The sequence below is a fragment of the Aeromonas sp. 603607 genome, from assembly GCF_049171595.1.
Lineage (GTDB): Bacteria > Pseudomonadota > Gammaproteobacteria > Enterobacterales > Aeromonadaceae > Aeromonas > Aeromonas veronii.
Genome location: NZ_JAAKOV010000016.1, coordinates 1 through 57,671 on the forward strand (window position 1 = coordinate 1; position 57,671 = coordinate 57,671).

General features: G+C 57.5%; 46 protein-coding genes (1 of these 46 running past the window's edge). 27 read left to right on the plus strand and 19 right to left on the minus strand.

What is annotated here, in order from left to right; genetic code table 11:
• Positions 1-447 precede the first annotated feature (447 nt).
• Entirely contained in the window at positions 448-1,260 is an 813-nt protein-coding gene (gene dapB, locus G5315_RS15145) for a 4-hydroxy-tetrahydrodipicolinate reductase (RefSeq protein ID WP_005347132.1), read from the minus strand.
• Positions 1,261-1,593: 333 nt separating this feature from the next.
• On the opposite strand from dapB, the gene G5315_RS15150 reads away from it, so the two are divergent.
• The 4 genes from G5315_RS15150 to serA all read left to right on the plus strand — a co-directional run bounded on the left by G5315_RS15150 (position 1,594) and on the right by serA (position 6,092).
• Positions 1,594-2,928 carry a Na+/H+ antiporter NhaC family protein gene (locus G5315_RS15150; protein WP_266135091.1) on the plus strand — a complete coding sequence of 445 codons (1,335 nt, stop codon included), beginning with the start codon at positions 1,594-1,596 and terminating at the stop codon, positions 2,926-2,928.
• A gap of 195 nt (positions 2,929-3,123) precedes the next feature.
• Positions 3,124-3,720 carry a 5-formyltetrahydrofolate cyclo-ligase gene (locus G5315_RS15155; protein ID WP_058059524.1) on the plus strand — a complete coding sequence of 199 codons (597 nt, stop codon included), beginning with the start codon at positions 3,124-3,126 and terminating at the stop codon, positions 3,718-3,720.
• 161 nt (positions 3,721-3,881) lie between these two features.
• Entirely contained in the window at positions 3,882-4,535 is a 654-nt protein-coding gene (gene rpiA, locus G5315_RS15160) for a ribose-5-phosphate isomerase RpiA (RefSeq protein WP_005353106.1), read from the plus strand.
• A gap of 324 nt (positions 4,536-4,859) precedes the next feature.
• On the plus strand, positions 4,860-6,092 hold the full coding sequence (serA, locus tag G5315_RS15165; RefSeq protein ID WP_005337639.1) for a phosphoglycerate dehydrogenase: 1,233 nt from the start codon (positions 4,860-4,862) through the stop codon (positions 6,090-6,092).
• Positions 6,093-6,173: 81 nt separating this feature from the next.
• Here serA and G5315_RS15170 read toward each other — a convergent pair whose 3' ends face one another.
• Entirely contained in the window at positions 6,174-6,554 is a 381-nt protein-coding gene (locus G5315_RS15170; protein ID WP_005337641.1) for a diacylglycerol kinase, read from the minus strand.
• Positions 6,555-6,698: 144 nt separating this feature from the next.
• Between G5315_RS15170 and G5315_RS15175 the strand changes: the two genes are divergently transcribed.
• Complete coding sequence (locus G5315_RS15175) at positions 6,699-7,766, plus strand: 3-deoxy-7-phosphoheptulonate synthase (RefSeq protein WP_322863871.1); 1,068 nt, start codon at positions 6,699-6,701, stop codon at positions 7,764-7,766.
• A 365-nt stretch (positions 7,767-8,131) separates the two neighbouring features.
• Here G5315_RS15175 and G5315_RS15180 read toward each other — a convergent pair whose 3' ends face one another.
• From G5315_RS15180 to G5315_RS15190, 3 genes are all read right to left on the minus strand, one after another.
• Positions 8,132-8,929, minus strand: a complete 798-nt coding sequence (locus G5315_RS15180; protein ID WP_216951571.1) for an ATP-binding cassette domain-containing protein — start codon at positions 8,927-8,929, stop codon at positions 8,132-8,134.
• A gap of 65 nt (positions 8,930-8,994) precedes the next feature.
• Positions 8,995-10,002 carry a vitamin B12 ABC transporter permease BtuC gene (btuC, locus tag G5315_RS15185; protein ID WP_421333295.1) on the minus strand — a complete coding sequence of 336 codons (1,008 nt, stop codon included), beginning with the start codon at positions 10,000-10,002 and terminating at the stop codon, positions 8,995-8,997.
• Between the two features lie 96 nt (positions 10,003-10,098).
• A complete protein-coding gene (locus tag G5315_RS15190; RefSeq protein ID WP_421252385.1) occupies positions 10,099-10,830 on the minus strand; it encodes a substrate-binding periplasmic protein in 732 nt (243 codons plus the stop codon).
• 112 nt (positions 10,831-10,942) lie between these two features.
• Between G5315_RS15190 and G5315_RS15195 the strand changes: the two genes are divergently transcribed.
• Together G5315_RS15195 and tapW are read left to right on the plus strand one after the other, a co-directional pair.
• Complete coding sequence (locus G5315_RS15195; protein ID WP_005353120.1) at positions 10,943-11,299, plus strand: DMT family protein; 357 nt, start codon at positions 10,943-10,945, stop codon at positions 11,297-11,299.
• 58 nt (positions 11,300-11,357) lie between these two features.
• The gene (gene tapW / locus G5315_RS15200) at positions 11,358-12,497 is read left to right on the plus strand and encodes a type IVa pilus ATPase TapW (protein WP_005353124.1); all 1,140 of its coding nucleotides are present in this window, start codon (positions 11,358-11,360) and stop codon (positions 12,495-12,497) included.
• A 92-nt stretch (positions 12,498-12,589) separates the two neighbouring features.
• On the opposite strand, the gene G5315_RS15205 is transcribed toward tapW, so the two are convergent.
• Entirely contained in the window at positions 12,590-13,039 is a 450-nt protein-coding gene (locus G5315_RS15205; RefSeq protein ID WP_266135096.1) for a methyltransferase family protein, read from the minus strand.
• A 173-nt stretch (positions 13,040-13,212) separates the two neighbouring features.
• Between G5315_RS15205 and alr the strand changes: the two genes are divergently transcribed.
• The gene (gene alr / locus G5315_RS15210; protein ID WP_103422279.1) at positions 13,213-14,439 is read left to right on the plus strand and encodes an alanine racemase; all 1,227 of its coding nucleotides are present in this window, start codon (positions 13,213-13,215) and stop codon (positions 14,437-14,439) included.
• Between the two features lie 64 nt (positions 14,440-14,503).
• Here the strand turns inward: alr and G5315_RS15215 are convergent, their stop codons facing one another.
• From G5315_RS15215 to G5315_RS15245, 7 genes are all read right to left on the minus strand, one after another.
• Positions 14,504-15,448, minus strand: coding sequence for a TerC family protein (locus tag G5315_RS15215; RefSeq protein WP_227342375.1), 945 nt, complete (start codon positions 15,446-15,448; stop codon positions 14,504-14,506).
• Between the two features lie 302 nt (positions 15,449-15,750).
• A complete protein-coding gene (gene oppF / locus G5315_RS15220) occupies positions 15,751-16,746 on the minus strand; it encodes a murein tripeptide/oligopeptide ABC transporter ATP binding protein OppF (protein WP_005337666.1) in 996 nt (331 codons plus the stop codon).
• Entirely contained in the window at positions 16,747-17,727 is a 981-nt protein-coding gene (locus G5315_RS15225) for an ABC transporter ATP-binding protein (protein WP_005337668.1), read from the minus strand.
• A gap of 54 nt (positions 17,728-17,781) precedes the next feature.
• Positions 17,782-18,693: an oligopeptide ABC transporter permease OppC gene (gene oppC / locus G5315_RS15230; RefSeq protein ID WP_139407229.1), complete on the minus strand. Its 912-nt coding sequence runs from the start codon at positions 18,691-18,693 to the stop codon at positions 17,782-17,784.
• 14 nt (positions 18,694-18,707) lie between these two features.
• A complete protein-coding gene (oppB, locus tag G5315_RS15235; RefSeq protein WP_069555437.1) occupies positions 18,708-19,628 on the minus strand; it encodes an oligopeptide ABC transporter permease OppB in 921 nt (306 codons plus the stop codon).
• A gap of 98 nt (positions 19,629-19,726) precedes the next feature.
• A complete protein-coding gene (locus tag G5315_RS15240; protein WP_266135098.1) occupies positions 19,727-21,346 on the minus strand; it encodes an ABC transporter substrate-binding protein in 1,620 nt (539 codons plus the stop codon).
• 278 nt (positions 21,347-21,624) lie between these two features.
• Positions 21,625-22,260 (minus strand): YchE family NAAT transporter, encoded by a 636-nt coding sequence (locus tag G5315_RS15245; RefSeq protein ID WP_005337678.1) that lies wholly within the window; start codon positions 22,258-22,260, stop codon positions 21,625-21,627.
• An 840-nt stretch (positions 22,261-23,100) separates the two neighbouring features.
• On the opposite strand from G5315_RS15245, the gene adhE reads away from it, so the two are divergent.
• Positions 23,101-25,767 (plus strand): bifunctional acetaldehyde-CoA/alcohol dehydrogenase, encoded by a 2,667-nt coding sequence (adhE, locus tag G5315_RS15250; RefSeq protein ID WP_106844015.1) that lies wholly within the window; start codon positions 23,101-23,103, stop codon positions 25,765-25,767.
• A gap of 521 nt (positions 25,768-26,288) precedes the next feature.
• Here the strand turns inward: adhE and G5315_RS15255 are convergent.
• The 3 genes from G5315_RS15255 to G5315_RS15265 form a co-directional block, all read right to left on the minus strand.
• Complete coding sequence (locus G5315_RS15255) at positions 26,289-27,029, minus strand: YebC/PmpR family DNA-binding transcriptional regulator (RefSeq protein ID WP_005337681.1); 741 nt, start codon at positions 27,027-27,029, stop codon at positions 26,289-26,291.
• Between the two features lie 102 nt (positions 27,030-27,131).
• Positions 27,132-28,898 carry an aspartate--tRNA ligase gene (aspS, locus tag G5315_RS15260; RefSeq protein ID WP_043821337.1) on the minus strand — a complete coding sequence of 589 codons (1,767 nt, stop codon included), beginning with the start codon at positions 28,896-28,898 and terminating at the stop codon, positions 27,132-27,134.
• A gap of 32 nt (positions 28,899-28,930) precedes the next feature.
• Positions 28,931-29,182, minus strand: a complete 252-nt coding sequence (locus G5315_RS15265; RefSeq protein WP_005337686.1) for an FmdB family zinc ribbon protein — start codon at positions 29,180-29,182, stop codon at positions 28,931-28,933.
• A 162-nt stretch (positions 29,183-29,344) separates the two neighbouring features.
• On the opposite strand from G5315_RS15265, the gene G5315_RS15270 reads away from it, so the two are divergent.
• The 6 genes from G5315_RS15270 (at position 29,345) to G5315_RS15295 (ending at position 35,541) form a co-directional block, all read left to right on the plus strand.
• Positions 29,345-30,193, plus strand: coding sequence for a DUF72 domain-containing protein (locus G5315_RS15270; RefSeq protein ID WP_421324809.1), 849 nt, complete (start codon positions 29,345-29,347; stop codon positions 30,191-30,193).
• 275 nt (positions 30,194-30,468) lie between these two features.
• Positions 30,469-31,215 carry a carboxy-S-adenosyl-L-methionine synthase CmoA gene (cmoA, locus tag G5315_RS15275; RefSeq protein WP_421333296.1) on the plus strand — a complete coding sequence of 249 codons (747 nt, stop codon included), beginning with the start codon at positions 30,469-30,471 and terminating at the stop codon, positions 31,213-31,215.
• Positions 31,212-32,189 carry a tRNA 5-methoxyuridine(34)/uridine 5-oxyacetic acid(34) synthase CmoB gene (gene cmoB, locus G5315_RS15280; RefSeq protein WP_013723597.1) on the plus strand — a complete coding sequence of 326 codons (978 nt, stop codon included), beginning with the start codon at positions 31,212-31,214 and terminating at the stop codon, positions 32,187-32,189. The genes cmoA and cmoB overlap by 4 nt, the downstream gene beginning before the upstream one ends.
• Before the next feature lie 52 nt (positions 32,190-32,241).
• Complete coding sequence (locus tag G5315_RS15285; protein WP_005337698.1) at positions 32,242-33,030, plus strand: ATP-dependent zinc protease; 789 nt, start codon at positions 32,242-32,244, stop codon at positions 33,028-33,030.
• A gap of 3 nt (positions 33,031-33,033) precedes the next feature.
• Complete coding sequence (locus G5315_RS15290) at positions 33,034-34,572, plus strand: inactive transglutaminase family protein (RefSeq protein WP_265773592.1); 1,539 nt, start codon at positions 33,034-33,036, stop codon at positions 34,570-34,572.
• A 3-nt stretch (positions 34,573-34,575) separates the two neighbouring features.
• The gene (locus G5315_RS15295; protein ID WP_421333297.1) at positions 34,576-35,541 is read left to right on the plus strand and encodes an alpha-L-glutamate ligase-like protein; all 966 of its coding nucleotides are present in this window, start codon (positions 34,576-34,578) and stop codon (positions 35,539-35,541) included.
• A 181-nt stretch (positions 35,542-35,722) separates the two neighbouring features.
• Here G5315_RS15295 and G5315_RS15300 read toward each other — a convergent pair whose 3' ends face one another.
• Positions 35,723-36,325 carry a peroxiredoxin C gene (locus tag G5315_RS15300; protein WP_216953261.1) on the minus strand — a complete coding sequence of 201 codons (603 nt, stop codon included), beginning with the start codon at positions 36,323-36,325 and terminating at the stop codon, positions 35,723-35,725.
• A gap of 146 nt (positions 36,326-36,471) precedes the next feature.
• On the opposite strand from G5315_RS15300, the gene G5315_RS15305 reads away from it, so the two are divergent.
• The 4 genes from G5315_RS15305 to G5315_RS15320 all read left to right on the plus strand — a co-directional run bounded on the left by G5315_RS15305 (position 36,472) and on the right by G5315_RS15320 (position 39,153).
• On the plus strand, positions 36,472-37,380 hold the full coding sequence (locus G5315_RS15305; protein ID WP_216953260.1) for a hydrogen peroxide-inducible genes activator: 909 nt from the start codon (positions 36,472-36,474) through the stop codon (positions 37,378-37,380).
• Positions 37,381-37,573: 193 nt separating this feature from the next.
• Positions 37,574-38,023: a C40 family peptidase gene (locus G5315_RS15310; RefSeq protein ID WP_216953259.1), complete on the plus strand. Its 450-nt coding sequence runs from the start codon at positions 37,574-37,576 to the stop codon at positions 38,021-38,023.
• A gap of 279 nt (positions 38,024-38,302) precedes the next feature.
• Positions 38,303-38,479: a hypothetical protein gene (locus tag G5315_RS15315; RefSeq protein ID WP_005347176.1), complete on the plus strand. Its 177-nt coding sequence runs from the start codon at positions 38,303-38,305 to the stop codon at positions 38,477-38,479.
• A gap of 497 nt (positions 38,480-38,976) precedes the next feature.
• On the plus strand, positions 38,977-39,153 hold the full coding sequence (locus G5315_RS15320; protein ID WP_005337712.1) for a hypothetical protein: 177 nt from the start codon (positions 38,977-38,979) through the stop codon (positions 39,151-39,153).
• Positions 39,154-39,225: 72 nt separating this feature from the next.
• Here G5315_RS15320 and icd read toward each other — a convergent pair whose 3' ends face one another.
• Entirely contained in the window at positions 39,226-40,479 is a 1,254-nt protein-coding gene (gene icd / locus G5315_RS15325; RefSeq protein WP_421231049.1) for an NADP-dependent isocitrate dehydrogenase, read from the minus strand.
• Between the two features lie 156 nt (positions 40,480-40,635).
• Positions 40,636-41,511 (minus strand): AraC family transcriptional regulator, encoded by an 876-nt coding sequence (locus tag G5315_RS15330; protein ID WP_005347181.1) that lies wholly within the window; start codon positions 41,509-41,511, stop codon positions 40,636-40,638.
• A gap of 116 nt (positions 41,512-41,627) precedes the next feature.
• On the opposite strand from G5315_RS15330, the gene manA reads away from it, so the two are divergent.
• The 8 genes from manA to G5315_RS15370 form a co-directional block, all read left to right on the plus strand.
• Positions 41,628-42,818 carry a mannose-6-phosphate isomerase, class I gene (manA, locus tag G5315_RS15335; protein WP_216953257.1) on the plus strand — a complete coding sequence of 397 codons (1,191 nt, stop codon included), beginning with the start codon at positions 41,628-41,630 and terminating at the stop codon, positions 42,816-42,818.
• 639 nt (positions 42,819-43,457) lie between these two features.
• Positions 43,458-46,154 (plus strand): GH92 family glycosyl hydrolase, encoded by a 2,697-nt coding sequence (locus G5315_RS15340; RefSeq protein ID WP_421333298.1) that lies wholly within the window; start codon positions 43,458-43,460, stop codon positions 46,152-46,154.
• A 55-nt stretch (positions 46,155-46,209) separates the two neighbouring features.
• Complete coding sequence (locus G5315_RS15345) at positions 46,210-48,612, plus strand: GH92 family glycosyl hydrolase (protein ID WP_421333299.1); 2,403 nt, start codon at positions 46,210-46,212, stop codon at positions 48,610-48,612.
• Positions 48,613-48,674: 62 nt separating this feature from the next.
• A complete protein-coding gene (locus tag G5315_RS15350; protein ID WP_421333300.1) occupies positions 48,675-51,197 on the plus strand; it encodes a GH92 family glycosyl hydrolase in 2,523 nt (840 codons plus the stop codon).
• A gap of 305 nt (positions 51,198-51,502) precedes the next feature.
• Entirely contained in the window at positions 51,503-53,941 is a 2,439-nt protein-coding gene (locus G5315_RS15355) for a GH92 family glycosyl hydrolase (protein ID WP_421333301.1), read from the plus strand.
• A gap of 442 nt (positions 53,942-54,383) precedes the next feature.
• Complete coding sequence (locus tag G5315_RS15360) at positions 54,384-56,276, plus strand: PTS fructose transporter subunit EIIC (RefSeq protein WP_421333302.1); 1,893 nt, start codon at positions 54,384-54,386, stop codon at positions 56,274-56,276.
• A 233-nt stretch (positions 56,277-56,509) separates the two neighbouring features.
• Complete coding sequence (locus G5315_RS15365) at positions 56,510-57,262, plus strand: DNA/RNA non-specific endonuclease (RefSeq protein ID WP_110302399.1); 753 nt, start codon at positions 56,510-56,512, stop codon at positions 57,260-57,262.
• A gap of 319 nt (positions 57,263-57,581) precedes the next feature.
• A protein-coding gene (locus G5315_RS15370) for an ElyC/SanA/YdcF family protein (protein WP_421333303.1) crosses the window boundary here: on the plus strand, positions 57,582-57,671 show its beginning. The gene runs 1,014 nt beyond the window's last position; 90 of the gene's 1,104 nt are visible here — the first part of the coding sequence; the start codon lies at positions 57,582-57,584; its stop codon lies beyond the right edge, outside the window.

A 57,671-nucleotide genomic window follows, 5' to 3' on the forward strand; every position in this document is an offset into this window, starting at 1 on the left:
CTCCCATGAAAGAAAATGAAAAACCACCACCAAAAGATGCCACCAAGCCAGCAATAGCGACAAAAACAAACAAAAAAACTAATTAAAACAATGGCATTTATTTTTACACGAAAAACATTAATCACAAATTTAACGCTTTTATGATGACAAGAGTGAACATGAAAAATGGAAAACGTTTTTCTTCGTTTGAATTTTTAGTCTTTTCTTGTTGGTGTAAAAAAATGGCTTAATCAGCCATAAAGATGCTCAAATCTGTTACCTGGTGATGACATTCAGGAAGGGAAAATCTGGTGGATAATGCAATAGTGTGATTTATAAGGCATTCAGATAAAAAATTGCCGATAGCGCGTCTTTTTACACAAACTCTGGCTGACTGACAGCAAAAACCCCGGCAAGCCGGGGTTTTTCACTGGGGTAGCAGTAGTACGAAAGTGCCGCTCAGAGGCATCACTTGAGATTGAGCACATCCTGCATGTCATAAAGACCGGCCCCCTGCTGACCAAGCCACTTGCCCGCCCGCACAGCACCGTTGGCGAAGGTCAGGCGGCTGGAGGCCTTGTGGCTGATCTCCACCCGCTCGCCGATATCGGCAAACATGACGGTATGCTCCCCCACCAGATCGCCGGCACGAATGGTGGCAAAGCCGATAGTGTTGCGATCCCGCTCGCCAGTGATCCCCTCGCGGCCATAGACGGCGCACTCTTTCAGATCCCGGCCCAGCGTTTTGGCGACCACTTCCCCCATGGAGAGCGCAGTACCGGATGGCGCATCCACCTTGTGGCGATGGTGGCCTTCGATGATCTCGATGTCGGTGTAATCCCCCATCACCTTGGCGGCCTGCTCCAGCAGTTTGAACACCAGGTTGACCCCGACCGAGTAGTTGGAGGCGAACACGATACCGATCTGCTTGCCCGCCTCTTTCAGGGCGGCCTTGCCTGCATCGTCAAAACCGGTGGTGCCGATCACCATCTGCTTGTGGTGGGCCAGCGCAAAAGCCAGATTGGCCAGGGTCACCTCGGGGCGGGTGAAGTCGATGATAAGATCAAACTCGTCACGCACCTTGTCCAGACTGTCACTGATCGCCACACCCAGATGGCCCAGCCCATTGAGCTCACCGGCATCGAGACCTATCACCGCCGAACCCGGCCGCTCCAGTGCAGCCCCGACCACTACGCCATCGGTGTTGGTGATGGCCTCCAGCAGCACCTTGCCCATACGACCATTACAGCCCATCACGGCCACACGGATCGGATTGTCCATCTCCACCCTCTCATCTCTTTTAATTATGGAAAGAGACCGTTTTACCAGCCCGCGCCAGCTTTGAAAAGCCCACAGTGAGCCAGCAGAGACAACCGACAAATAAACGAAATATTTAATTTAATCCGAACATTTAACGGATTTAGTCAGAGTGACAAAATCGAAAGATAAAAACACCTATCCATCTGGACGTCTATCTTGACCTTGTGGGGTTGACTCACTACTGTGGGCACCCCAATGCGGCAGGATGCCCGCCCTGTTTTCCCCCTATCCCTATCCGATACAGGTACAAAGCAGTTCATGACAGGAGGTCATTGTTCAATTTCAGAGGAACACATGATCCAGACTCAACCCAGTGCCAGGGCCTTGCTGCCACTTCTGGTTTTTCTCGCACTCTTTATCGGTACCGGTACCTGGCTGACCCTGCAGGGGGTCGAGTTCGCCTTCTATCAGCTGCCCGCTCCGGTTGCTGCCTTGCCTGCGGTAATGCTGGCCCTGCTGCTTGGCAAAGAGAGCTTCAACAGCAATCTGGAGACCTTCTTCAAGGGGGTTGGCCACAGCAATATCATGGCGATGTGCCTTATCTATCTGCTGGCGGGCGCCTTTGCCAGCGTTGCCAAGGCCACCGGCGGGGTTGATGCCACCGTGGCGCTGGGCCTGTCGCTCATCCCTGGCTGGGCGCTGTTGCCCGGACTGTTCCTCATCTCTGCCTTTATTGCTACCGCCATGGGCACCTCCATGGGCACCATAGGTGCAGTGGCGCCGGTGGCCCTCGGTGTGGCACAGGCTGCCGGTATCGATCCGGTGCTGATGGCAGGTACCATTCTCTCCGGCGCCATGTTTGGCGATAACCTCTCCATCATCTCCGACACCACCATAGCAGCAACCCGCAGTCAGGGGTGCGAGATGAAGGACAAGTTCCGCGAGAACTTCAAGATTGCGGCCCCTGCCGCCATCGCGGTGATCCTGCTCTATCTGACCCTGGGCTCAGTGGGTGAATCCCCTGCCAGCGGCAGCGCCATAGAGCTGTTCAAGGTGATGCCTTATCTGCTGATCCTGGGGCTGGCGCTCGCCGGAGTGAATGTGTTTGTGGTGCTGGGGATCGGTATTCTGGCCGCCGGAGTGGTGGGCATGATCAACGGCTACGCCATCGGTCAGTTCAGCAAAGATATCTATCAGGGCTTTACCGGCATGCAGGAGATCTTCCTGCTCTCCATGCTGATCGGCGGTCTCGGCGCCCTGATGGAACGTCAGGGTGGTCTGGCCTGGATAAGCGATCGCATCAGCGCCCTGATTGCCCGTTTCACTCGCGAGCACAATGGTGAACAGAACGAGAAAGCGGCCGAGCTCGGCATCGCCGGGGTGGTGAGCCTCACCAACCTCTGCACTGCCAACAATACCGTCGCCATTATCGTTGCGAGCAAGGTGGCCCGGGATCTGGCCGAACACCACGGTGTCACCCCGCGCCGCGCCGCCTCCATGCTCGATATTTTCTCCTGCGTGGTACAGGGTCTGATCCCCTGGGGCGCACAGGCGCTGCTGCTGGGATCCATCTTCGCCCTGTCGCCGTTGGCGGTGGTGAGCATGAGTTTCTACCCGATGGCACTCGCGGTAGCGGCACTCATTGCAGTGTTTGTGAAGCACCAGATGCGCGGCAAGGCTGACAAGTAACTGACCAGACGCTGGCGCGCCGACATGCCATCAACAGGGGCCACACCCTGGCCCTTGTTGACTCACTATCGGATCCGCCAGCATTTATCCCACCGTCCCGGGCGGGGTTCCCCTTCCCCCCTTAACGTCAAGAGTGAATGTGCTAAGGTAGAGCGCGTTCAAGCCATCGATGCGCAGCTATACCAGAGGTTCCCCATGCATGAGTCCCAACCCGAACGTCAATCCCTGCGCCAACTGGTTCGTCAACGCCGCAAAAATCTGAGTCCGGCCGAGCAGCAATTGGCGGCCCAACAGCTGCTGGCCCAGTTCAAGCAACACCCCGAGATCCTCGCCGCCAAACGCATTGCCCTCTATCTGGCCAATGACGGGGAGATCAATCCATTGCCCACCATCCATTGGCTGTGGGCCCAGCACAAAGAGGTCTACCTGCCGGTGCTCCACCCCTTTACCCCGGGTCACCTGCTCTTTTTGCGCTATACCGCCACCAGCCCCATGGTACGCAACCGCTACGGCATCGAAGAGCCGGAGCTGGATATCCTGCAGGTGGTGCCCCACAGCACGCTCGATCTTATCTGCACCCCGCTGGTCGCCTTCGATGCCCAGGGCAATCGTCTTGGCATGGGGGGCGGCTACTACGATCGCACTCTCGCCATCTGGCATGAGCACAAGCTGGGCCCCAAGCCGCTCGGCATTGCCCACGACTGCCAGCAGGTGGATGCGGTCCCGCAAGAGGAGTGGGATGTGCCGCTGCCCCAGATCATCACCCCGAGCCACTGCTGGCGCTTTGAATAAGCTGTTTTTGGCAGGCAGCCCCTGCTTTGTGCGCGCAAACGCAGAATAAACAGGCAAACGATTTACAAAGTCCCTCTTTTTGCCCCGGAACGTGAGCAACAAGGTCGCGACGGGGTACCGGGTTGGATATAATGCGCCCGCTTTTTTCTTAAGGAACGATCATGACTCAAGATGAAATGAAGAAGGCGGCCGGTTGGGCTGCGCTCAAGTATGTGGTTCCCGGCACCATCGTCGGGGTGGGCACCGGCTCTACCGTCAACCACTTTATCGACGCGCTGGCGACCATGAAGGACGAGATCAAGGGGGCGGTATCCAGCTCCGTGGCCTCTACCGAGCGCCTCAAGGGCTTCGGCATCACCGTATATGATCTCAACGAGATCGACGCCCTCTCCGTCTATGTGGATGGCGCCGACGAGATCAACGCAACCCGCGACATGATCAAGGGCGGTGGCGCAGCCCTGACCCGCGAGAAGATTGTTGCCGCCGTCGCTGACAAGTTCATCTGCATCATCGACAACACCAAGACCGTCGACGTGCTGGGCCAGTTCCCGCTGCCGGTGGAAGTGATCCCGATGGCCCGCGAATACGTGGCCCGCGAAATTCGCAAACTGGGTGGCAACCCGGTGTGGCGTGAAGGCGTGGTCACCGACAACGGCAACCACATTCTGGATGTGAAAGGCATGGCCATTACCGACGCCAAGGCGCTGGAAGTACGACTGAACGCCATTGTTGGTGTGGTCACCAACGGCCTGTTCGCCGCGCGCGGCGCCGATGTTGTCCTGATCGGTACGCCGGACGGCGTGATTACCCAGTAATCCCGACACCGGTAGCACAGTGCAGCGGCATCCTCCCTCCCTCGCCAGCGCCACTCTGCAACCTCTGACGCAGCAGCGGCGTTGATTGAGCCCCGGGATGGGATATGACCCAAACATTGCACTGTGAATAAATGACGGCGCCTGATGGCGCCGTTTTTATTTATCCCTCAACAAGTTGCATACGGATGTTTACAACATTCGTTGATAACTTCAAAGAATTTGACTTTCGTCACAAATATTCCCTCTCCCAAACGTTTTTGCTACTTTACGGTTTTCTTCGCACACCAAATCTGCACTTACGTTTGCACATACAGAGGGATCGTCATGACTGCCAAGTTTTCGTTGGACAAGGATAAAATCAAGGTTCTGCTGCTGGAGGGGGTTCACCCCAACACCGTAGAGACCTTTCGTGCCGCAGGTTACACCAGTGTGGAGTATCTCAAGACCTCGCTCTCCGAAGAGGAGCTGATCGAGCAGATCCGCGACGTCCATTTCATCGGGCTGCGCTCCCGCACCCAGATCACCGAGAAAGTCCTCGACGCCGCCAACAAGCTGGTCGCCATCGGCTGCTTCTGCATCGGTACCAACCAGGTCGAGCTGGAAGCGGCCCAGATCCGCGGTATTCCGGTCTTCAACGCCCCCTTCTCCAACACCCGTTCGGTCGCCGAGCTGGTACTGGGCGAGATCCTGCTGCTGCTGCGCGGCATCCCCGAGAAGAATGCCAAGTGCCATCGCGGCGTGTGGGAAAAACTGGCCAACCGCTCGGTGGAAGCGCGCGGCAAGAAGCTTGGCATCATCGGCTACGGCCACATCGGTACCCAGCTTGGCATCATCGCCGAGAGCATCGGCATGAAAGTTTATTACTACGATATCGAGAACAAGCTCTCGCTGGGTAACGCCATTCAAGTGCCGAGCATGGTCGAGCTGCTCAATATGTCTGACGTCATCAGCCTGCACGTGCCGGAGACCGCCTCCACCAAGAACATGATCGGTGCCGAGCAACTGCGGATGATGAAGCCGGGCGCCATCTTCATCAACGCCGCCCGCGGTACTGTGGTGGATATCGATGCGCTGGCTGACGTCATCAAAAGCGGCCATATTGCCGGCGCCGCCATCGACGTCTTCCCGGTCGAGCCCAAGTCCAATGACGAGGAGTTCCAAAGCCCGCTGCGTGGGCTGGAGAACGTCATCCTGACCCCGCACATCGGTGGCACCACCCATGAGGCGCAGGAGAACATCGGGCTGGAAGTAGCCAACAAGCTGGTCAAATACTCCGACAACGGCTCCACCCTCTCCGCCGTCAACTTCCCGGAAGTGTCGCTGCCGGGCCACAAGGGCTCCAGCCGCCTGCTGCACATTCACCGCAACCAGCCGGGCGTGATGAACCAGATCAACCAGATCTTCGCCGAAGAGGGGATCAACATCGCCGGTCAATACCTGCAGACCAGCAGCCATATCGGTTACGTGGTGATCGACGTGGAGACCGAGCACAGCGAGAAGGCGCTCGCCAAACTCAAGGAGATCAACGGCACCATCCGCGCCCGCATCCTCCACTGATAGACCCTTATCTGCGCAGCAAAAAGCCCGTCGTGATGACGGGCTTTTTTATGAAGCAGAACCTAAAGGCAGCGTAGTGGCTTACCACCACCCCAACAGGTTGCGGCCCACCAGCGCCCCCCATACCAGGGCGTTCAGGGCCAGCGCGATAAAGACGGCGGCGGAGCCCAAATCCTTGGCGCGACCGGAGAGCTCATGATGCTCGGAGCCAACCCTGTCTACCACAGCTTCAATGGCAGAGTTGAGGATCTCGACGATCACCACCAGCCAGCTGATGACGATAAGCAGCAGGATCTGGTTGAGGGAATCCCCCAGCCAGAAGGCCAGCGGCATCAGCAACAGGATCAGCATCAGCTCCTGCCGAAAAGCCGCCTCGTTAATCCAGGCTGACTTGAGCCCCTTCATGCTGTAACCGGTTGCGTTGATGATGCGGGTGACCCCGGTTGCCCCTGGCTTTGCCACGCTATCTACCTCATTTGGAATCGATTTTGGCCTCACATCCTATCAGAGCCCCCCAAGGTTTCAATCAGGGGACTTTTGCTTTATTTTATCTCTTTGCTTTTTCGCCCCTTGCGGCTGACACCACCCACTCGAGACTTGAGTTGTATGTCCATTCACACAGATGAATTGCGCACCCGTCGCCTGGAGTCACTGATCACTCCGAGCGAGCTTGCACACGCGTTTCCGATCACCGATACCATTGCCCAGAATCTGCTGGATGCCCGTCGCGAAGTGGAAGCCATTCTGGCCGGAGACGATCAGCGCCTGCTGGTCATTGTCGGCCCCTGCTCTATCCATGATCCCGCTGCTGCTCGCGAGTATGCCCAGCGCCTCAACGCCCTGCGCGAGCAGTATAAAGAGAGCCTCTGCATCGTGATGCGCACCTACTTCGAGAAGCCGCGCACCATCGTCGGCTGGAAAGGGCTCATCAACGATCCGCGCCTCGATGGCAGCTTCGACGTCAACGAAGGGCTGAAACTGGCGCGCAAACTGCTGGTCGACATCAACGAGATCGGCATGCCCACCGCCACCGAGTTCCTCGATATGGTGACCGGCCAGTATATTGCCGACCTCATCACCTGGGGCGCCATCGGCGCTCGTACCACCGAATCCCAGGTACACCGCGAGATGGCCTCGGCCCTCTCCTGCCCGGTTGGCTTCAAGAACGGCACCGACGGCAATACCCGCATCGCCATCGATGCGGTGCGCGCCGCCCGTCACAGCCACATCTTCTATTCGCCGGACAAGGACGGCAAGATGACCATCTACCGCACCGCCGGTAACCCCTTTGGTCATGTGATCCTGCGTGGCGGCCACCGACCCAACTACGACACCGCCAGTGTCGATGAAGCCTGTGAAGCGTTGGCCGATGTGGGCCTGCCGGAGCGTCTGGTGGTCGATTTCAGCCACGGCAACAGCATGAAGGATCACCGTCGTCAGCTGCTGGTGGCGCAAGATATCTGCGATCAGCTGCGCCGCGGCCGTACCGGCATCGCCGGCATCATGGCCGAGAGCTTCCTGGTGGAAGGGCGTCAGGATGTGGAGAACGGCTGCGCCGCCACCTTTGGCCAGAGCATCACCGATGCCTGCCTGTCATGGAACGATACCGAAACCCTGCTGGCGATGCTGGCCGAAGCGGCGCAGGTGCGGTTGAACAAAGCAAACCTGCGGTAACGACTGCGACATCACCCTTCGGCCAGAGCATCACAGATGCCTGCCTGTCGTGGAGCGCCACCGAAATCCTGCTGGCGATGCAGGCCGAAGCCGCGCTGGTGCGGTTGAACAAAGCAAACCTGCGGTAAGACTGCGACATCACCCTTCGGCCAGGGCATCACAGATGCCTGCCTGTCGTGGATCGACTCCGAAACCCTGCTGGCGATGCTGGCAGAGGCGGCGCAGGTGCGCCTGAGCAAACAGGCTTGAACTGCGAATAAAACCAAAGGGGCCAGTATTTTTGATACCGGCCCCTTCTTCTTGCCGTCGGCCGATTACGCTTCGCTAATCGACCCTACATGCGCCCTCTTTCCTGTACACCCTACTTACAAACTGGGCATAAACCACACGCGCCCCGCAGCTTCGATGCGGTCGGTGCGGATCTGGAATACCTGCGCCAGCAGCGCCTCATCCACCAGCTCGACACCCCCTTCGCGCACCACCGCGCCCCCTTGCAGGCAGAGAATGCGGTCGGCCCAGTCGATGGCCAGATTGATATCGTGGATGGCGAGCACCACCAGCAAGCCCTGAGCGGCCAGGGTTTTCAGCAACCGCAATAGCGCCAGCTGGTGATGCAGGTCGAGCCCCGCCAGCGGCTCGTCCAGCAGCAGCACCTTGCCGGTCGGATTGAGGCTCGGCCACACCTGCAGCAGGGTGCGGGCAATCAGCACCCGCTGCTGCTCGCCCCCCGACAACCGGCTGAAGTCCCGGGCCAGCAAAGCTTCCAGCTCCAATGCCTCGCACAATGCATTTATCGCCTCGTTCTGTCTGGCAGGTGCAACCATCTCATCAAGCCCCAGGCTCAATACCTGAAACACCGGAATATGAAACAGCTGGGGCTGACGTTGGGGCAGCATGGCGCGCCGTTTGGCAAGCTCGGGCCAACTCAGGTCAGTAAGCACTTCCCCCCCCAGCAGCACTGTGCCATCGGCGGGTAAAATCCCCGCCAGCGCCCCGAGCAGGGTCGACTTGCCACTGCCATTGGGTCCAAGCAGCGCCACCAGCTGGCCGCCATGCCAGCGAAGATCGAGGGGAGAGAGCCGTCCGGCAATGGCGAGTGCGCGTGCTTCCAGCAGCGGCGCAGCAGCACGAGAAGAAACCGGCATGGGATCAGCGGGTGACATCGGCATCTTGCCTCAACAACGGGTAAATAAGGAGACTGCGCGCCCCGACCAAATCATGCAGATATTCATGCAGCACCATCGGCAGTTTGCCTCAATAGCAGGTAGATAAAGAGCGGCGCCCCCACCGAGGCGGTGATGACGCCGATAGGCAACTCCCCCGCGCTCAGGGTGGATCGAGCAACCAGATCGGCCGCCAGCAGCAGGGCCCCGCCGCCAAGCGCCGAGGCAGGCAGCAGAAAGCGCTGATCGCAGCCACCGCAGAGCCGCAGCAGATGGGGCACCACCAACCCGACAAAACCGATGACACCACACAACGACACCGCCACACCGGTCAGCAGACAGACCGCCAGCACCAACCGCACCCGCATCCTGTCGACATCCATCCCCATCAGGCGGGCCTGAGTCTCCCCCAACAACAACTGTTGCAGCGCCTTGCCCTGCCAGCAGAGCCAGCCCAGGGTGAGCGGCAGCACCAGCCACCACCAGGCAAACTGCTGGCTGCCGTAAGAGAGGCTACCCATCATCCAGAACATGAATTCACGCAAGGAACCATCGTCGGCAAAGTACATCAACCAGGTCATGGCGGCATTGGTAAGAATACCGATAGCGACGCCAAACAACAGCAAGCGGGCATGGCCGAGACGCGCCCGGCGAGCCAGCCGAATGAGCAGCATGGTCACCAGCAGGGCGCCACCAAAGGCCGCCAGCGACAGCCCCCAGCCGGGCAGATAGAGGCCGAGGGACTTGGCCACCGCCATCGCCACCATGGCGGCAAGGCCAGCCCCGCTCGAGACACCAAGCAGCCCGGGTTCGGCCACCGGGTTGTGCAGCATCACCTGCAACACGGCGCCGCCACAAGCAAGGGCTGCGCCAGCCAATAGGGCCAGCAAGGCACGCGGCAGACGCAGCTCCAGCAGGATGCGCAGTTCGAGATCGCCAAGGGGATGCCAGGGCAGCAGCACAAACTCGCCCCAGACGAGGGAGAAGAGAAACAGCAGCAGGGTCAGCAGCGTCAGGCCACAGAGCCAGCGCCGCTGCCAGCGCTGCTGGCGGGCGATAAGGAAGAGGTACAAGGAAGATCCCCGAATAACAAGGCTTTCCCCCGGCCCTGTCGCAGCGCCGGGGGGAAGCAGGAAAAGGGCATGATAACAGTGGCTTGCCACCCAAGGTCAAGGCTGGTAACGCTTTGCCATCACGCTTATCTCGCCGCTGGCCACCAGATTTTGCAGCGCCACCAGCAAGGGCTGGCGCAGCGACTGGTGAGGTGAGTGCTTGCTCATCCCGAGATAGAGGGTCACCGGCGTGGCGGGGCGGTAGTCCGCCTTGCCTATCCGGCTGGCATTTCCCTGACTCAGGGCATAGTCCACCTGACAGTCGGTGCCAATCATCAGCGGCAGGTGACCGCGCTGCACCATGCGCAGCAGCTGATCTTCGGTGGGTACTCCGTGCTTGTCGAGGCGGCTGTCACTGCTGAAGGGCTCAAAGTAGGCGGAGTTGAGCACATAGCCCACCTTCACCCCCTGCAGATCGCGGTATTGGTGGATCCGGGCCACATTGACCGGCTGACCATAAAACGCGGGCCAGCATTGGTAATAGGCAGGCTGCAGATAGTCGATGAACTGCGCCCGCTCGGCGGTATAGGCGAGGCCAATCATCAGATCGACCTGACCGGTCTGCATCTGCTTGAGCGCCCTGCCCCACGGCATCCGCCGTACCTGCAACTCAATGCCGCTCGCCTGTTGCAACCGGCGCAGGATGTCCATGTCGAGCCCCTGCAACCGGCCATCCGCTTGCTGGATGCGAAATGGCGGCCACAGATCGGTGGCCACCGTCAGCGTCGGGGTCGCTCGCACCGGCATGGCAAATAACAGTAACAACACAATCCCGCATAACTTGCCCATCCCGTCGCATACCTCGCACGGCTTATCCTGTTGGTTAAAAATACCCTCCCACACCACGTATGAAAACCCGTGGTTCAGGGATAAAATGCGCCGGATTTTCAAGGAGAACCCAATGAACCCGATTTTCGCCAGTATCGGTCTGCTGCTCTGCAGCAACGTCTTTATGACCTTCGCCTGGTACGCTCACCTCAAGAGCATGAACCATAAACCCTGGATCATTGCCGCCCTGGTGAGCTGGGGTATCGCCCTGTTCGAATACCTGCTGCAAGTGCCCGCCAACCGCATCGGCCATACGGTGATGAGCGTGGGCCAACTTAAAATCTTGCAAGAAGTGATCACACTCACCGTATTCGTCCCCTTCTCTATCTTCTATCTCAAGGAAGATCTGAAATGGGACTATCTCTGGGCAGGGCTCTGCATTCTCGGTGCGGTCTTTTTTGTCTTTCGCGAGAAACTGACCGGCGCCTGAGGCTGTACACTCAATATCATCCCGCTCATGGCATCTCATTGATCGACGAGGCAAAAAAATGGAATTGCGAGACATGTTACAGATCCTGGCCAAGCAGGATGGCTCAGACCTCTATCTGTCGACCGGCGCGCCCCCCTGCGCCAAGTTTAACGGCGGCCTGCGCCCCCTCAACGAAACGCCGCTGGAGCCGGGTGAAGTGGCGCGGATCGCCGCCGAGATCATGGATGGCGAGCAGAAGCAGCAGTTCGAGAAGGATCTGGAGATGAACCTCGCCATCTCCCTGCCCCAGATCGGCCGCTTTCGGGTCAACATCTTCAAGCAGCGCAACGAAGTCTCTCTGGTGGCCCGCAACATCAAGACCGAAATCCCCCGCTTTGAAGATCTCAAACTCCCGCCTGTGTTGCTCGACACCATCATGGAGAAACGCGGCCTGGTACTGTTTGTCGGCGGTACCGGCTCGGGTAAATCTACCTCGCTGGCGGCGCTTATCGACCACCGCAACCGCAACAGCGGCGGACACATCATTACCATCGAGGATCCGGTGGAGTTCGTTCATCGCCACCGCAAGAGCATCATCAACCAGCGGGAAGTTGGCGTGGATACCCGCAGCTTCCACGCTGCGCTGAAAAATACCCTGCGTCAGGCGCCGGACGTCATTCTTATCGGCGAAATTCGCGATCGAGAGACCATGGAACATGCGCTGGCCTTCTCCGAAACCGGCCACCTTGCCATCTCCACCCTGCACGCCAACAACGCCAACCAGGCGCTGGATCGCATCATCAACTTCTTCCCCGAGGAGCGCCGTCCGCAACTGCTCAACGATCTGGGCAACAACCTCAAGGCCTTTGTCTCCCAGCGGCTGGTAAAAACCACCGATGGCGGCCGCCGGGCCGCAGTGGAGATCATGCTCGGCACCCACACCATCCGCGACATGATCAAGCGCGGCGAATTTGGCGGCCTCAAAGAGGTGATGGAAAAATCCAAGGCCCTCGGCATGGTTACCTTCGACAGTGCACTGTTCGATCTGGTGGTGGAAGGGGTGATTGAGGAAGAAGAGGCGGTGAAAAACGCCGACTCGGCCAACAACCTGCGCCTCAAGATCAAGTTGTGGAAGGAGAAGGGGCAGATTGCCAGCAGCAGTGATGCCACCGGCTGGAGCCTCGAACCCACCAAGGACGAGAAGGGCGATTTTTTCTAACTAGCCCCTCGAGAACCCCGGGCCAGCCGGGGTTCTCTTTATCCAGCACGGCTGGCCCGACTTATCCCTCAGCTCACGAAGATCACTGCCTGTCAGCACCAACGGCGAACGCGCTGGCAATACGCCACATACTCGTCGCCGAAACGGGCGCGCAGCAGCCGCTCCTCCGGCATGATCTGAAAGCGAGTCAGCCAGGCAACCAGCACGATTGGCCCAACCCAGACCCAACTTCCCCCCAGATAACAGCCCCAGGCGGCCAGCCAGCAGAGCAGCCCCAGATACATGGGATTGCGACTGACACGATAAACGCCGCAGGTCACCAGACGACTGGTGTGCTGCGGTTTGGTGGGGCTGACCGTGGTCTGATGGTGACGAAACCGTTGCAGGGCCCCAAAGCCCATGATGGCCCCCACCACGACCAGCACATCCATCAGCGTCATTGCCCAGATACCGGGCTGGCTCTCCCCTCTTAGCCACCACATGACACCAGCACAGAGCAGGAAGATCAGCGGTGGTGGCAAACGTAACTCAAGATTGACCATTTTCTTCCCCTGACGAGTGTCGGCCGAACCCGTGTTGCGGTAGACTCCCAACCAGTCAGCGCCTGTTGAGAGTGACAAAGATCATAATAATAACAACAAGTTGTGGTTAAACCACCACCAATGTGGCCGACCCCGTCCAAACTATCCAACGCGAACAACAAAAAGGAATCACCATGCACAAGAAAACTCTGCTGGCTACCCTGATCTTCGGCCTGCTCGCGGGCCAAGCCGTTGCGGCTCCCTATCTGCCCCTTGCGACGGATCATCGCAACGGCCAGGAGCAAACCGCCAGCAACGCCTGGTTGGAAGTGGATCTGGGCGCCTTTGAGCACAATATCCAGACCCTCAAGGATCGTCTCGGTGACAAGGGCCCGCAGATCTGCGCCATCATGAAGGCCGACGCTTACGGTCATGGCATCGACCTGCTGGTCCCCTCCGTGGTCAAGGCCAATATCCCCTGCATCGGCATCGCCAGCAACGAAGAGGCGCGCGTCGCCCGCGAGAAGGGCTTTACCGGCCGTCTGATGCGGGTGCGTGCTGCCACCCCGGATGAAGTAGAGCAGGCCCTGCCCTACAAGATGGAGGAGCTGATCGGCAGTCTGGTGAGTGCCCAGGGTATCGCCGATATCGCCCAGCGCCACCACACCACCATTCCGGTGCATATCGCGCTCAACTCAGCCGGCATGAGCCGCAACGGCATCGACCTGCGCCTGGCCGATGCCAAGCAGGATGCGCTGGCCATGCTCAAGCTAAAGGGGATCACCCCGGTCGGCATCATGACCCACTTCCCGGTTGAGGAGAAAGAGGACGTCAAGATGGGACTGGCCCAGTTCAAACTGGACTCCCAGTGGCTGCTGGAAGCGGGCAAACTGGATCGCAGCAAGATCACCATCCACGCCGCCAACTCCTTCGCCACTCTGGCCGTGCCGGACGCCTACTTCGACATGGTGCGCCCGGGCGGCCTGCTCTACGGAGACTCCATCCCCTCCCACACCGAATACAAGCGGGTGATGGCATTCAAGACCCAGGTCGCTTCTGTCAACCACTATGCAGCGGGCAACACCGTCGGTTATGACCGCACCTTTACCCTCAAGCGTGACTCCTGGCTCGCCAACCTGCCGCTGGGCTACTCCGATGGCTATCGCCGTGCCCTCAGCAACAAAGCCTATGTGCTGATCCAGGGTCAGAAGGTGCCGGTGGTCGGCAAGACTTCCATGAACACCATCATGGTGGATGTGACTGATCTGAAAGGGGTGAAACCCGGCGACGAGGTGGTGCTGTTTGGCCGTCAGGGTGACGCCGAAGTGAAACAGGCGGATCTGGAGGAGTACAACGGCGCCCTGCTGGCGGACATGTACACCATCTGGGGCTACACCAACCCCAAGAAGATCAAACGCTGATAACACGATATGAAAAAGGGCTCCCGCGGGAGCCCTTGTTGTTTGGTATTAAATGATGTTGCGTTTAAGCGGCCTTTTTACGGGTCACAAACAGACTCAGCCCCATGGATGCCAGCAGGATCAACGCGACTACGCCCAGTGCTATGCCGGTCGGGATCTTGAAGATATCCAGCAGCAGCATCTTGACCCCGATAAACATCAGGATCAGCGCCAGACCGTATTTGAGCAGGGCGAAGCGATCAGCCACACCCGCCAGTAGGAAGTACATGGCGCGCAGACCCATGATGGCGAAGATGTTGGAGGTCAGCACGATGAAGGGATCCGTGGTCACCGCGAAGATGGCCGGGATACTGTCCACCGCGAAGATGAGATCGCTCACCTCCACCAACACCAGAATGAGCAGCAGCGGGGTGGCATAGCGCACACCGTCACGCCAGACGAAGAACTTCTCCCCTTCCAGGGTCTCGGTCACCTTGAAACGACGGCGCATCCAGCCTAGCAGCGGATTGTTGGCCAAGTCCGGCTCCTTGTCGGCCGCCCACAGCATCTTGGCACCGGTCAGCAGCAGGAAAGCGCCGAACAGATAGAGGATCCAGTGGAACTGCTCGATGAGCCAGCTACCCGCGAACACCATACCGGCACGCATCACGATGGCACCCAGTACTCCATAGAGCAGCACCCGGCGCTGCAGCTCGGCCGGAATGGCAAAGTAACCGAACAGCATCAGCCAGACGAATACGTTGTCCACTGCCAGCGCTTTCTCGATGAGGTAGCCGGTGAGGAACTCCAATCCCTTCTGGTTGGCAATGTCACGGCCAGCGCTGTGGTCCAGCCAAAACCAGATGGCCAGGTTGAAGAGCAGAGCAACACTGATCCAGATGAGGGACCAGACGCCCGCCTCTTTGAGGGACACCTTGTGTGACTTGCCGCCACCAACAAAGCGTATGTCTATCCATAACAGGACCAGCACTATGCTGAAGAAACCGGTCCACATCCACCATTCACCCATGTTCACTTCTCCCAAAAACGACAAAACCCACGACCGAGAGGCGTGGGTTTGCGTTTGGAGCAGATACACCTTGCCTCTCGGCAAGGTCTCACTTACAGCTGATTTGCATCGACTGCCCGGCTGCCGGGTGCACTGCAGGAAATGGGTGCACCGTAATGACGACAAACCGGCGAGAAGTTACTCCCCTTGTTGCGCGGATAGTAGCAGCGGTAAAAGATAACGCCAAGAGGCATCTTCACTACCGCCAGAAATAAATCGGGGCCCCATCAAGGAGCCCCGCAAGCAGGTTCAACACATCCCCATCAGAGCGGGTCGACCTTGAGGCAGGAGACCGCATGATCGAAGTTACCCTCCAGCACAGGGCGGGTCTTGGCGCACTCGGGGCCAGCCACCGGGCAGCGGGTGCGGAACACGCAACCGGACGGCGGGTTCATCGGTGAGGGCAAGTCCCCCTCCAGGATCTGGATCACCTTGTTGCGCTCCAGCTCAGGGTCCGGGATTGGCACCGCGGACATCAGCGCCTTGGTGTAGGGATGCAACGGGTTGGCAAAGATCTCCTTGCGGGTCCCCAGCTCAACGGCGTTGCCCAGATACATCACCAGCACCCGATCGGAGATATGTTTGACAACCGACAGATCGTGGGCGATGAAGATGAGCGACAGCCCCATCTCCTTTTGCAGGGATTTGAGCAGGTTGACCACCTGTGCCTGGATAGAGACATCAAGCGCTGACACCGGCTCATCGCAGATGATCATCTTGGGCTCGAGGATCAGCGCCCGGGCAATCCCGATCCGCTGGCACTGGCCGCCGGAGAACTCGTGCGGATAGCGGTTGACCAGGTTGGGCAACAACCCCACCTTGCTCATCATGGCGCGCACCTTCTCCTTCACCTCTTCCCGTGGCAGGTTGGGATAGAAGGTGATGAGCGGCTCGGCGATGATGTCGCCGATGGTCATGCGTGGGTTCAGAGAAGCCAGCGGATCCTGGAAGATCATCTGGATCTCTTTGCGCTTCTCGCGCAGGGCATTCTGATCGAGCTTGGTGAGATCGTCACCCAGCCACACCACCTTGCCATCGGTGGCCGGTACCAGACCGATGATGGCGCGGGCAAAGGTCGATTTGCCGCAGCCGGATTCACCCACCACGCCGAGGGTTTCCCCTTCGTAGAGGCGCAGGGTAACGCCATCGACCGCCTTCAAATCGGATGGCTTGGCCCAAGGCCACGCCTTGCCACTCTTGATACTGAAGTGGACCTTGAGGTCAGACACTTCCAACAGCAATTTTTTGTCGGCACCCATTTAGTTGGCCCCCTTGTTCATGGCATCCGAAACCCAGTGGCAAGCACGCTCCCGACCGTCGTTGAACGGGGTCAGGATCGGTGACTGCTGGCCGCAAATCTCGCTCACACGGTGGCAACGCTCCTGGAAGGGGCAACCGGTCGGCAGACGCAGCAGGTTGGGCGGATTGCCCGGGATGGTGGGCAACACTTCCCCTTCGGTATCGAGACGAGGAATGGCGCGCAGCAGGCCTTCGGTGTAGGGGTGGCTCGGGCGATAGAAGATATCGTCTACCTTGCCGTACTCCATGGTACGACCGGCATACATCACCAGCACCTTGTTGCAGATACCGGCGACCACGCCAAGGTCATGGGTGATCATGATGATGGCGGTGTTGAACTCGCGCTTGAGCTCATTCATCAGAGTCATGATCTGGGCCTGTACGGTCACGTCGAGTGCGGTAGTCGGTTCGTCGGCGATCAGCAGTTGCGGCCGGCAGAGCAGTGCCATGGCGATCATCACCCGCTGACGCATGCCGCCGGAGAACTCGTGGGGATACATCCCCATCCGCTTGCGCGCTTCGGGAATTTTCACCGCATCGAGCATCCGCACCGACTCTTCGAACGCTTCCGCCTTGCTGACGCCCTTATGCAACATCAGCACTTCCATCAGCTGATCCTGCACCTTCATGTAGGGGTTGAGCGAGGTCATGGGGTCCTGGAAGATCATGGCGATCTTCTCGGAGCGGATCTTGTTGAGCTTGGACTCCGGCAGGTTGAGGATCTCCTCCCCCTGAAACTTGGCGGAACCGGTAATAATGCCGTTCTTGGCCAGCAGCCCCATGATGGCAAAGGCCGTCTGGGATTTACCGGAGCCGGACTCGCCGACGATCCCCAGGGTTTCACCCGCAGAGAGAGAAAAATTGAGGTCGTTGACCGCCACCACATTGCCATCCGGGGTCTTGAACTCGACCCGCAGATCTTTCACATCCAGTAACTTCATATAAAAACTCCTTATCGATCTTTCGTGATGCTTTCCTGTCGACCCGATGCTCGATTAACGATCTTTCGGATCGAGGGCGTCACGCAGACCATCCCCGAGGAAGTTGAAGCAAAACAGGGTCACCACCATAAAACCGGCGGGGAACAGCAGTTGCCAGATGGCCACTTCCATCGACTTGGAGCCTTCATCCAGCAGGGCACCCCAGCTGGTCATCGGTTCCTGAACCCCAAGGCCCAGGAAACTCAGGAAGGATTCAAACATGATCATCCCCGGCACCAGCAAGGTGGCGTAAACGGCCACGATACCGAGTACGTTCGGTACGATGTGACGGGTGATGATCTTCCACTTGGAGACGCCACAGACGTGGGCCGCCTCGATAAACTCCTTGCTCTTGAGGCTGAGAGTCTGGCCGCGCACGATACGCGCCATGTCGAGCCAGCTCACCGCCCCGATAGCGATAAAGATGAGTGCCAGATTGCGGCCAAAGAAGGTGACCAGCATGATGACAAAGAACATGAAGGGGAAGGCGTTGAGGATCTCCAGTACCCGCATCATCAGGCTGTCGACCCGCCCGCCGATAAAGCCGGAGGCCGCGCCATACAGGGTGCCGATGATGACCGCCACCATGGCGCCCATGATGCCGACCATCAGGGAGATGCGACCGCCCAGCAGGGTGCGCACGAACAGATCGCGCCCCAGACTGTCGGTTCCGAAGTAGTGACCTGCTTCCATATCCGGCGGCGACTGCATGGCGCCCCAGTCCGGATCGTCAAAGGTGTATTGGGACAAATGGGGGCCAAAGATGACCGCCAGACCGATGATGGTCAGAATGATCAGGCTGGTCAGGGCCGCCTTGTTGCGCAGGAAACGGCGACGGGCATCCTTCCACAGGGAGCGCCCCTCCACCACTTCCACTTTTTGCGCGAACGCCTCGACGGCATCGCGTTTTTCAGTTGAAACAACCATGATGAACTCCCGAATTAGTAACGGATCTTGGGATCGATAAAGGCGTAGAGAATATCGACCACTGCGTTAAAGGTGATGGTGAGGGCGCCGACCAGAATGGTCAGACCGAGCACCATGGAGTAATCACGGTTAAGGGCACCGTTGACGAACAGCTGACCGATCCCCGGCAGGCCGAAGATGGTCTCGATCACCACGGAACCTGTGATGATGCCGACAAAGGCCGGGCCCAGATAGGAGACCACCGGCAGCATGGCCGGACGCAGCGCGTGTTTCAGGATGATGTGGCGCAGCGGCAAGCCCTTGGCACGGGCGGTACGGATGAAGTTGGAGTTCATGGTCTCGATCATGCTGCCCCGCATGATCCGCGAGATGGCGGAGATGTAGTACATCATCATGCCGAACACCGGCAGCACCATAAACTGGATGCCACCGCCCTGCCAGCCACCGGCAGGGAACCAGCCCAGATGAATACTGAAAAACAGCACCAGCAAGGGCGCCAGCACAAAGCCCGGGATCACCACCCCGGCCATAGCCGACGACATCAGCAGATAATCGATGATGGTGTTCTGTTTCAGTGCCGCTATGGTGCCGAAGGTGACCCCCAGCAACACGGCGAAGAAGAAGGCCGTGGTCCCGATCTTGGCGGATACAGGCAACGCCTGGCTCACCAGATCATTGACGGTGAAATCCTTGTATTTGAAAGAGGGACCCAAATCACCCTGCACCAGGTTGCCCAGGTAGGTGAGATATTGCATGCCAATGGGTTTGTCGAGCCCATATTTGGCCTCGATATTGGCCATCACTTCAGGGGGAAGTGAACGTTCGCTGGTAAAGGGGTTACCCGGGGCGAAACGCATCATGAAGAAAGAGACAGTGATCAAGACCAACAGAGTCGGGATCGCTTCCAATAGCCGTTTAAAAATGAATTTCAACATAGACATTTCCTGTCCTGTACTGCTTCCAAAGGGTCGCGATTGTAATAAAGGCCCGCCGTCCGGCGGGCCCTGCTTGTTATGCGACTTGTTGCTTTAAATCAGTGAGCAATGATGTACATATCTTTGCTGTAGAGGTTATCCAGCGGGTTGCTTGGGTAACCCCCAACATAAGCTTTGACCATCCGAGGTTGAACATATTGGTATATCGGGATGATCGGCATGTCCTTGGCCAGGATCTCTTCCGCCTGGACATAGAGCTTGTTGCGAGCGTCCGCATCAACCTGATCACGAGAGTCGGTCATCAACTTGTCAAACGCTGGATTGGAGTACTTGCCATCGTTGTTGCCGTGAGTGGTCTGCATCAGATCCAGCATGGATGAGGCTTCGTTGTAGTCGGCGCTCCAGCCGGCACGACCCACGTCAAACTGGCCCTGCTTCTTGGTTTCCAGGTAAGTTTTCCACTCCTGGTTCACTAAACTGACCTCTGCACCCAGTTTTTTCCACATGGAAGCAACGGCCACAGCCACTTTCTTGTGGTTGTCATCGGTGTTGTAGAGCAGCTCGAACTTCAACGGCTTGCTGGCATCGAAACCTGCCTCTTCAAGCAGCGCCTTGGCCTTGGCATCACGCTCGGCCTGGGTCATTTTTGACCACTCTGGGGCAACCGGTTTAAAACCATCGACATAGTCAGGCGTCAACCCATATGCGGGTTTTTGCCCTTGCCCCATGACTTTATCTGCAATCACGTCACGATTGACCGCATAAGAAAGAGCAGTTCGCACTCGCACGTCATCAAACGGCTTTTTCTTGATGTTGAACTGGTAGTAATAAGTAGAAACCAGACCTTCAACCTTCAAATCAGCCGGGTAATCTTTCTTGAGTTGCTTGAAACGTTCGATAGGCACGTTCCATGTCATATCAATTTCACCAGCCAAGAAGCGATTTAGCTCCGCGTTGGTGGACTGGATCGGAAGATAGGTAACCTTGTTGATCACCGTTTTCGCATCATTCCAGTAGTTTTTATTACGCTCCAAGCCAATTCGCTCATTAACAACCCACTCCTTCAATACGTAGGCACCATTACCTACCATATTGCCCGGCTGGGTCCATTTTTCACCATACTTCTCGATGACCTTCTTCGGTACCGGGTAGGTGGTGGTGTGAGAGAGCATGGTTACGAAATAAGGGATAGCCTTCTCGAGCTGCACTTCGAAGGTGTAGTCGTCGGTCGCCTTCACGCCCAGCGTATCAGCCGGCTTCTTGCCAGCAATGATCTCTGTAGCATTGGCAATAGTTGGCATCTCCAGATACCAGGAGTAAGGAGAGGCTGTCTTGGGGTCAACTGCACGCTGGAAGGCATATACAAAATCATGTGCGGTGACAGGTTCACCGTTGGACCACTTGGCATCTTTGCGCAGGTGGAAGACGTAGTGCTTGTTATCCTTGGTTTCCCAAGACTCTGCGACACCAGGAACAACTTCCCCTTTCGAACCGGATGTCACGAGACCTTCAAAGAGGTCGCGCAAAATTGCAGACTCAGGCGTTCCTTCAACTTTCTGTGGGTCCAAGGTCGCAGGCTCGGAACCGTTGCCTTTTACCAGTTGCTGGACTTCAGCCAGCTTGGTTCCCGCCGGGACATCGGCAGCCTGAGCCACATTGACGCCACCAAACAGTGCAGCCATCAGCAATGTGTTAATCATTGTTTTTTTATGAGTCATTTCCCTACTCCAACAAGAACATTCCATGCGTTTTTAAAGTGACGGGGTTAAAACCCGCTCCCAGCATAATTCCCTGCCAATTCCGATAATGCAACAGATATTGTCAGGGTAACCGTCATTTTCTGGTTAAAAAATCAGCTGACACGCGCTTTTTCAGTATTAAAACACCGACAAAACGCTCATTTTTCACACAAACGACCGATTCTAGAAAAGACCGGGCAAAAAGCAACCAATAAAAAGCCGGTCACGAGGACCGGCTTTCATAAAGCTGAGCTGGCTCACATCAAACTGGGGAAAACCCCCTTGATACCGGCCACCATGATCTCGATACCCAGCGACATCATGATAAGACCCATGATACGGGTCACCACGTTGATGCCGGTGTTGCCCATGATCTTGAACAGCAGCGGCGCGGCGCGGAAGATGAGCCAGGAGCAGAAAGAGAAGACCACGACAACCACAGACATACCGAGCAGCTGCTGCCAGTGGCTCTGGCTGGCATAGACAATCACCGAGGAGATGGCACCGGGGCCCGCCATCAGCGGCAGCGCCAGCGGTACCACGGCGATAGACTCGCGCACCGCCAGTTCACCCTTCTCCTGTTTGTTGTGCTTCACCTCGCCCAGCTTGCCCTGCAGCATCGACCAGGCAATCAGGGTAATCAGCGACCCACCGGCGATCCGGAACGACGCCAGCGAGATGCCAAACCCATCGAGGATCAGCTGCCCCATATACATGGAGACCAGCAGGATCACCATCACCGCGATATTGGCGGTGGTATTGGTTTTCATCCGCTCGGCCTGGGTATGGTGGCTGGTCAGACTGACAAACACCGGCAACAAACCAAGCGGGTTGATAATTGCGAACAAACCGACAAAAAACTTCAGATACAACGAGACGTCAATTGCTGCCATAGGCGCCTTCCAATAGAGTTTCGGGCCCAGCGGGCCAGTCCATTAATTTCGTGCGTAAATTTACATCATAGCCAGAGTGGGTACCAATCAAATAATCTCACCATTTTGAGGGTTTTTTAGTTAGTTCATCTAATGCATCCGCGCTAACTGGCATAAACCGATGCCAAAAGCCCTTTCTACCGCCCGACACGCGCCAGAAAAGTGAGCGCAAGCCTGCTTAATCATGACCAGAGAGTCCGACGATGACTGACCGAATGACCAAGCGACTCGAGAGGATCCAGGCTTTGCCTTCCTACTATTTCAGGCCAGACATCAATTCATTGACTCGGCAAGAGAGCCACAATGCAAAAACCGGGAAAGCGGGCAGAAATGGCCCCCTCGGGGAATAAAGCGGATTAGTCATGGATTAAAACAACAATCATTTTTGCAACAAACGCTGGAATAAAGTGCGTTTGTCGGTGATTTTGAAACCGATTCACTCATATTTACTAACCTATACCGCCAAAATAGCTCTGCAATCCTATGTTCGATTGCAATTAACCACTTGATAAATGTGGTTTATTACCCTGCGTTAACAAGCCTCTCACCTTTCCCTTTGATGCACATTCCGATAACATCAGTCAAACAAGGATTGTGAAATAAAATTTCTTTTGTTCTTTTGTTACACATGATCCAGATCAAGTTTTTCTGAGTCAGCCCCGCTCTATAATCGACTCAGAAAGCGATTTAGTAAGGCATGTGAAAAAGCTGTTGCAACGATACCGTCTTGACAGGGCGACTATAATTGCCGGGCATTGCCAACGTCTTACTAAACAGTTTTCAAATAATCAGGAGATAAACATGGCAGTAACCAATTTGGCTGAACTGGATGCACTGGTCGCCCGCGTTAAGGAAGCCCAGCGTGAATTCGCCAGCTTCTCTCAAGAGCAGGTAGACAAGATCTTCCGTGCCGCCGCCCTGGCCGCCAACAACGCCCGTATCCCCCTGGCCCAGATGGCCGTGGAAGAATCCGGTATGGGTATCATCGAAGACAAGGTTATCAAGAACCACTTCGCCTCCGAATACATCTACAACAAGTACAAAGACGAGAAGACCTGCGGCATTCTGAGCGAAGATGATCAGATGGGTACCATCACCATCGCCGAGCCGGTAGGTATCATCTGTGGTATCGTTCCGACCACCAACCCGACCTCCACTGCGATCTTCAAATCCATGATCGCGCTCAAGACCCGCAACGCCATCATCTTCTCCCCGCACCCCCGTGCCAAGAACTCCACCAATACCGCTGCCAAGCTGGTACTGGATGCCGCTGTTGCCGCTGGTGCGCCGAAAGACATCATCGGCTGGATCGACCAACCGTCTGTTGAGCTCTCCAACGCCCTGATGAAGCACGACGACATCAACCTGATCCTGGCCACCGGTGGCCCGGGCATGGTGAAAGCAGCCTACTCCTCCGGTAAGCCTGCTATCGGTGTGGGTGCCGGTAACGTACCTATCGTTATCGACGAAACTGCCGACGTGAAGCGTGCGGTTGCCTCCATCCTGATGTCCAAGACTTTCGATAACGGCGTGGTCTGTGCTTCCGAGCAGGCGGTCATCGTTGTTGATGCCATCTACGACCAGGTTAAAGAGCGCTTTGCATCCCACAAGGGCCACGTGCTCTCCAAAGAAGATGCTGACAAGGTACGTAAAGTCATCCTGATCAACGGTGCCCTGAACGCCAACATCGTTGGCCAACCAGCCACCAAGATTGCCGAGATGGCAGGCGTGACTGTACCGGCTGATACCAAGATCCTGATCGGTGAAGGCGTCAAGCTGTGTGCAGAAGATGAGTTTGCTCACGAGAAATTGTCCCCGCTGCTCGGTATGTTCCGTGCTAGCAGCTTCGAAAACGCCGTTGATATGGCCTGTGACATGGTCAACATCGGTGGTATCGGCCACACCTCCGGTCTGTACACCGACCAGGACCGCAACGCTGACCGCATCAAGTACTTCGGCGACAAGATGAAGACCGCGCGTATCCTGATCAACACTCCGTCTACCCAAGGCGGTATCGGTGACCTGTACAACTTCGCAATGGCTCCGTCCCTGACCCTGGGTTGCGGCTCCTGGAGCGGTAACTCCATCTCCGAAAACGTGGGTCCGAAGCACCTGATCAACAAGAAGACAGTCGCAAAACGGGCAGAAAACATGCTGTGGCACAAACTTCCGAAATCCATCTACTTCCGTCGTGGTTCCCTGCCGATCGCTCTGAGCGACCTGGAAGGTAAAAAGCGTGCCATGGTCGTGACCGACCGCTTCCTGTTCAACAACGGCTACGCCGATGAACTGGTCAGCCTGCTGAAAGCACAGAATATGGAAGTGGAAGTGTTCTACGAAGTAGAAGCTGACCCGACCCTGGCTGTGGTTCGCAAGGGTGCCGAGATGGCCAACTCCTTTAAACCGGACGTTATCCTGGCGCTGGGCGGTGGTTCACCGATGGATGCGGCCAAGATCATGTGGGTGATGTACGAGCACCCGAACACTGCGTTCGAAGATCTGGCCATGCGCTTCATGGACATCCGCAAGCGTATCTACAAGTTCCCGAAAATGGGCGTGAAGGCCGAACTGGTCTGTATCACCACCACTTCCGGTACCGGCTCTGAAGTCACTCCGTTTGCGGTAGTAACCGATGAAGTGTCTGGTCAGAAGTATCCGCTGGCTGACTACGAGCTGACCCCGAACATGGCCATCGTTGATGCCAACCTGGTCATGGGTATGCCGAAGTCCCTGTGTGCCTTCGGTGGTATCGATGCCGTGACTCACGCCATGGAAGCCTATGTTTCCGTACTGGCTAACGAGTACTCCGACGGCCAGGCACTGCAAGCCCTGAAAATGCTGAAAGAGTATCTGCCGTCCAGCTACCAGAACGGTGCCAACGACCCGATCGCTCGTGAGAAGGTGCACAATGCTGCCACCATCGCCGGTATCGCGTTCGCCAACGCCTTCCTGGGTGTGTGCCACTCCATGGCTCACAAACTGGGTGCCGAGTTCCACATTCCGCACGGTCTGGCTAACGCCCTGCTGATCAGCAACGTCATCCGCTACAACGCAAACGACAACCCGACCAAGCAGACTGCGTTCTCCCAGTACGACCGCCCGCAGGCTCGTCGTCGTTACGCCGAAGTCGCTGACCACCTGGGTCTGACTGCTGCCGGTGACCGCACCGCCGCCAAGATCGAGAAGCTGCTGACCTGGCTGGACGAGCTGAAGGCTACCCTGGGTATCCCGGCCTCTATCCGCGAAGCTGGCGTGACTGAAGCTGACTTCCTGGCCAAGGTTGACCAGCTGGCTATCGAAGCTTTCGATGACCAGTGCACCGGCGCCAACCCGCGCTACCCGCTGATCAGCGAGCTGAAGCAGGTGCTGCTGGACTCCTACTACGGTCGTCCGTTCACCGAAGCCGCTCCGGTAACTGCTGCCCCGGTTGAAGCCAAGGTTGAAGGCAAGAAGAAATCCAAGGCCTGATAACCAGTCCTGAGATAACAAGCCCGCGCACTGCGCGGGCTTTTTTTATCTGCCACTTATCACAGAGCTCCTCTCTCCAGCCGATTGCGGTAGTGCAAGCCCCTAACTTCCCAACCAACCAACTCGCCCCAGCCAATCCGCTATCGATATCCCAACCTGTGACTCTGTATTGATGGTCCCCTCTGATAACAAGAGCACGCCCCATCACCTCCTATCCCCTACCCGCAACGAATTACCCTGACGGGCAGATGTGAACAGTCAACGTCATCTACAGAGCTAAAGGTGTGATAAACAGGATAAGCGGAGCCTCGCTAACGCAACGCAGCAGAACTGCCGACTGGCGTACGTGCAGGGCAGCAGGGACAGAGCAATGATAATTCGCAGAGAAAGCGGAGAAGACTGTCAGTGAAGAGAGTTGTTGCACCGGTTGATCAACCGACACATCAATCAGCAGTTGCCACGATGCAAAGATAAAAAAATGGCAGCCATCTGGCTGCCATCGGGAGAGCACGATTCAGCGATCAGAGGGTCGCAGCGACTTCATCGGAGATGGAGCCGTTGTGATACACCTCTTGTACGTCGTCCAGATCTTCCAGCATGTCGATCAGACGCATCAGCTTGGGCGCGGTCTCGGCATCCAGCTCCGCTTCGGTGGAGGGGATCATGGTCACTTCGGCGCTCTGGGCCTTGAAGCCGGCAGCTTCCAGACCATCCAGCACAGTACCGAAGTCGTTCGGGGTAGTGTACACCTCGATAGTGCCATCCTCTTCAGTCACCACGTCATCGGCGCCCGCTTCCAGCGCGGCATCCATCAGGGCATCTTCGTCTACCCCAACGAAGGTCAGCAGACCTTTCTTGCTGAACAGATAGGCAACGGAGCCGTCGGTGCCCAGGTTGCCACCGCACTTGCTGAAGGCGTGACGCACTTCGGCTACGGTACGGTTACGGTTGTCGGTCAGGCACTCTACCATTACGGCAGAACCAGCCGGGCCGTAACCTTCGTATACGATGGTCTCGAGCTGTTCGCCATCGCCACCACCGGCGCCACGCTGAATGGCACGGTTGATGGTGTCGCGGGTCATGTTGTTGGTCAGGGCGGCAGTCACCGCAGCACGCAGACGCGGGTTGTTGGCGGGATCGGCATCACCCAGACGCGCGGAGGTAGTGATTTCGCGGATCAGTTTGGTGAAGATCTTGCCACGCTTGGCGTCCTGAGCGGCCTTGCGGTGTTTGATGTTGGCCCATTTACTGTGACCTGCCATAGAGACTCTCCGTTATTTTTTAAATGTCAGTAACACTGATCATGACTAACCCAAGGGAAACACAGAGGCCGCACGGCGGCGGCCTCCGGTGCCGGTATCGGCTTACTCGTCGCCCTTGACGGTGGTTGCAATCGCCAGCTCACCCAGTTGGGCGGCATTGGCAAGGCTGGGGGCGTCTGTCATCAGACAGGCGGCCGCGGTCGTTTTCGGGAAGGCGATGACGTCCCGAATGTTTTCGGTGCCGGTCAGCAGCATGCTGAGACGGTCCAGACCGAAGGCCAGACCGGCGTGCGGCGGGGTGCCGTACTTCAGGGCATCCAGCAGGAAGCCAAACTTCAGGCGCTGCTCGGCCGGGGTGATACCCAGGATATCGAACACGGTGGATTGCATCTCGCTGTTGTGGATACGGACAGAGCCGCCACCCACTTCGTAGCCGTTGATCACCATGTCGTAGGCGTTGGCGTAAGCCCCCACAGGGTTGGCTTTCAGCTCGGCCGGGCTCATGTTGCTCGGCGCGGTGAACGGGTGGTGCATGGCGGCCAGACCACCTTCACCATCTTCCTCGAACATCGGGAAGTCGATGACCCACAGAGGTTTCCAGCTGTTCTCCAGCAGGCCCAGATCGCGACCCACTTTCAGACGCAGGGCGCCCATGGCATCGCAGACCACTTTCTTGCTGTCAGCGCCAAAGAAGATGATGTCGCCGTCGGCAGCGCCGGTACGAGCCAGGATCTCGCGCACGATCTCGTCAGAGAGGAACTTGGCAACCGGAGACTGCACGCCTTCGATACCATTGGCCGCTTCGTTGACCTTCATCCAGGCCAGGCCCTTGGCACCGTAGATGCCGACAAACTTGGTGTATTCGTCGATCTGCTTGCGAGAGAGCTCGGCACCGCCCGGGACTTTCAGGGCAGCCACACGGCCTTTCGGATCGTTGGCGGGGCCCGCGAACACGGCGAACTCGACAGCAGTCAAGAGGTCTGCCACATCGACCAGCTCCATCGGCAGACGCAGGTCCGGCTTGTCGGAGCCATAGCGACGCATGGCTTCGTCGAAGGTCATGATCGGGAAGTCGCCCAGATCCACGTTCAGGATGTGCAGCCACAGTTTGCGGATCATCTCTTCCATCACTTCACGCACCTGCGGTGCAGTCATGAAGGAGGTCTCCACGTCGATCTGGGTGAATTCCGGCTGGCGGTCGGCACGCAGGTCTTCGTCACGGAAGCACTTGACGATCTGGTAGTAACGGTCGAAGCCGGACATCATCAGCAGCTGCTTGAACAGCTGGGGCGATTGCGGCAGGGCGTAGAACTTGCCCTTGTGCACGCGGCTCGGCACCAGATAGTCACGGGCACCTTCCGGGGTGGCCTTGGTCAGCATCGGGGTCTCGATATCGAGGAAACCGTGCTCGTCCATGAAGCGGCGCACGAAGGCACTGGCCTTGGCGCGGGTCTTCAGGTACTTGGCCATCTCGGGGCGACGCAGATCCAGGTAGCGATACTTGAGGCTGATCTCTTCGCTGTTGACCTGGTTGAAGTCCAGCGGCAGCGGCTCGGCACGGTTGATGATGTTGAGCTCGTGAGCGAACACTTCGATGGCACCGGTGGCCATGTCGCTGTTGCGCTGGGACTCGGGACGGGTGCGCACTACACCTGTCACCTGGATGCAGAACTCGCCGCGCAGCTCGGAGGCCAGGGCGAACGCTTCCGGTTTGTCCGGATCGAAGAACACCTGCACGATCCCTTCGCGATCGCGCATGTCGATAAAGATCAGACCGCCGAGATCACGACGACGATGGACCCAACCGCACAATGTAATGGTCTGCCCGGCATGGGCCTCATTGACCTGTCCGCAATAGATAGAGCGCATGGACTTCTTCCTTCGAAATTGTAGAGAGACGGTTAACCTTGGGCCGCCGGGCACGACTGGCAAGCACCGTCTGTCTCACAGCTGGCCAGATTCTTTTTCTTACCCGGTTTGAAATCAGTCTCGTACCATCCGGTTCCCTTGAGCCGGAAGCCTGCCGCCGATATCAGCTTGACCAGATTCGGCTTGCTACAGGCCGGACAGTCGGTCAGGGGGGCATCGGAAAGCTTTTGCAGTTTTGCCAATTCATGGCCACAGACGTCGCAACGATATTCGTAGATAGGCATGGGTCACAAGAAATTGAAAAACAAAAGGGCTGGCATTATAGAGGAAAACCCCCTTTTGGGTAAAATGGCCAGCAGCCTCCTTTCGCCAGTTTTTTGCACTCGATGGCAAAAAGCGGGCAAAAAATCGGCACGAATGCACCTAGAGCGAAGAGAATAGCCATCATGAGCCTCTATTTGGGCCTGCCACAGTGGTCCCACCCCAGCTGGCCCGGCCAGTTGCTGGGCCTTGGCGCCAAGCCTGCCGAACACCTCGCCCACTACGCGGCCGTCTTCAACTCGGTGGAGGGTAACACCACCTTCTACGCCCTGCCGACACCGGATACGGTACAGCGCTGGGCCGATGCGGTGCCCGATCACTTTCGTTTCAACTTCAAGTTTCCGCAAACCATCAGCCACCAGAGCGATCTGGTGAGCGCAGACAAACAAGTCGCCGACTTTATCAAGCTGCTTGCGCCACTACACGACAAGCTGGGGCTGCTCACCCTGCAGCTGCCCGCCCGCTTCGGGCCACAGGGGCTGGCCAGACTGGCGGCCTTCATCGATCGGCTGCCACGGGCGTTTCGCTACGCCCTCGAGGTGCGTCACCCCGACTTTTTCGCCAAGGGGGAGGCCGAGCGGGCATTGAACCGGCTGCTGATGGAACAGGGTGTGAACCGGGTGATGCTCGACAGCCGGCCACTCTTCTCGGTGCAAGCAACCACGCCAGCCCTTGTCGATGCCCAGGGCAAGAAACCGCGCCTGCCGGTGCATCTGCTGGCCACCGCCAACGCCCCCATGGTGCGCCTGATTGGCCTGCCGGATCCGGCGGCCAACCACCCCTTCCTGCCCAGCTGGCTCCCCCACTGGCGCCAGTGGCTCGCGGAGGGGAAAGATCTCTACCTCTATATACATACTGCCGACAACGCCCAGGCCCCTGAGCTGGCCCGCCAGATCACCCGCTTGCTGGAGCAGGAGATGGCCCCCTGGCCGGGGGAAAACGATCGCGCACGGCAGGGAGTGCTGCGCTTTTAGCCAACCCATTCTGCAGCCATCGTTTCGCTGCAAAAAAAGTGCTTTTTTGTGGCGTGGCAAGCCCTGGCGTCAAGACAAACGGCCATCAATCCTCTACACTACCGCCCCAAGTAAGGGTCCGGAACATGGCCCGTACGAACAGGAACGGTCCAAAGGATTTCACGACCAGCCACCCCGTTCGTAAACAGGTGATAAATCTACTCTGATGGGTGTCACCCAACGACTCAATTGAACAATACAGCCGGGTGATGTCCCGACTGTCAGGTTGCGCCAGCATGCAGACCAAAGACCAAATTTTTGCCGCCCCGATCGCCCGATTGGGCGACTTCTGTTTTGACGAACAGGTCGTCGACGTATTCCCCGATATGATCCAGCGCTCGGTGCCGGGTTACAGCAACATCATCTCTGCCATCGGCATGATGGCCGCCCGCTACGCCCAACCCGAGAGCCGACTCTATGATCTCGGCTGCTCACTGGGCGCCGCGACCCAGGCGATGCGTCGCCATGTCGGCCAGCCCGGCTGCCGCATTACCGCGGTGGATCTCTCCCACCCGATGATCGAACGCGCCCGCGCCCACCTCTCCGGTTTCAAATCCGAGGTGCCGGTGGAGCTGGTAGAGGCGGATATCTGCGACATCGAGATCGAGAACGCCTCCGTGGTGGTGCTCAACTTCACCCTGCAATTTGTCGAGCCAGAGAAACGGGCCGCCCTGATCCAGCGTATTCACGATGGGCTGCGCCCGGGCGGGATCCTGATCCTGAGCGAAAAGTTCCGCTTCGAAGATGAACCGGTCAACGAGCTGCTCATCGATCTGCATCTCGACTTCAAGCGGGCCAATGGCTACAGCGAGCTGGAGATCAGCCAGAAACGCACTGCCCTTGAGAACGTGATGCGCACCGACAGCCTGCCGGTGCATCAGGCACGCCTGCGGGATGCCGGTTTCGTCCATCAGGATCTCTGGTTCCAGTGCTTCAACTTCGGCTCCATGATTGCCATCAAATCCAGCGACGCCCAGCCATGATCGACTTTGCCAATTTCTATCAACTGATTGCCAAAAACCGGCTGAGCCACTGGCTGCATACCCTGCCCGCCCAGCTGCATGCCTGGCAACATGACAACCAGCATGGCGATCTGCCGCGCTGGAATCGCGCCCTCAACAAGCTGCCGGTGGTCTCCCCCGGCAACATCGAGCTGAAAAGCCGGGTCGAGATTGGCTCAGCCGAGAGCCTTGGCGAAGGGGAGCGCAAGAAGGTCGAGAGCCTGCTGCGCCACTTCATGCCCTGGCGCAAAGGGCCGTTCACCGTACACGGCATCCATATCGATACCGAGTGGCGCTCTGACTGGAAGTGGGATCGGGTGCTGCCCCATATCAGCCCGCTCGAAGGCCGTTACGTGCTGGATGTGGGCTGCGGCAGCGGCTACCACCTCTGGCGCATGGTGGGTGAAGGGGCCAAGCTGGCGGTCGGTATCGACCCTAGCCCGCTGTTCCTCTGCCAGTTCGAGGCCATTCGCCACTTCGCAGGCAATGATCAGCGCGCCCACCTGCTGCCGCTCGGCATTCAGGAACTGCCGGAACTGCGTGCCTTTGACACCGTCTTCTCCATGGGGGTGCTCTATCACCGCAAATCCCCCATCGAGCACATCGAACAGCTGCGCAATCAATTGAAAGACGATGGCGAGCTGGTGCTGGAAACGCTGGTGATTGACGGCGGGGTCAACGACGTGCTGATGCCCACCGACCGCTACGGCAAGATGCGCAACGTCTGGTTTATTCCCTCAAGCCGCGCCCTCAAGCTGTGGGTCGAGCGTTGCGGCTTCACCGACGTGCGGATTGTCGATGAAAATATGACCAGCACCGACGAACAGCGTCGTACCGACTGGATGATTAATGAATCCCTGAGTGACTATCTGGACCCAGACAATCCGGCACTCACGGTAGAAGGACATCCGGCACCGAAACGTGCCGTACTGATTGCCAGAAAGGCCAAAGACTAGCCGATGGCGGCTGTGGAAGTTACACTGACCCAATTCCAGGAAGCACAGTTAAATGAATGACATGAAAAGCAAATTAAAAGGAATGACCCTGCTCTCCCTGCTTAGTCTCGGCGGGTGTGTCAATATGGAAAAAGCGCCTCAGGTTCCTGCCCTGACGCTGGCCGAGCTTCGTAGCGAGCTGAGCCAGAGCGAGCAGCGCCTGCAAACATCCATGGAACAGCAACAGAAGCAGTATGTGCAGCAACAGCACCTGCTGGTTCAGCTCAACACAGATGTCACCAATATGAAAGAGTCCGTCAAGCAAGTAGACCACAAGCTCGCCACCCTCCCCTCCGAGCCGCCCAAGCCGATGGCCATCCCCACCGAGAAGTGCCCGGCCCCCAATCAGGGTCACACCATCGATGGCAAGCTGATGGTCGGTGAAGCCGAGTGGATCTGGGTTGATGCGGCCAACGACGCCTTCCAGGCGCGGGTCGATACCGGTGCGACCACCTCCTCCATCAGTGCGCAGGAGATCACCATTTTCGAGCGCAACGGCAAAAACTGGGTGCGCTTCTTCCTGAGCCATCAGGAAGTGGACGACAAGATCCAGATCGAAGCGCCGCTGGTGCGCCATGTGCGGGTGCGTCAGGCCTCTGCCGACGATCTGGACCGCCGTCCGGTAGTGCGTCTGGCCGTGCGCATTGGCGACATGACCGAGAAAGCCGAATTTACCCTGAAAGACCGTAGCGACATGACCTTCCCTGTGCTGCTGGGTCGCGAATTTTTGAAAGACATCGCCGTGGTTGATGTGGCCCGCGAATATATCCAACCCAAACCCAAGCTCAAGGATGTGAAATAATCCATGGTTTCCCGTAAGCCGTTCTATTTGCTGGTAGCCCTGCTGTACATTGTCGGCCTGGGGATGACGATCTATCACCATATCGCGTTGGATGTGCCGCTGACGCCCGGTGAAAAGCGCCAGATCTGGTCCATCGAAGCCAAGCTGGAGTTTGAGGCGACCGGTGAGCCGGTGATCGCCTCTCTGGCCATCCCGGGCACCCAGCCCGGTTTCACCCTGATGAACGAGAACGCCGCCAGCCCCGGCTACGGCCTCTCCTTTGTCGAGAAAGATGGCGATGCCCGCGCCGAGTGGTCCATCCGCACCGCCTCCGGCCGTCAGGAGCTCTACTACCGCGTCGACATGATGGCGGATGCCCATGCCAAACCGGCCGCCAATCCGCAGCCGCCTGCCATCGAGAAGCAGATCGAGAGTGAGCCTTATGCCACCGCGATGAAGCAGATCCTCGAGCGGGCGCAGGAGCGCTCCGCCGACGGCTACACCCTGACGCGCGAGATCATCAAGGAGATCGAGAAGCAGGAGCAGAACGCCGAGCTGCTGAAAAAGCACAAGAGCCGCGCCAACCTGATCGCCGAGCTGCTCAACAATGCTGACGTCCCCACCCGCGTGGTGCATGCCCTGAATCTGGAAGATGGCCGCCGTCGTCAGGAGCTGGTGGATTACCTGCAGGTATTCAACAGCCCGACCGACTACAAGCTGTTCAACCCGCAAACCGGTGAACAGGGTCGTCCGGCCAACCTGCTGCTGTGGGAATACAACTCCGGCGCCCTGCTGGACGTGACCGGTGGTCACAACTCCCGGGTCAGCTTCTCGATGATCGAACAGGAACAGCCGGTCAGCGTGGCACTGGCGCAGAAGTTCGAAAAATCAGAGATGATGAACTTCTCCATCCACAGCCTGCCGCTGGAAGAGCAGACCCTGTTCAAGGGCTTGCTGCTGATCCCGATTGGCGTGCTGATGGTGGTATTCCTGCGGGTTCTGGTGGGGATCAAGACCTCCGGTACCTTTATGCCGGTGCTGATCGCGGTCGCCTTTATCCAGACCTCACTGGTCACCGGCCTCATCGGCTTCCTGCTGATCGTCGGCACAGGTCTGGTGATCCGCTCCTATCTGTCACGGCTCAACCTGCTGCTGGTCGCCCGAATATCGGCCATCATCATCATGGTTATCTCGATGATCGGTATCTTCTCCGCGTTCGCCTTCAAGCTGGGGCTGACCGACGGCATGAAGATCACCTTCTTCCCGATGATCATCCTCTCCTGGACCATCGAACGGATGTCCATCCTGTGGGAAGAAGAGGGCCCGAAAGAGGTGTTCCGCCAGGGTGGTGGCTCTCTGCTGGTTGCCGTCATCGCCTATCTGGCCATGGATAACGAGCTCATTCGTCACCTCACCTTCAACTTCCTCGGCCTGCAGCTGGTGCTGATGGCGACCGTGCTGTTGATGGGTAACTACACCGGCTACAAGCTGAGCGAACTGAAGCGCTTCAAGCCGCTGGTGGACGAGATGAAATCTGGCGTCACCCCGGGTAAGGACAAGTAACCGATGTGGTTCTGGGAAAAATACACCACCCCGTGGAGCCTGTCCCAATCAGGCATCCTCGGCATGAACAAGCGCAACCACTCCTACATCAGCCGCTACAATCCGCGCAGCCTCTATCCGCTGGTGGATGACAAGCTGCAGACCAAGCAAATTGCGCTGGATGCAGGCGTGACGGTGCCTGAGCTGATCGGCACCATCCGTGCCCAGCACGATGTAGGTCGCATCACCGAGCTGGTGAAAGATTGGCCGGGCTTCTGCATCAAGCCGGCCCGTGGCTCTGGCGGCAAGGGGATCCTAGTGATCCTCCGTCAGGAAGATGGTCTCTTCTACAAACCCAACGGCAGCGCCTGCAACGGCCAGGATCTGGAGCGCCATGTCTCCAACATTCTGGCGGGGCTCTATTCGCTTGGTGGCAAGCCAGACGTAGCGCTGGTCGAAGGCCTTATCAACTTCGATGACGTATTCGACGGCTACTCGTTCGAAGGGGTGCCCGATGCCCGGGTGATCATCTTCAAAGGCTTCCCGGTGATGGCGATGATGCGCCTCTCCACCTCGGCCTCCGATGGCAAGGCGAACCTGCACCAGGGCGCCGTTGGGGTGGGTCTGTGCCTGCGTACCGGCCGCGCGCTGCGGGCGGTGCAGTTTGGCAATCCGCTGCGACACCACCCGGATACCGGCCTCGACCTCTATGAGCTCAAGGTACCCCACTGGGATACCCTGCTCACCCTGGCCGCCTCCTGTTACGAGATGTCTGGTCTGGGCTATATCGGTACCGACATGGTGCTGGACAAGTTCCGCGGCCCCATGCTGCTGGAGCTCAACGCCCGCCCGGGTCTGGCCATTCAAATCGCCAACGGTCGTGGCCTGGTGCCCAACCTCAAGACCATCGAGAAGCTGGGACAGGTCAAGATGAGCGTGGCGCAGCGGGTCAACTTTGCCAAAGAACACTTCGGTATCTTTGACGAGTAGTCCCGCCCCCCATGTCAAAAGCGCGCCAAAGGGCGCGCTTTTTTATGACTGCCGTTTATCGGCGCGCTGCCGGCAACGACAATCCTGCCGAGCAATGGGACAGAACCAGACAGCCAAACAACGGCCATAAAAAAACCGATGCCTGGGCATCGGTTTTTCACTATCCGGCACGCAGACCCGATTACAGGGAAGCAGCGTTCTCGGACAGATACTTGGCAACGCCATCCGGGGAGGCGGTCATGCCTTTCTTGCCTTTCTCCCACTGAGCCGGGCACACTTCGCCGTGCTCTTCGTGGAACTGCAGGGCATCCACCATGCGCAGCATCTCGTCGATGTTGCGACCCAGCGGCAGATCGTTGACTACCTGGTGACGAACAACACCGTTTTTGTCGATCAGGAAGGAGCCACGGAACGCCACACCGGCTTCCGGGTGCTCGACATCATAGGCTTTGCAGATCTCGTGCTTGATGTCGGCAACCAAGGGGTACTTGACTGGGCCGATGCCACCGTCTTCGATCTTGGTGTTGCGCCAGGCGTTGTGAGAGAACTCGGAATCGATGGAAACACCGATCACTTCCACGCCACGCTTGTTGAACTCTTCCAGACGGTGATCGAAAGCAATCAGCTCGGACGGGCAGACGAAGGTGAAGTCGAGCGGATAGAAGAACAGGACGGCTGCCTTGCCTTTGATGTGGGATGAGAGGGTGAACGAATCAACGATCTCGCCATTACCCAGAACGGCTGCGGCGGTAAAATCGGGTGCGGGACGGCCTACCAATACCATATTCAATTCCTCTTTAAGTGAAGTGAACAATCCAGTCAGGATTGGGCTACCAAGAGCCTAGTCCGTCTAATTCAAGCGACAAATTATAGACCCGGTGGTAGATTAGTTAAATCAAATTAAATAGATAGCATTAATCGGATTTTCCTATGCAACGTTGGCCCAGCCTCAAACAGCTGCAATATCTGGTCGCTCTCGACGAGCACAAGAACTTCAACCGCGCCGCCAAGGCCTGTCATGTCAGCCAGTCGACCCTGAGTACCGGGATCCAGACGCTGGAAGAGATGATGAACCTGCAACTGGTGGAGCGGGACCACAAGAGCTTCATTATGACCCCGGTCGGCATGGAAATCGTCGAGCGCGCTCGCAATTTGCTCTCCGATGCGCGAGATCTGATGGAACTAGGTCAACACCAGGGTGGTGTGATGCAGGGGACCGTGCGTCTGGGCTGTATTCCCACCATCGCCCCCTTCCTGCTCAGCAAACTGCTGAAAGTATGCAGCAAAACCTATCCTGACCTCGAATTGTTACTGCGGGAAGACACCACCAGCAATCTGCTTAAGCAGCTGGAACAGGGTCAGCTCGACTTGCTGATCCTCGCTCTCCCCATCGAGATCGGTGGTTTTCACTGCAAGACCGTCGGCCAGGATCCGTTCCACATGGTGATGCCCGCCAGCATGGCGGCCGGTCTGCACACCCCGTTCGACTACAAGGAGCTGCCAAACCAGAGCATCTTCCTGCTGGAGCGGGAGCACTGCCTCACCGAGCACGCAGTGAGCGCTTGCCGTCTGCGGGACAAGAGCAAGATCAATCCCTTTGCCGCCACCAGCCTGCACACTCTGGTGCAGATGGTCGAGGCGGGACTTGGCACTACCTTCCTGCCTCAGATGGCCATCGACGCCGGCATTCTTGCCAATTCGGATCTGGTCGCCATTCCCCTGCCGGGGGAAAAATCCTATCGCGAGATCGGCATGGTTTGGCGTCCCAGTACCACCCGGGTGCAAACCTTCTATAAGCTGGCCGAATTGCTTACCCCACTGATCAATCCCGCCCACTGACCCTGAATGCCAGCCGCAGGCTGGCGTTTTTCGCTCACTTGCCGCATTTTCTCCTTTCGGGACTAGGTATCAAGCCAGATCCCTGTTTATGATGGAAAAGTTGTCACGCCACTGGCGGCCGTCACCATATTCTGTCCGGGGTGGCGGTTAACAGACGTCTCTATTGGTAGACCCCGTTGTGGAGAGCTCTCCGATGTACCGCAAGCTGATGCTATCCCTGCTGACCCTGCTGCTGGCCGCCTGCTCCAGCACGCCAGAGCCACCGCCGCCCCGCCAGCAGAGCAGTGCCTTTGACGGTTTCTACCAGCAGTGGCGTGGCGTCCCCTACCGGATGGGCGGCACCAACCGCGCCGGACTCGACTGCTCCGCCTTCACCCAGCTCGCCTACAATCAGGTGCTGGGAGTCAACTTGCCAAGAACCACCGAATCCCAGGCCAGTATCGGCAAACCGGTGGATCGCTACCGGCTGCAACACGGGGATCTGGTCTTCTTCAAAACCGGCTGGCAGCAGTACCATGTGGGGGTCTATACCGGTGCCGGCGAGTTTATCCACGCCTCCACGAGCAAGGGTGTAATCCGTTCGAGACTCGACAATGTCTACTGGAACAGCCGCTATTGGCAAGCCCGTCGGGTAACCCAGTAAAGGTTCAAACACCTGCCCGTTATACTGCTGGACTCCGTCAATCCCGGTCGCCAGGTCGAGATAATCCCCTGCACTGAAAACTCAATTGGCCCCAAAACCTGCCTTTCATACCATTTTGTGATAAGGTGGTGGCCAATTTTTAGCACTTTCGCGCTTTTCTCATACGCTATCTGTCCTGATTGACAATAAGCGAAGCAGCGAAAGTGGCTGTGACAGCACTGCCGGACGGGTGGCTCACAGCAGCAGTATCAAGGGTTAAATAGATAAGGAGATCATCCAATGAAACAGTATCAAAACTGGCTGGGGCAATACCTGATGAGTCGCCGTGACGGCGACCACGCCATGGCATGCGAGATGGCGAGTTCCATCTGCGAGTTCTGGCAACAACAGGGAGATGAAACCGAACTGGACAAGTGGCAGCAGATTTACCAGAACCATCTGGAAAAGACCACCTGATCCCGACCGTCACCTTGCTGCCAGCCATCTGTTGGCAGCAAGGCTGCCCCCTATTGCTTCGCGCATAGCCAGTTCCCGCATAACGCCCTTTTGCATGTCCCCCTCTACCATTTCTTGAGTCCATGACAGTGCTCATCCAGAACCAAGTGTCGAGCTCGTCGATGCAACCGGACACAACAGGGTTCCCCACCCTGTTTCCCCGGGTTTCATCCAAACCAAGCGTGCCCTCACGGCGGGTTTTCTGTTTTGAGAACAAGGGGATGGGCAGTTCTGTCGCAATCCATGGCGACAATTTCCCCAAGTTGGTCAGTTTGTGCTAAAATGGCGCTCATTTTTTGACATCTCGCGTCACGTTCGCCGCCAGATTGCCCATCGGGCTCTCTGCCCGGGTCGTGACTTTGCACCATCATGCCTGATGATGTTCCCCCCAAGATGAGCCGACAGGCTCCCGTCAAGGTGGGCACCTTCAAGGGCACATGAGATAAGGAGATCGGGTAATGAAACAATATCAAAGCTGGCTGGGAGATTATCTGATGAGCCGACGTGACGGAGATCACGCGATGGCTTCGGAACTTGCCAACACCATCTGCGCCTTCTGGAAGGCCCAGGGTGATGAAGCAGAAACCAGCAAATGGCAGCAACGCTATCAGCAACACGTAGAGCAGGCGCAATAAGCCCCTGCACTCTTTCGCGATAAAAAAACCGGCGCACATGGCGCCGGTTTTGCGTCTCTGGCAAGCAGCAGATTACATCTGGTCGATCATGTCCTGAGCAAACTGGGAACAGGAGCGCAGGGTGGCCCCTTCCATCAGACGCTCGAAGTCATAGGTGACGGTCTTGTTGCGGATCGCCGCTTCCATCCCCTTGATGATGAGATCGGCCGCTTCGACCCAGCCCATGTGGCGCAGCATCATCTCGGCGGAGAGGATCAGCGAGCCCGGGTTGACCTTGTCCTGACCGGCATATTTCGGTGCAGTACCGTGAGTTGCCTCGAACAGAGCCACGCCATCACCGATGTTGGCACCCGGCGCGATACCGATACCGCCCACCTGAGCAGCCAGCGCATCGGAGATGTAGTCACCGTTGAGGTTCATACAGGCGATGACGTCATACTCGGCCGGACGCAGCAGGATCTGCTGCAGGAAGGCGTCGGCGATGACATCCTTGATGACGATGGTCTTGCCGGTTTTCGGGTTCTTGAAGGAGCACCAGGGGCCGCCGTCAATCAGTTTGGCACCGTACTCGTTCTGGGCCAGGGCATAACCCCAATCCTTGAAGGCACCTTCGGTGAACTTCATGATGTTGCCCTTGTGCACCAGAGTCACGGAGTCACGATCGTTGTCGATGGCATACTCGATGGCGGCACGAACCAGACGCTCGGTACCGGCCTTGGACATCGGCTTGATGCCGATCCCGCAGGATTCGGGGAAACGAATTTTCTTCACGCCCATCTCGTTTTGCAGGAAGGCGATCACCTTGTTCGCTTCGGCACTGTCGGCCTTCCATTCGATGCCGGCGTAGATGTCTTCGGCGTTTTCGCGGAAGATCACCATGTCGGTCAGATCAGGACGTTTCACCGGGCTCGGGGTGCCGTCGTAGTAACGTACCGGACGCAGGCAGATGTAGAGATCCAGCTCCTGACGCAGGGCTACGTTGAGAGAGCGAATACCGCCACCGACCGGAGTAGTCAGCGGGCCCTTGATGGCCACGCAATATTCACGAATGAAATCCAGGGTTTCGGCCGGCAGCCAGGCACCTTCGCCATAGACATGAGTCGATTTCTCGCCGGTGTAGATCTCCATCCAGGCGATCTTGCGCTCGCCCTTGTAGGCTTTCTCGACCGCAGCATTCACCACATTCAACATGGCAGGGGTTACGTCAACACCGATGCCATCCCCTTCAATAAACGGAATGATCGGATGGTTGGGAACCTGCAGCTTGCCGTTGGCATCGACTGTGATTTTCTGACCCTGGGTCGGGATTACTACTTTGCTTTCCATCGGCATCTCCTAACTTCCGTTTGTTATCAACTTGTTTGTTGCGCGCGGCCATCTTAGCCCATTCATTTTCATAATAAAACGACAAGAAAGCATGTCAGACCAAAGAGGTAGCCACCCGCCAGTGCACCGTCACAACGCCTTGCCGACCCCGCCCCGTTATCCCTCCAGCTCGCTGGCCGCCGCCTGCGGCTGACTCAGGGAACGGTACTGGGAAGGGGTCAAGCCGGTCTTCTGTTTGAACACCCGGCAGAAGTAGTTCACGTCGGTAAACCCGCAGCGATTGGCAACCTCTTCGAGACGGAAGCGATACTTTTTCAGCATGAACTTGGCCCGCTCCAGCCGCACCCAGCTGATGTAGTCCGCTAGCCGCATGTGCCCCTGCTGGCGGAACAGGCGTGAGAGGTGGCTGGGGGAGAGATTGAAGCGGGCGGCGATGCATTCGCGACTGATGGGGCGGTGGAAATTTTCCTGAATGTAGATGCAGATGCCGTGAAAAAGATCGGAGCCACGAGGACGACCGCTCTCCGACTCCACCAGCAACTGCCGTGAATAACTTAGCAGCGCCTGCAGCAGGTGATTGTCCATCGGTGCCCTTATCGGCTCCTGCGCAAGGGTGTTGAGGGAGAGCAGGATATGATCGAGCGCCCGTCCGGCACCGGCCTGAATACTGTGCTTCTGCACATCGAAGAAGCCGGTGTCTCCCTTGTGCTTGCTCACCAGACTGAACCCTATCTGACGCTTGCCGAACAACAGGCTGAGCACGGAACAGTCATTGTCCCAATCCGGCTTGTTCCAGCCGTTGGGGGGAATGTACATCGCCTCCCGCGGCCCCATCTGTACCGACTGCACATCCCCTTCCGGGGACCAGATCTGGTTGAGATAGTGGCCACTGAATACCAGCTCGAGACGCGGAAAATTGACCTGATAACTGAAGCAGGGAGGCACCCCTTTGTCAGAGGCAAACAACACCTTCTCAAAGCCTCCCCCCTCACTTAGAAAGCCGTCCAACAGCTGGGTAAAGATGATACTCATGAATGATCCTGATCAAGATGCAGAGAGCAACCGATTGCGGTGCGCTGCCCCTGCCATGCTATAGTCCGCGCCAGACTGAAATTCCCAAAAAATCGTTCTGATACAAGGAGCCATCCATGAGCTACCCGCCGTTTTTTCTAATGTGCAACCCGATCCAGGATTATGTCTGGGGCAGTCGTGACTCCCTGACCACGCTGTTTGGCATCAAAAATCCCGAAGGCAAACCACAAGCTGAACTGTGGATGGGCGCTCACCCCAATGGCTGCTCCGAAGTGACCCTGGCAGGCGAGACCGTGAAGCTTTCCAGCCTGATTGACGCCAACCCCGTCGCCATGCTGGGCGAAGCTACCCAGGCTCGTTTCGGCTCACTCCCCTTCCTGTTCAAGGTGCTCTGCGCCGAGCAAGCCCTCTCCATTCAGGTACATCCGAGCAAGGCACAGGCCGAAGCCGGTTTTGCCAGAGAAGAGGCCGCAGGCATCGATATCAAGGCGAGCAACCGCAACTACAAGGATCCGAACCACAAGCCGGAGCTGGTCTTTGCCCTCACCCGCTATCAGGCGATGAACGGCTTTCGCGCCATCCCGGCCATCCTGGCCCTGTTCGATCGCATGGCGCTGCCCGCCCTGGTCGACCTGACCGCGGCGCTTCGCCAGTCACAGGATGAAGCTGGCCTGCGGCACTTCTTCCACCAGTTGCTGATCCTCAGCGGTGATCGCAAGGACGAGGCGCTGGCTCGCCTGCTGGCCTATGCCGCCGCCCATCAGGATGAAGAGACTTTCGCCACCATCAGCAAGCTGGCCAACCAGTACCCGGGGGATGTGGGGCTCTTCTCGCCGTTGCTGCTCAACGTGGTGACACTTGAGCCGGGTCAGGCGATGTTCCTTGATGCCCAGACCCCCCACGCCTACATCCACGGCACTGGCCTCGAGATCATGGCCAACTCCGACAACGTGCTGCGTGCCGGTTTGACCCCCAAATACATGGATGTGCCGGAGCTGCTGGCCTGCACCCGCTGTGTCGCCAAACCGGACGACCAGATCCTGCTCACCCCTCGCATGGAAGGCACAGTACAGCACTTCGACGTGCCGGTACCGGATTTCACCTTCAGCGTATATGGCGCAGGCGAACATGCCCTCACCACCGGCAATGCCGAGATCCTGTTCGCCATCGATGGGCCCATCACCCTCATTGGCCAGGATGGTGAGCGTCTGACACTGACCATAGGGCAATCTGCATTTGTACCCGCCAGCACCGGCGATTATCGCGTGACGGCTGAAGGGCGTTTTGCCCGCGCCAGCAACCGCTGATCCTGGTGGGCCATCGGCTCATCACTCTCTGTTCAAAGGGCCCAGCAGGGCCCTTTTTTTCAGCTCATCTGACCATGTAGAGCCCGGTACGACTCACAAAATCGGTCATTTAACTCAACATCGAAGAATAACACGCTGAATTATAATGATTAATATCATTTAGCCTCCCTGGTCACGCCACCCTGCAGTTATGCGAGCCAGCTCACACCCTTCCCCACACGTCATAAAAATCCAGTTAATGCCATTTTTTTCCTCTGTCCCAGGATATTAATCAACGAAATAATAGAAACCGTTAATTTACAGGCAGCAGGAAAAACATTTAAGAGCATTTATATACTCCAGATGTAACACAGCTCAGCCACTTATTTCATAAGTGTAAGGGGCGATTTTTTAAATCAGGCTATAGGTGCCTGTTATTTTCCTGCGCATTTATTTTTCCGCCTGTATGGCCAGAACGTTTTCACTATCCATTTTATCTGGCTGATATTCCCCCCGTCACCCTCTATATCCAGTGACAGTCGGGGTAATACATGCAGATGGCTCTCTCATCCGGCAGATATTCATTGGCTGGCCCGGCATTCTGCATTATCTGTTTTTATACGTTCGATACCCTACTTTCATTAACCTGTGGCGACAAATATGAAACTGAAACGTTCCCTGCTCGCGTGTGCCGTACTGGCTGGCCTGGTTGGTATATCCGGTTGTCAAAATGACTCGGATACCGCTGTCGATAACAATAAAGAGACGAACGTCTCCCGTTACGTCAATCCGTTCATCGGCACAGGTAATTTGGGCAACACCTATCCTGGTGCCACTACCCCGCATGGCATGGTGCAACTGTCGCCCAATAATGGGGCCAATGGCTGGGAATATATCTCCGGCTATTACTACCACGACAACCGCCTCGCCGGGTTTTCCCACACTCACCTCTCGGGGGCCGGAGCTGGAGATCTCAACGATATTCTGGTGATGCCGATCAACTCACGCTCCAATTTCATGCTGAACGAGGGGTCGGCCTCACTGAATCTGGAGGCCTCCCGCTACAGCCACAAGGATGAAGAGGCAACGGCGGGCTACTACAAGGTCAATCTGAAGGATTACGGGATCAAGGCCGAGCTGACCGCCTCGGATCGGGTGGGGGTTCATCGCTACACCTTCCCGCAAGATAAAAAATCGGAAATCGTGGTCAACCTCGGCTTCAAGGTCAACTGGGACTACACCTCCGACTCCTATCTGAAATGGGACAAAACCCACAACCGGATCGAGGGCCATCGCTTCTCTGACGGCTGGGCCCCCAGCCAGAAAGAGTTCTTCGTGATGGAGTTCGACCAGCCCATCAAAAACATCCGCTTCGCCTACTTTGACAAAGACCAGAACCGCTATCTGGACCTGCCGGAAGGCACCACCGAGATCGGCAACGAGACCCGTGGCAAATATCAGTACGCGCGTGCCTATGTGGAATTTGATACCGCAGCGGCGGGCTTGACTGTCGAGGCCAAGGTAGCCCTCTCCAACGTCGAGATCGGCCGGGATGGCAACGCTGGCGCCTCACTCAACATGACCGAAGTGGCCAATATGTCGTTTGACGATGTCCGTCAGGCTGCGACCAAAAAATGGGAAAAGGAGCTGGGCAAGATCCGGGTCAGTGGGGATGAGGAGTACAAACAGACCTTCTATACCGCGCTCTACCACACCTATCTGGGCCAGACCATTCACTCTGATCTGGACGGACGCTACCGCCAGGTGCATCAGGGGCGCAACGCCTATCCGGATGGCAACACACCGTGGGGCGAGCAGATCGATACCCTCAAGGAGTCGGTTCGCACCGCCGATGCCAACCGGGATGGCAAAGCGGACTTTACCCGTTACGACACCTTCTCCCTGTGGGACACCTACCGCGCAGTACAACCCCTCTCGTCACTGCTGGAGCCGGATCGCCTCGCCGATGTGGTGCTCTCCATGCTCTCCTACGCCGAGGAGGAGTGGATGGACGATCTGGGCAACCTGCGCAAGGGCAGATTGCCGGAGTGGACCTTCAAGGGTAACGAGACCGGCATGATGATGGGGATGCACTCCACGCCGGTGATCCACGACGTGCTCTCCAAAGGCTCGCTGGACAGACGGATGATCGCGCTGGGCTTCAGCGATGCGGAACGTCAGGAGATCAAGGAGCGACTGGTGACCGCCATGATCACCGACGCCCGCGCAGCCACCAGCCAGGGGGTCGCCTGGATCAAGGAGTACGAGCAGCAAGGCTATGTACCTGCCCAGTTGCATGACACACCGCCGGGCAATGACTGGGAATCTCACTCCCCCTTCAAGGATGCCTGGACCTCATCCTACTCGCTGGAGTACTCCATGAATGACTGGGCGATCGCCCAATCGATCAAGGCAGTATTTGGCGAAAGTGACCCCCGCTATCAGGAGTTTGCCGATCGATCCAAGAACTGGCAGGCGCAGTTTGACTTTGGCGGCAAGCAGTACAAGGGGTGGTTCAAGGCCCGCGACTACGCTGGCAACTTCATTGATGCCGGTTGGGTAGACCCGAAAACCGGCCGGGCAGTGGGCAAGGATTGGCGCCCCGACATGTTCAACTGGTCATTCGCCGAGTCCAACGGCTGGCAATACGCCTTCAGCGTTCAACATGACATTCATGGCCTGGTCGATCTGATGACCCGCTTCGACCAGACCCAGAATCCTCAGGCCAAACGGGGCGAACTGTTTGCCAAACGGCTGGACGAGTATTGGAGTACCTATCCGGATCGCAACGCTGGCGACAACCAGTTCCCGGTATTCAACACCGGCAACGTGGGACAGCATGTGCAGGGCAACGAGCCCGATATCCATGTGCCCTACCTCTACAACTACGTAGGACAGCCCTGGAAGGGACAGGCCGCCATCGTGGCAGCCACCAACGTCTGCTACAAGAACACCCCTGACGGCATCTGTGGCAACGATGACTTTGGCACCCTCTCTGCCTGGTTCGTGTTCCGGGCGCTGGGCTTCTTCCCGGTCAATGCCTCCTCCGGCATCTACGAGATTGGCACCCCCATGTTCGAAACCGCCTCGCTCGATGTGGGTGCGGGCAAACAGTTCACCGTCACGGCCCAGAATGTCAGCCGCGACAACATCTACATCCAGTCCGCTCGCCTCAATGGCAGCGAGTTCAATCGCAGCTACCTCACCCATGAGGAAATCCTCAGTGGCGGCAAGCTTGAATTCGTGATGGGCGATAGCCCCAACCAGAATTGGGGCAGCCAGCCGGAAGATCTGCCGCCCGCGCAAGGTATCGGCACCTTCCTGCACGAAGGCGACCTGCCTGCCGGTTCCCGTTAATCACCTGTTCGGGGGAGGACTTCCTCCCCCATCACTACTCAAAAATGGAATGACCATGTTCAAGTGCAATCTTCTTTCTCTTGCGGTGATTGCCGCACTGACCGGTGGCATCGCCGGTTGCAACAGTGAGAGCGAGTCTACCGCTATCGAGAAACCGGTAACTCCGGTTGTCGATCTGTCGGTACTGAAATACGTTGACCCCATGATAGGCACCGCCGCATCAGGCCACACCTTCCCCGGCGCCACCCGCCCGGCTGGCATGGTGCAACTCTCGCCGGATACCTTTATTGGCTCCAATACCGATCACGAGAGCGGACTCAACCCCTGGCACTCAGCCTCCGGCTACTGGGACTCTTCCAATTACCTCACGGGCGAGATCGTCGCAACCGATGTTCCGCTCTACGGCTTCTCCCATACCCATCTCTCCGGCACCGGCGCCACCGATCTGGGCGACATTCTGGTACTGCCCTACGCCGAGATGGCCGACGCCCAGATAAACGCCTTTGACAAAACCAATGAGCACGCCAGCGCCGGTTATTACAAAACCAGACTGAACAAGGGGGAGATTGAAGTTGAGCTGACCACCACCAAACGGGTCGGTTTGCACAAATACACCTTTGCCAAGGGGGCTGATCGCAATGTGAAATTCGATCTGGGCCATACCCTGCAGAACAACAACGGCCAATCGCTGAAAAACAAAATCGAAGTGGTGGATGAGTACACCCTGCGTGGCCGCAAAACCTCCACTGGCTGGTTCCAGGGACAGAACCATCAGGGCCAGAACATCTTCTTCTACGCCAAATTCAACCAACCTGTGGCCAGGGCCATGCTGGGCGAGCAGGACAAGATGCCGACCCGGGAGATGCGCCCCAACAGCGTCTATCAAGGGGATGACCTGACCGCCTACCTCAATTTTGGCCAGGGTGACCAACCGCTCGAGATCCGGGTCGGTATCTCGGCGGTGAGCTGGCAAGGAGCACAGAAGAATCTGGAAGCGGAAGCCCCCTCCTTTGATTTTGCCAAGGTGAAGTCAGACGCCGAATACGCGTGGGCCGAAAAGCTGGCAACACTCAAAACCGAAGGGGGGACGGAAACCGAGAAGACCAATTTCTACACCGCTTTCTACCACATGATGATCGCCCCTATCGAGCTCTACGATGTGGATGGCAAGTATCTTGATATGCAAGGCACCCTGCGCACCCTGCAACCTGGCGATACCCCCAACTACTCCATCTACTCGACCTGGGATACCTTCCGCGCCGTTCACCCCATGTGGACCATCATGGACCCGCCACAGGCGACTCTCTACGCCAAGGATCTGATCCGCAAATCCAACGTGGAGTTCGGCCTGCTGCCCAAATGGGAAGGCCACGGCTCGGAAACCGGCACCATGATTGGCTACCCCTCGGCGGCCATCCTTGCCGATGCGGTGACCAAGGGGCTGATCGATGCGCAAGAGGCACTGGAAGCCTCGGTCAAATCGGCCCACTACCGGCCTGCCGATTACCCGCAGATCCATGACGACATCCTGAGCTCGCTGATGGCCGGTCAGCTCAGCTATCACGAGAAAGAGCAGTGCGTCCGTTATCCCAACTGGAACTCTGTCTCCTACTCGCTGGAGTTCTCTTTCTACGACTGGACCATCGCCGAGATGGCGAAAGCCGCGGGCGACATGACTACCTATCAGGAGTTCAAGGCACGATCCTACAACTCGCTCAAACATTGGGATCCCCAGGCTGGCAATGCCGATGGCAAAGGCTTCTTCGTACCGACCGAGCTGAAAAACGGTGACCCGTGCGCCCTGAAATACGCGCCAGCCGATTTCGATCCCTACAAGTCGGATGCCTTCTACTACACCGAGGGCAATGCCTGGCAGTGGCAGTGGTCCTTCATGCAGGATCTCGACAAGCTGACCGAGATCATGGGTGGCCAGCAGGGACTGAACGACAAGCTCGACAACCTGTTCAACGCCGACCCCAACGGGGGCGAAGCACATCAGGACATGACCGGTTACATCGGGCAGTACATTCATGGCAACGAGCCCTCACACCACGTCATCTATCTCTACAATCGCACCGCCCAGCCCTGGAAAGCGCAGGAGTACCTCGACCGGGTCTATAAGGAGTTCTACAAAACCACCCCGGATGGCCTGATCGGCAATGAAGACGTCGGCCAGATGTCGGCCTGGTACATCATGAGTGCCATGGGCTTCTATCAAATCTCCCCGGGCGACCCGACCTACACCATCGGTCGTCCCATCTTTGACAAGGTCACCATCAACCTGCCCGACGGTCAGTTCAACGTGGTAGCGCAGAACAACAGCCCGGACAACCTCTATGTCAAAGAGGTCACCATCAATGGCAAGCCACTCAACCAGTACAACACCTTCGCCCACAGCGAGATCCGTCCCGGTGGTGAGCTGCGTTTTGTGATGACCAACCAGCAACCGACCCCGTAACTCTACAAGCGGCAAGCCACCCGGCTTGCCGCTTTTTCATCTCCGGAATTTGAGGAACAACAATGTTCAAACCCCACAAGCTGGCCATCATGGTGACAGCCCTGCTTGGCCTCTATGGCTGCAACACAAACGATGAGACTACTGACAATGGCCGCCCCGATAATGCCCTGCAGGTGCTGCAATATGTCGATCCGCTGATCGGCACCGATGGGCTGGGCAATGTCAATCCGGCCCCTGTCATGCCGGAAGGGATGATCCAGCCGGGCCCGGACAACTGGAATCCGGCCAACTGGAATGGCAAGGGATCCCCTTCCGACTATCACCACCATCTGGCCAAGCTTTCCGGCTTCAGCAGCACCCATATCTCGGGGGCAGGCAAGGGGGATCTCAATGATTTCGCCTTCTTGCCCTTCACCGGCAACAATACCGACCCGGTCACCATCAACAAGCCTGGCGAGCTGTCGGAGGTGGGCTATTACAAAGCGGATCTGGTAGAGACCGGCATCAAGGCCGAACTCACTGCCACCCAGCGGGTCGCCTTCCACCGTTACAGCTATCCGGCGGGTGAAGATCGTAAAGTCCAGCTTGATCTGCAGCACGAGCTGCTGGAGCAGTACGGTAACCACTCCCGCAATATTTACTTCAAGCGGATGAGCGACAACGCCATTGCCGGAGCCAGAACCAGCAACGAGTGGGGGCAGTGGCAGACGGTCTTTTTCTACGCCGAGTTTTCCGAGCCGTTTGTGGATCAGATCCTCTATGTCGATGGCAAATTGAGCAACGACGCCGAGGTGGGGTTGGCCGATTACATCGGGTATGGCGAAACCAGACCCCGGGTACGGGATGTGGTGACCCAGCTCAACTTTGCCAAAGGGGAACGGCCCATCACCATGAAGATGGCCATCTCGGGCACCGGCATTGAGGGGGCCGTGGCCAACCTGCGCGCCGATGAACATGGCTACCGCTTCGATCAGGTGGTGCAGGAGAACAAGCAGGCATGGGCGAAAGTGCTCAATAAGTTCACCCTGGAGGGTGGCAGCGATGCCGACAAGACGATGTTTTATACCTCGCTCTATCGCACCTACATCGCCCCCTTCGTCTATCAGGATGTGGATGGTCAATATCGCGGAATGGATGGCAAGGTGCATCAGGCCAAGCCGGGCTTTACCAACTATTCGGTCTACTCCATGTGGGACACCTTCCGCGCCGCCCACCCATTGAAGACCATCATCGAAAAAGAGCGATCCATCGACTATGTGCACGATCTGCTCAACAAATATAAAACCGGCGGCATCATGCCCAAATGGGAGCTGCACTCCGACTATACCGGCGAGATGGTCGGCTACCCGGCGGTCTCCATCATCGCCGATGTCATCGTCAAATATCCGGATGCATTCACGCCGGAAGAGATAAAGCTGGCATTGCAGGCGGCCAACGTCTCCGCCAATTTTGACCTCGCGCTGACCAAAACCTGGGTGCCCTATCAGGATCCCTGGAACGGTGACAAGCGCTTCACCGTGATGACCCGCCACGGTCAGTATGCCGAGCAGCACGGCTATGTTCCGGCCAACGTCAAATACAAGCCGGAAGAGGGCGGCATGGCCCAGGACAAGTACGATGAGCTGGTCAACGAATCCGTCTCGTACGGTGTCGAGAATGCTTACTATGACTGGTGCATCGCCCAGCTGGCCCGACTGGCTGGCGACAAATCCGCGGAGAACCGCTATCTGGCCCGGGCGACTACCTGGCGCGCCTATTTTGACTACAACCCGGCGCAATATGGCAACTATGGCGCGACCGGCTTTATGCGCCCCAAAAATTACGATGGCAGCTGGGTCAACAATTACCCCTCCTGCGCCATCGATAAAAACGGCAATCCCGTTACACCACCACAAAACTGTGACACCAACGACAGCAGCCGTTATGACATCTTCTGGCCCTATCGGGCCGAGCACAGGGGGCAGGACTTTACCGAAGGCAACACCTGGCAGTGGAGCTGGTTTGTTCCCCACGATATCGAGGGGCTCAAAGAGGTGATGGGGGGCGAGGAGGGATTCCGGAAGAATCTGGATGCCCTCTTCACCGCCAACTCCAACGCTGATACCTCGCAAGGGGATATGACCGGCTATATCGGGCAGTTCGTGATGGGGAACGAACCGGATCACCATGTTCCCTATCTCTATAACTGGACCAAGGAGCCGTGGAAAACCCAGGAGTATGTGGATCAGGCGGTGCGCAGCTTCTTCCACCCGACCACCACAGGGCTGATTGGCAATGAGGATGTGGGGCAAATGTCCGCCTGGTACATCATGAGTGCGCTGGGCTTCTATCAGGTCACGCCGGGGCTCCCGGTCTACACCATAGGTCGGCCACTGTTTGACAAGGTGATCATGGATATCGATGGCGGAAAATTCACCGTGATCGCCGAAAACAATGGCACCCAAAATATCTATGTGGAATCGGTCACCATCAATGGCAAACCATTGGGGGAAAACCTGACATTCAATCACAGCGATATTCGTGCCGGTGGTGAACTGAAATTTATCATGACGGCGCAAAAACCGATCCGCTCAGATAATAAATAACCATCATGCACTATCAATATATGTTCAGGCCCAAAGCTTCCTTTGGGCCTCTTTTTTGTTCACTAACAAAAATGTTCAAAAATATACCGCACGCAATTACATGATACCCGGATCACAAACAGCACGCCTTGCCACAAAAGTCTAGTGAATGACACTTTTTTACTCTGTCGATGAAACAGATGGCATGGGAATAATAGTGCTCGCCGGGATCAATGCCATCGAGCACCAATATTGCTCAGGGATCGCTCCGGTCTCATAAAAATAGATCATGACTGCTCACCCTCTACCCGATGGAGCCGCTCAATATGTTCAAGAAAAATATTCTGGCCATTGCCCTGACCAGCACAGTAGCCATGTTATCCGGCTGCGATTCAGATAACAGCAGCGACAATAACGACGATCAAAAGCCAACGCCAACCAATGTGTTGCAATATGTGAACCCATTCGTTGGCACTGGCTTTAACGGTCACACCTTTCCCGGCCCTGTGGTACCGGAGGGCATGGTGCAACTCTCGCCGGATACCGAGTTGATCGGCTGGCACTCCTCCTCCGGCTATCACTTTGACAAAGATACCCTGTTCGGATTTTCCCACACCCACCTCTCAGGCACCGGCATGGGGGGGCTGGGGGATATTCTGTTCCTGCCCTTTACCGAAGATAAATCCAAATACATCGAGCAAAGCGATGATTACCGCAAAGCCATCTCGGTCAAAATGGACAAAAAATCCGAGCAGGCCGAGCCTGGCTACTATGCGGTGCGCATCGCCGAGAATGGCATCAAGGCCGAGCTGACCGCCTCCGAGCGGGTGGGCTTTCACCGCTACACCTATCCGCAGGGGCAACCCCAACGGCTGAAGATCGATTTGAACTCGATCCTCAACAGCGACTGGGGATCGAGTTCGCTGCGCAACAAACTCACCGTCAGCGAAGATGGCTACACCATCACCGGCGAGCGAGATGCGACTCACTTCTCCGGCTGGGCGAAAAACCAGAAGATCTTCTTCCATGCGACCTTCGACAAGAAGATCAAAGGGGTCTACATCCTCGCTGGTGGTGTGCCGGTAGAGGGCTTGAGCGCCGAGCACAAGGCCAAATCCAAAGCGGATGTCACCGCTTACGTCGAATTTGAAGAGGGCGGCTCAGCCCAACTGAACGCCAAAGTTGCCCTATCGGCGGTCGATGCCACCGGCGCATGGAACAACTACCAGGCCGAAGGGGATGTTTCGTTTGACGAGGCCCGCGCCAACGCCCGCGAGAAGTGGGCCAACGCCCTCAATTTCACCATCGAGGGGGGCAGCAAGGAGCAAAACGAGATCTTCTACACCGCCCTCTACCACACCAAGATCGCCCCCATCGTCCATCAGGATGTGGATGGCAACTACCGCGGCATGGGCAAAGGGGCGCAGGCCAAGGGGGAAGGCAGCTACTCCATCCACTATGGCCAGGCAAGCGAAGATCAGCCCAACTTCTCGGTCTACTCACTGTGGGACACCCAGCGAGCGCTGCACCCGCTTAAAACCATCACCGAACCCACCCGCGCCGTGCAGTATGCCAAGAACCTGCTCCAGAAGTATCTGGAGAGCGGCCTGCTGCCCAAGTGGGAGCATCTGGGGGATGAGACAGGCACCATGGTGGGCTATCCGGCGGTGGTGGTGATTGCCGACGCCATCACCAAATACCCCGATGCCTTCACTGCGCAGGAGAAAAATCTGGCGCTCACGGCCGCCATCGACTCCTCCACCTATACCAACTACCCCATGCTGGCGACCGAGTGGGACAAGGCGGTGCTGGACAAGACCCTGACCAACCACATCGATTACATCGAAAAGAACGGCTTTGCCCCGGCAGTGCAGCGGATCGACGGTCAGCCCGTCTTCGCTGACTACACCCTCGAGTCGGTCTCCTACGGTCTGGAGAACGCCTTCTATGACTGGGCCATCGCCCGGATCGCCAAGGCGGCCGGCAACCCGGTGGCCGAAGCGCGCTATCTGGCCCGTTCTAACGGCTATCAGCGCTACTTCGACCACAATGCGGCCGAATACGCCCAGTACGGGGTGACCGGTTTCATGCGTCCGGTGATGATCGATGGCGCCTTCATGACGCCGTTTGATCCCTATGGCACCGAACATGAGACCGGCAACTATACCGAGGGCAACGCCTGGCAGTGGACCTGGTTTGTGCCCCATGACATCAAGGGTCTGAAAACCGCGATGGGCGGAGAAGAGGCCTTCAAGCAGAATCTGGACGCCACCTTTGCCGCCGAGAGTCAGGGGTCGGAGACCGCTGACATGACCGGGATGATGGGTCAGGTGGCCTTCGGGAATGAACCCTCCCACCATATCCCCTACCTCTACAACTGGACATCGGAGCCCTGGAAAACTCAGGAGACGGTCGACTACATCCTCGACACCATGTACTCGAACACCCCGGCAGGCATCATAGGCAACGAGGATGTGGGCTCCATGTCTGCCTGGTATGTGATGTCAGCACTTGGCTTCTATCAGGTGAATGCGGCAGATCCCGTTTACACCATTGGCCGCCCGCTATTTGCCAAAGCGACCATCCCGGTCAAGGGGGGAACCTTCACCATCATCGCCGATAACAACAGCGCCAAGAACCGCTATGTCCAGTCGGTCACCATCAATGGCAAACCGCTCAAGGATGGTCTCTTCTTCGAGCACAAGGAGTTTGTACCGGGGGGCAACCTCCACTTCGTGATGGGCGATACCCCGCCACAAAAGTAACGATCGATAGCATTGAAGTGACATTCAGCACGCAATCCGAAAATGTCACTTTGTGATACCCGACGGCCCACGCCAGATGGATTGATAAAATCCAATCAGCGCTGGGCCATTTTATTTTCCAGTGGGAAGCCCAGGTTCAGCCATTAAGCCGTTTTTCTCAAATATGCCTTAAATCGGGCAATAAACCGCAAAAAATGGCTGTAAATCCCATTACAAGGGTTTTTCTGTCATATCTTGACCGCTGTCACATCCTGCCATTAATTAAACAAAAACCACTACTGAGTTAAAGTTCAACACTTTGCGAGCTGGATCACACCAGCAAAACCATGCAACAAAAATCCAGTTATTGCTACATTCATCGCCTGTCCAACCCTACCCGTGAGGGCAATAATGAGCCCAATTCGCAACGCATGACTTAGCCCTTACAGGGAAGGAGAGTGAGATGTTACCCACCATGACCAACGGCAGACTCATCTGCCTGGAGTTGAAGGCCACCAGCAAGGAGGCTCTGTTCGACGAGATGGCACAGATGCTGGCGCGCGATGGCGCCGTGTCTGATCAACAGCAATTCGTCAAGGATATCTGGGCCCGCGAGCAGCTGGACTGCACCGGCTTCGAGCAGGGTGTCGCCCTGCCCCACGCCAAGAGCAAGGCGGTCAGCCGTCCGGCCATAGCCATCGGTGTCAGCCGTCAGGGTATCGAGTACGGCGCCGAAGATGGCAAACCGACCCAGCTTATCTTTATGATCGCCTCCCCGGATGGCGGCGCCAACCACCACATCGAAGTGCTGGCGGAGCTCTCCACCCGTCTGCTGGAGCCGGGCTTTATCGAGCAGATGAAGGCGGCCACCACTGTCGAGCAAGCCCTGACCCTGCTCAAGCAAGGCCCGAAAGTGCAAAAACCGGCGCCAGCCGCCAAACCGGCAGCCACTGCTCCGGTTGAACCCACCGATCGCACCTTCAAGGATCGCCTCAACACCATGAAGCAGCACCTGCTGTTTGGTACCTCCCACATGATCCCCTTCATCGTGGCAGGCGGTGTGCTGCTGTCACTGTCGGTGATGATGAGCGGCAAGGGCGCCGTGCCGGAAGCGGGCTTCCTCAAAGACATGGCGACCATGGGTATCGCCGGTCTGACCCTGTTTACCGCTGTACTGGGTGGCTACATCGCCTACTCGCTGGCTGACAAGCCGGGCCTGGCCCCGGGCATGATCGGCTCCTGGATTGCCGTTCAGCACTATCAAACCGGTTTCCTCGGCGCCATTCTGGTGGGTTTTATCGCCGGTTTCGTGGTCAATCAGCTCAAGCGGATCAAGTTGCCTGACTCCATGACCTCGCTTGGTTCCATCTTCATCTATCCGCTGATCGGTACCTTTCTGGTGTGTGGCATCGTGATGTGGGGGATCGGTGCCCCGATCGCCGCCATGATGGAAGGGATGAACCACTGGCTCTCCAGCATGGCGGGCTCAGGTAAAGTGATGTTGGGTGCCATTCTGGGTGGTATGACTGCCTTCGATATGGGCGGCCCGGTCAACAAGGTTGCGACCCTGTTTGCCCAGACTCAGGTCAACACCCAGCCCTGGCTGATGGGCGGCGTCGGTATCGCCATCTGTGTGCCACCGCTCGGTATGGCACTGGCGACCTTCATGTCTCCGAAGCGTTACAAGAAAGAGGAGCGTGAATCCGGTAAAGCGGCCGCCATCATGGGCATGATCGGTATCAGTGAAGGTGCCATCCCGTTTGCTGCTGCTGACCCCATGCGTGTTATCCCGGCCATCGTCGCAGGCGGTATCGTCGGCAACATCACCGGCTTTATGATGCACAGTATCAACCACGCCCCTTGGGGTGGCTGGATTGTCCTGCCGGTTGTTGAAGGCAAGATGGGCTACATCCTGGGTACCATCCTCGGCGCCCTGACCACCGCCATCATCGTCAACCTGCTGAAGAAGCCGGTGAGCGAAGAAGATGACGTGACCGCCACCCAAACCAGCTTCGAAGTCATTGAAACGGAAGGAGAAGCGGACGTACTGGCCATCACTGCCTGCCCGTCTGGCGTGGCCCACACCTTCCTGGCCGCCAAGAGCCTGCAGAAGGCCGCCGCCAAGCAGGGGATCAAGATCAAGGTCGAGACCCAGGGCGCCAACGGCATCATCAACCGCATCACCGCCAAGGATGTCGCCAACGCCCGCTGCGTCATCTTCGCCCACGATGTGGCCATCAAATACCGTGAACGCTTCACCGATATCGAGGTCATCGATGTGAAGACCAAGGAGGCGATTCACAATCCGGAAGCACTGCTGGCCCGCACGCTGGGCAACAAGGCAAACGCCGCCTGATAGCAGTCAGACCGCTCATCATAAGGGGCCCATCGCGGGCCCCTTTTCGTTGTCTGCCGAGCAACCGCACATCATCCCACCGACCAAGCCACTGATTTAAAACATATTAACCAGTCACATCACGGATCTTGGCGAGCCGTCACAGAACGGTGACGTGTAAAAAAACAGCAATTGAAGCGCTGGTCAGATCTCATGTCAAATGGCTCCGCCTACTAAACTGGAGCATCACAAAAATGATAAAAATCAATAAATTGGTTCTGGCTGTTACCCTCACCCTCACTGCCACCCCCTTGCTGGCCGCCAACTGGGAATGCGGCCAGCACGTGCGCTTTGGCCTCCCCTCCGAATCGGATCAGAAGCTCTGCCGTGAAGGGTATGCCGTCGGCTACAACTACGACTACAAGGTGGCGGACTGGGTCTCCTACCGGATGACCGCCCAGAGCGCACAGGGCACAGTGCCGCGCAAGGATGCCTTCGCCGAGGACAGGGAGATCCCGGTTGCCTACCGCGCCACCCTCTCCGACTACAAGGGCTCGGGCTACGACCGTGGCCATCAGGCCCCGGCGGGGGACATGAAATCGAACAAGAACACCATGAAAGAGAGCTTCCTGCTGAGCAACATGACGCCGCAGATCGGAGTGCTCAACCAGAAGGCGTGGCGAGTGCTGGAGGACAAGGTGAACAAGTGGGCGGTCTCCCGCAAGGATGTGCAGGTGATCACCGGCCCCATCTTTACCGGCTCTGAAGAGTCCATCGGTCAGGGGGTGGCGATCCCGAGCGCCTACTACAAGATCGTGATGGACCCGGCCAGACTGCAGGCCATCGCCTTTATCATGCCGCAGGAAGAGGTGCCTATCAGCCAGATCGCCGACTACCGGGTCTCGGTACGCGAGGTGGAGGAGCAGACCCAGCTCAACTTCTTCAGCGATATGCCCGAAGAGCAGCAAGAGACGCTGGAAGCCCGCATCTCCCCGATGTGGAACTGACTGCGAACACTCGCCAACAGATGGATTGACACCCCAGCTCTCTTGAATCGCGATAGAGGGAGGGGCCAACGCCCCTCCCAGCAGGGGGAGTCACGCTCCCCCTGCCCTTTCAGATGGCTGCTGACCCTTTGCGGCCACTTTTGCGGCCACTGGTGTGGCATCGCCCGACGACCCGCCCCGACTCACAGTTTACCGCACCGTTAGCTGGTATATTGCCCCCTCTTTGGCACTAACAGACTGAATTGACGCACATTTGCCTCGTTGTATCGGCCCGAAACCGGAGCCCACGGCGTGATTCAGCCCGACAGAGGACCTTTTGATGAAACAGACCCTTCTTGCCCTCACCCTCGGCGGCCTGCTGGCGCTCTCGCCCCTCGCCCTGCAAGCGGCCGAGAGCTCGATGCAGATG

Bases quoted from the DNA above. Each gene is read 5' to 3' on its own strand.
- dapB (WP_005347132.1), bottom strand. From the start codon at position 1,260: ATGGACAATCCGATCCGTGTGGCCGTGATGGGCTGTAATGGTCGTATG.
- G5315_RS15150 (WP_266135091.1), top strand. From the start codon at position 1,594: ATGATCCAGACTCAACCCAGTGCCAGGGCCTTGCTGCCACTTCTGGTT.
- G5315_RS15155 (WP_058059524.1), top strand. From the start codon at position 3,124: ATGCATGAGTCCCAACCCGAACGTCAATCCCTGCGCCAACTGGTTCGT.
- rpiA (WP_005353106.1), top strand. From the start codon at position 3,882: ATGACTCAAGATGAAATGAAGAAGGCGGCCGGTTGGGCTGCGCTCAAG.
- serA (WP_005337639.1), top strand. From the start codon at position 4,860: ATGACTGCCAAGTTTTCGTTGGACAAGGATAAAATCAAGGTTCTGCTG.
- G5315_RS15175 (WP_322863871.1), top strand. From the start codon at position 6,699: ATGTCCATTCACACAGATGAATTGCGCACCCGTCGCCTGGAGTCACTG.
- G5315_RS15180 (WP_216951571.1), bottom strand. From the start codon at position 8,929: ATGTCACCCGCTGATCCCATGCCGGTTTCTTCTCGTGCTGCTGCGCCG.
- G5315_RS15190 (WP_421252385.1), bottom strand. From the start codon at position 10,830: ATGGGCAAGTTATGCGGGATTGTGTTGTTACTGTTATTTGCCATGCCG.
- G5315_RS15195 (WP_005353120.1), top strand. From the start codon at position 10,943: ATGAACCCGATTTTCGCCAGTATCGGTCTGCTGCTCTGCAGCAACGTC.
- tapW (WP_005353124.1), top strand. From the start codon at position 11,358: ATGGAATTGCGAGACATGTTACAGATCCTGGCCAAGCAGGATGGCTCA.
- G5315_RS15205 (WP_266135096.1), bottom strand. From the start codon at position 13,039: ATGGTCAATCTTGAGTTACGTTTGCCACCACCGCTGATCTTCCTGCTC.
- alr (WP_103422279.1), top strand. From the start codon at position 13,213: ATGCACAAGAAAACTCTGCTGGCTACCCTGATCTTCGGCCTGCTCGCG.
- G5315_RS15215 (WP_227342375.1), bottom strand. From the start codon at position 15,448: ATGGGTGAATGGTGGATGTGGACCGGTTTCTTCAGCATAGTGCTGGTC.
- oppF (WP_005337666.1), bottom strand. From the start codon at position 16,746: ATGGGTGCCGACAAAAAATTGCTGTTGGAAGTGTCTGACCTCAAGGTC.
- G5315_RS15225 (WP_005337668.1), bottom strand. From the start codon at position 17,727: ATGAAGTTACTGGATGTGAAAGATCTGCGGGTCGAGTTCAAGACCCCG.
- oppC (WP_139407229.1), bottom strand. From the start codon at position 18,693: ATGGTTGTTTCAACTGAAAAACGCGATGCCGTCGAGGCGTTCGCGCAA.
- oppB (WP_069555437.1), bottom strand. From the start codon at position 19,628: ATGTTGAAATTCATTTTTAAACGGCTATTGGAAGCGATCCCGACTCTG.
- G5315_RS15240 (WP_266135098.1), bottom strand. From the start codon at position 21,346: ATGACTCATAAAAAAACAATGATTAACACATTGCTGATGGCTGCACTG.
- G5315_RS15245 (WP_005337678.1), bottom strand. From the start codon at position 22,260: ATGGCAGCAATTGACGTCTCGTTGTATCTGAAGTTTTTTGTCGGTTTG.
- adhE (WP_106844015.1), top strand. From the start codon at position 23,101: ATGGCAGTAACCAATTTGGCTGAACTGGATGCACTGGTCGCCCGCGTT.
- G5315_RS15255 (WP_005337681.1), bottom strand. From the start codon at position 27,029: ATGGCAGGTCACAGTAAATGGGCCAACATCAAACACCGCAAGGCCGCT.
- aspS (WP_043821337.1), bottom strand. From the start codon at position 28,898: ATGCGCTCTATCTATTGCGGACAGGTCAATGAGGCCCATGCCGGGCAG.
- G5315_RS15265 (WP_005337686.1), bottom strand. From the start codon at position 29,182: ATGCCTATCTACGAATATCGTTGCGACGTCTGTGGCCATGAATTGGCA.
- G5315_RS15270 (WP_421324809.1), top strand. From the start codon at position 29,345: ATGAGCCTCTATTTGGGCCTGCCACAGTGGTCCCACCCCAGCTGGCCC.
- cmoA (WP_421333296.1), top strand. From the start codon at position 30,469: ATGCAGACCAAAGACCAAATTTTTGCCGCCCCGATCGCCCGATTGGGC.
- cmoB (WP_013723597.1), top strand. From the start codon at position 31,212: ATGATCGACTTTGCCAATTTCTATCAACTGATTGCCAAAAACCGGCTG.
- G5315_RS15285 (WP_005337698.1), top strand. From the start codon at position 32,242: ATGAATGACATGAAAAGCAAATTAAAAGGAATGACCCTGCTCTCCCTG.
- G5315_RS15290 (WP_265773592.1), top strand. From the start codon at position 33,034: ATGGTTTCCCGTAAGCCGTTCTATTTGCTGGTAGCCCTGCTGTACATT.
- G5315_RS15295 (WP_421333297.1), top strand. From the start codon at position 34,576: ATGTGGTTCTGGGAAAAATACACCACCCCGTGGAGCCTGTCCCAATCA.
- G5315_RS15300 (WP_216953261.1), bottom strand. From the start codon at position 36,325: ATGGTATTGGTAGGCCGTCCCGCACCCGATTTTACCGCCGCAGCCGTT.
- G5315_RS15305 (WP_216953260.1), top strand. From the start codon at position 36,472: ATGCAACGTTGGCCCAGCCTCAAACAGCTGCAATATCTGGTCGCTCTC.
- G5315_RS15310 (WP_216953259.1), top strand. From the start codon at position 37,574: ATGTACCGCAAGCTGATGCTATCCCTGCTGACCCTGCTGCTGGCCGCC.
- G5315_RS15315 (WP_005347176.1), top strand. From the start codon at position 38,303: ATGAAACAGTATCAAAACTGGCTGGGGCAATACCTGATGAGTCGCCGT.
- G5315_RS15320 (WP_005337712.1), top strand. From the start codon at position 38,977: ATGAAACAATATCAAAGCTGGCTGGGAGATTATCTGATGAGCCGACGT.
- icd (WP_421231049.1), bottom strand. From the start codon at position 40,479: ATGGAAAGCAAAGTAGTAATCCCGACCCAGGGTCAGAAAATCACAGTC.
- G5315_RS15330 (WP_005347181.1), bottom strand. From the start codon at position 41,511: ATGAGTATCATCTTTACCCAGCTGTTGGACGGCTTTCTAAGTGAGGGG.
- manA (WP_216953257.1), top strand. From the start codon at position 41,628: ATGAGCTACCCGCCGTTTTTTCTAATGTGCAACCCGATCCAGGATTAT.
- G5315_RS15340 (WP_421333298.1), top strand. From the start codon at position 43,458: ATGAAACTGAAACGTTCCCTGCTCGCGTGTGCCGTACTGGCTGGCCTG.
- G5315_RS15345 (WP_421333299.1), top strand. From the start codon at position 46,210: ATGTTCAAGTGCAATCTTCTTTCTCTTGCGGTGATTGCCGCACTGACC.
- G5315_RS15350 (WP_421333300.1), top strand. From the start codon at position 48,675: ATGTTCAAACCCCACAAGCTGGCCATCATGGTGACAGCCCTGCTTGGC.
- G5315_RS15355 (WP_421333301.1), top strand. From the start codon at position 51,503: ATGTTCAAGAAAAATATTCTGGCCATTGCCCTGACCAGCACAGTAGCC.
- G5315_RS15360 (WP_421333302.1), top strand. From the start codon at position 54,384: ATGTTACCCACCATGACCAACGGCAGACTCATCTGCCTGGAGTTGAAG.
- G5315_RS15365 (WP_110302399.1), top strand. From the start codon at position 56,510: ATGATAAAAATCAATAAATTGGTTCTGGCTGTTACCCTCACCCTCACT.